50 protein-coding genes (2 of these 50 only partly in view) are annotated in these 57,671 nt (G+C 49.8%); 12 read left to right on the top strand and 38 right to left on the bottom strand.

Annotation, left to right across the window (positions count from 1 at the left end; all coding sequences use genetic code 11):
- A protein-coding gene (locus tag CGC65_RS03860; protein WP_002568241.1) for a hypothetical protein crosses the window boundary here: on the top strand, nucleotides 1-13 show its end. 659 nt of this gene lie to the left of the window's left edge; the window shows 13 of its 672 coding nt (coding positions 660-672); its start codon lies off the left edge, out of view; it ends in the stop codon at nucleotides 11-13.
- Here CGC65_RS03860 and CGC65_RS03855 read toward each other — a convergent pair.
- The 3 genes in view from CGC65_RS03855 to CGC65_RS03845 are tightly spaced (at most 52 nt apart) and all read right to left on the bottom strand, a layout consistent with a single transcriptional unit that may run on beyond the window.
- On the bottom strand, nucleotides 1-701 hold the 5' portion of the coding sequence (locus tag CGC65_RS03855) for a GNAT family N-acetyltransferase (protein WP_002568242.1). The gene continues 49 nt to the left of window position 1, outside the view; only the first 701 of its 750 coding nucleotides appear in the window; its start codon is at nucleotides 699-701; its stop codon lies off the left edge, out of view. The genes CGC65_RS03860 and CGC65_RS03855 overlap by 62 nt on opposite strands.
- Nucleotides 702-753: 52 nt before the next feature.
- Nucleotides 754-1,272: a peptidylprolyl isomerase gene (locus CGC65_RS03850; protein ID WP_002568243.1), complete on the bottom strand. Its 519-nt coding sequence runs from the start codon at nucleotides 1,270-1,272 to the stop codon at nucleotides 754-756.
- A gap of 17 nt (nucleotides 1,273-1,289) precedes the next feature.
- On the bottom strand, nucleotides 1,290-2,816 hold the full coding sequence (locus CGC65_RS03845; protein ID WP_002568244.1) for a GntR family transcriptional regulator: 1,527 nt from the start codon (nucleotides 2,814-2,816) through the stop codon (nucleotides 1,290-1,292).
- A 195-nt stretch (nucleotides 2,817-3,011) separates the two neighbouring features.
- On the opposite strand from CGC65_RS03845, the gene CGC65_RS03840 reads away from it, so the two are divergent.
- Entirely contained in the window at nucleotides 3,012-5,294 is a 2,283-nt protein-coding gene (locus CGC65_RS03840; RefSeq protein WP_002568245.1) for an EAL domain-containing protein, read from the top strand.
- A 383-nt stretch (nucleotides 5,295-5,677) separates the two neighbouring features.
- Here the strand turns inward: CGC65_RS03840 and CGC65_RS03835 are convergent, their stop codons facing one another.
- Complete coding sequence (locus tag CGC65_RS03835; protein WP_002568247.1) at nucleotides 5,678-7,069, bottom strand: alanine/glycine:cation symporter family protein; 1,392 nt, start codon at nucleotides 7,067-7,069, stop codon at nucleotides 5,678-5,680.
- Nucleotides 7,070-7,240: 171 nt separating this feature from the next.
- Between CGC65_RS03835 and CGC65_RS03830 the strand changes: the two genes are divergently transcribed.
- The gene (locus CGC65_RS03830) at nucleotides 7,241-8,224 is read left to right on the top strand and encodes a zinc dependent phospholipase C family protein (RefSeq protein WP_002568248.1); all 984 of its coding nucleotides are present in this window, start codon (nucleotides 7,241-7,243) and stop codon (nucleotides 8,222-8,224) included.
- A gap of 210 nt (nucleotides 8,225-8,434) precedes the next feature.
- On the opposite strand, the gene CGC65_RS03825 is transcribed toward CGC65_RS03830, so the two are convergent.
- On the bottom strand, nucleotides 8,435-9,535 hold the full coding sequence (locus tag CGC65_RS03825; protein ID WP_002568249.1) for a ComEC/Rec2 family competence protein: 1,101 nt from the start codon (nucleotides 9,533-9,535) through the stop codon (nucleotides 8,435-8,437).
- 24 nt (nucleotides 9,536-9,559) lie between these two features.
- Nucleotides 9,560-10,108 carry a hypothetical protein gene (locus CGC65_RS03820; protein WP_002568250.1) on the bottom strand — a complete coding sequence of 183 codons (549 nt, stop codon included), beginning with the start codon at nucleotides 10,106-10,108 and terminating at the stop codon, nucleotides 9,560-9,562.
- Nucleotides 10,109-10,295: 187 nt separating this feature from the next.
- Here CGC65_RS03820 and CGC65_RS03815 point away from each other — a divergent pair, with 187 nt between their 5' ends.
- Complete coding sequence (locus CGC65_RS03815; RefSeq protein WP_002568251.1) at nucleotides 10,296-11,855, top strand: BCCT family transporter; 1,560 nt, start codon at nucleotides 10,296-10,298, stop codon at nucleotides 11,853-11,855.
- Nucleotides 11,856-11,977: 122 nt separating this feature from the next.
- Here CGC65_RS03815 and CGC65_RS03810 read toward each other — a convergent pair whose 3' ends face one another.
- The 15 genes from CGC65_RS03810 to CGC65_RS03740 form a co-directional block, all read right to left on the bottom strand.
- Entirely contained in the window at nucleotides 11,978-12,232 is a 255-nt protein-coding gene (locus CGC65_RS03810) for an HPr family phosphocarrier protein (RefSeq protein WP_002568252.1), read from the bottom strand.
- 241 nt (nucleotides 12,233-12,473) lie between these two features.
- Complete coding sequence (locus tag CGC65_RS03805; protein WP_002568253.1) at nucleotides 12,474-13,673, bottom strand: TolC family protein; 1,200 nt, start codon at nucleotides 13,671-13,673, stop codon at nucleotides 12,474-12,476.
- A gap of 32 nt (nucleotides 13,674-13,705) precedes the next feature.
- Nucleotides 13,706-14,941: a TolC family protein gene (locus tag CGC65_RS03800; RefSeq protein WP_002568254.1), complete on the bottom strand. Its 1,236-nt coding sequence runs from the start codon at nucleotides 14,939-14,941 to the stop codon at nucleotides 13,706-13,708.
- 35 nt (nucleotides 14,942-14,976) lie between these two features.
- Nucleotides 14,977-15,609: a TetR/AcrR family transcriptional regulator gene (locus CGC65_RS03795; RefSeq protein WP_002568255.1), complete on the bottom strand. Its 633-nt coding sequence runs from the start codon at nucleotides 15,607-15,609 to the stop codon at nucleotides 14,977-14,979.
- Nucleotides 15,610-15,881: 272 nt separating this feature from the next.
- The gene (locus tag CGC65_RS03790) at nucleotides 15,882-17,009 is read right to left on the bottom strand and encodes a substrate-binding domain-containing protein (RefSeq protein ID WP_002568256.1); all 1,128 of its coding nucleotides are present in this window, start codon (nucleotides 17,007-17,009) and stop codon (nucleotides 15,882-15,884) included.
- Between the two features lie 15 nt (nucleotides 17,010-17,024).
- On the bottom strand, nucleotides 17,025-18,050 hold the full coding sequence (locus CGC65_RS03785; RefSeq protein ID WP_002568257.1) for an ABC transporter permease: 1,026 nt from the start codon (nucleotides 18,048-18,050) through the stop codon (nucleotides 17,025-17,027).
- Between the two features lie 2 nt (nucleotides 18,051-18,052).
- Nucleotides 18,053-19,060 (bottom strand): ABC transporter permease, encoded by a 1,008-nt coding sequence (locus tag CGC65_RS03780; RefSeq protein WP_002568258.1) that lies wholly within the window; start codon nucleotides 19,058-19,060, stop codon nucleotides 18,053-18,055.
- A gap of 5 nt (nucleotides 19,061-19,065) precedes the next feature.
- Nucleotides 19,066-20,580 (bottom strand): sugar ABC transporter ATP-binding protein, encoded by a 1,515-nt coding sequence (locus CGC65_RS03775; protein WP_002578391.1) that lies wholly within the window; start codon nucleotides 20,578-20,580, stop codon nucleotides 19,066-19,068.
- Nucleotides 20,581-20,812: 232 nt separating this feature from the next.
- Nucleotides 20,813-22,306 carry a response regulator transcription factor gene (locus CGC65_RS03770; RefSeq protein WP_002568260.1) on the bottom strand — a complete coding sequence of 498 codons (1,494 nt, stop codon included), beginning with the start codon at nucleotides 22,304-22,306 and terminating at the stop codon, nucleotides 20,813-20,815.
- Nucleotides 22,303-24,159 (bottom strand): sensor histidine kinase, encoded by a 1,857-nt coding sequence (locus CGC65_RS03765; protein WP_002568261.1) that lies wholly within the window; start codon nucleotides 24,157-24,159, stop codon nucleotides 22,303-22,305. The genes CGC65_RS03770 and CGC65_RS03765 overlap by 4 nt, the downstream gene beginning before the upstream one ends.
- A complete protein-coding gene (locus CGC65_RS03760; RefSeq protein WP_002568262.1) occupies nucleotides 24,131-24,961 on the bottom strand; it encodes a TIM barrel protein in 831 nt (276 codons plus the stop codon). Before CGC65_RS03760 ends, CGC65_RS03765 begins: the two co-directional genes overlap by 29 nt.
- Nucleotides 24,958-26,619 carry a ribulokinase gene (locus CGC65_RS03755; RefSeq protein ID WP_002568263.1) on the bottom strand — a complete coding sequence of 554 codons (1,662 nt, stop codon included), beginning with the start codon at nucleotides 26,617-26,619 and terminating at the stop codon, nucleotides 24,958-24,960. The genes CGC65_RS03760 and CGC65_RS03755 overlap by 4 nt, the downstream gene beginning before the upstream one ends.
- A gap of 14 nt (nucleotides 26,620-26,633) precedes the next feature.
- Nucleotides 26,634-27,272 (bottom strand): class II aldolase/adducin family protein, encoded by a 639-nt coding sequence (locus CGC65_RS03750; RefSeq protein WP_002568264.1) that lies wholly within the window; start codon nucleotides 27,270-27,272, stop codon nucleotides 26,634-26,636.
- Between the two features lie 16 nt (nucleotides 27,273-27,288).
- The gene (locus CGC65_RS03745) at nucleotides 27,289-28,134 is read right to left on the bottom strand and encodes an L-ribulose-5-phosphate 3-epimerase (RefSeq protein ID WP_002568265.1); all 846 of its coding nucleotides are present in this window, start codon (nucleotides 28,132-28,134) and stop codon (nucleotides 27,289-27,291) included.
- Nucleotides 28,094-28,762, bottom strand: a complete 669-nt coding sequence (locus CGC65_RS03740) for a ribulose-phosphate 3-epimerase (protein ID WP_002568266.1) — start codon at nucleotides 28,760-28,762, stop codon at nucleotides 28,094-28,096. Before CGC65_RS03740 ends, CGC65_RS03745 begins: the two co-directional genes overlap by 41 nt.
- A gap of 153 nt (nucleotides 28,763-28,915) precedes the next feature.
- Here CGC65_RS03740 and CGC65_RS03735 point away from each other — a divergent pair, with 153 nt between their 5' ends.
- From CGC65_RS03735 to CGC65_RS03725, 3 genes are all read left to right on the top strand, one after another.
- Nucleotides 28,916-29,731: a BtpA/SgcQ family protein gene (locus CGC65_RS03735; protein ID WP_002568267.1), complete on the top strand. Its 816-nt coding sequence runs from the start codon at nucleotides 28,916-28,918 to the stop codon at nucleotides 29,729-29,731.
- Nucleotides 29,732-29,874: 143 nt separating this feature from the next.
- Complete coding sequence (locus tag CGC65_RS03730; RefSeq protein ID WP_002568268.1) at nucleotides 29,875-31,383, top strand: FGGY-family carbohydrate kinase; 1,509 nt, start codon at nucleotides 29,875-29,877, stop codon at nucleotides 31,381-31,383.
- 18 nt (nucleotides 31,384-31,401) lie between these two features.
- Nucleotides 31,402-32,163 carry a DeoR/GlpR family DNA-binding transcription regulator gene (locus CGC65_RS03725; protein WP_002568269.1) on the top strand — a complete coding sequence of 254 codons (762 nt, stop codon included), beginning with the start codon at nucleotides 31,402-31,404 and terminating at the stop codon, nucleotides 32,161-32,163.
- A 79-nt stretch (nucleotides 32,164-32,242) separates the two neighbouring features.
- Here the strand turns inward: CGC65_RS03725 and CGC65_RS03720 are convergent, their stop codons facing one another.
- The 15 genes from CGC65_RS03720 to CGC65_RS03650 form a co-directional block, all read right to left on the bottom strand.
- The gene (locus CGC65_RS03720; protein WP_002568270.1) at nucleotides 32,243-33,187 is read right to left on the bottom strand and encodes a glycosyltransferase family 2 protein; all 945 of its coding nucleotides are present in this window, start codon (nucleotides 33,185-33,187) and stop codon (nucleotides 32,243-32,245) included.
- 101 nt (nucleotides 33,188-33,288) lie between these two features.
- Nucleotides 33,289-34,131 (bottom strand): LicD family protein, encoded by an 843-nt coding sequence (locus tag CGC65_RS03715; RefSeq protein WP_002568271.1) that lies wholly within the window; start codon nucleotides 34,129-34,131, stop codon nucleotides 33,289-33,291.
- Nucleotides 34,132-34,200: 69 nt separating this feature from the next.
- Entirely contained in the window at nucleotides 34,201-35,559 is a 1,359-nt protein-coding gene (gene rfbH / locus CGC65_RS03710; RefSeq protein WP_002568272.1) for a lipopolysaccharide biosynthesis protein RfbH, read from the bottom strand.
- Nucleotides 35,560-35,574: 15 nt separating this feature from the next.
- Nucleotides 35,575-36,633: a CDP-glucose 4,6-dehydratase gene (rfbG, locus tag CGC65_RS03705; RefSeq protein ID WP_002568273.1), complete on the bottom strand. Its 1,059-nt coding sequence runs from the start codon at nucleotides 36,631-36,633 to the stop codon at nucleotides 35,575-35,577.
- A gap of 325 nt (nucleotides 36,634-36,958) precedes the next feature.
- On the bottom strand, nucleotides 36,959-37,729 hold the full coding sequence (rfbF, locus tag CGC65_RS03700) for a glucose-1-phosphate cytidylyltransferase (RefSeq protein WP_002568274.1): 771 nt from the start codon (nucleotides 37,727-37,729) through the stop codon (nucleotides 36,959-36,961).
- Between the two features lie 126 nt (nucleotides 37,730-37,855).
- Nucleotides 37,856-39,289 (bottom strand): hypothetical protein, encoded by a 1,434-nt coding sequence (locus CGC65_RS03695; RefSeq protein WP_002568275.1) that lies wholly within the window; start codon nucleotides 39,287-39,289, stop codon nucleotides 37,856-37,858.
- A 50-nt stretch (nucleotides 39,290-39,339) separates the two neighbouring features.
- Entirely contained in the window at nucleotides 39,340-41,202 is a 1,863-nt protein-coding gene (locus tag CGC65_RS03690; RefSeq protein WP_002568276.1) for a hypothetical protein, read from the bottom strand.
- A 22-nt stretch (nucleotides 41,203-41,224) separates the two neighbouring features.
- Entirely contained in the window at nucleotides 41,225-43,564 is a 2,340-nt protein-coding gene (locus CGC65_RS03685; RefSeq protein ID WP_002568277.1) for a hypothetical protein, read from the bottom strand.
- 65 nt (nucleotides 43,565-43,629) lie between these two features.
- A complete protein-coding gene (locus CGC65_RS03680; protein ID WP_002568278.1) occupies nucleotides 43,630-44,415 on the bottom strand; it encodes a glycosyltransferase in 786 nt (261 codons plus the stop codon).
- Complete coding sequence (locus CGC65_RS03675; protein WP_002568279.1) at nucleotides 44,405-45,046, bottom strand: D-sedoheptulose-7-phosphate isomerase; 642 nt, start codon at nucleotides 45,044-45,046, stop codon at nucleotides 44,405-44,407. Before CGC65_RS03675 ends, CGC65_RS03680 begins: the two co-directional genes overlap by 11 nt.
- Nucleotides 45,043-45,630: a D-glycero-beta-D-manno-heptose 1,7-bisphosphate 7-phosphatase gene (gmhB, locus tag CGC65_RS03670; protein ID WP_002568280.1), complete on the bottom strand. Its 588-nt coding sequence runs from the start codon at nucleotides 45,628-45,630 to the stop codon at nucleotides 45,043-45,045. Before gmhB ends, CGC65_RS03675 begins: the two co-directional genes overlap by 4 nt.
- Before the next feature lie 57 nt (nucleotides 45,631-45,687).
- The gene (locus tag CGC65_RS03665) at nucleotides 45,688-46,758 is read right to left on the bottom strand and encodes a GHMP family kinase ATP-binding protein (RefSeq protein ID WP_002568281.1); all 1,071 of its coding nucleotides are present in this window, start codon (nucleotides 46,756-46,758) and stop codon (nucleotides 45,688-45,690) included.
- Between the two features lie 34 nt (nucleotides 46,759-46,792).
- On the bottom strand, nucleotides 46,793-47,500 hold the full coding sequence (locus CGC65_RS03660) for a nucleotidyltransferase family protein (RefSeq protein ID WP_002568282.1): 708 nt from the start codon (nucleotides 47,498-47,500) through the stop codon (nucleotides 46,793-46,795).
- Nucleotides 47,501-47,586: 86 nt separating this feature from the next.
- Nucleotides 47,587-51,531 (bottom strand): glycosyltransferase, encoded by a 3,945-nt coding sequence (locus CGC65_RS03655; RefSeq protein WP_002568283.1) that lies wholly within the window; start codon nucleotides 51,529-51,531, stop codon nucleotides 47,587-47,589.
- A gap of 6 nt (nucleotides 51,532-51,537) precedes the next feature.
- Complete coding sequence (locus CGC65_RS03650; RefSeq protein ID WP_002568284.1) at nucleotides 51,538-53,034, bottom strand: ABC transporter ATP-binding protein; 1,497 nt, start codon at nucleotides 53,032-53,034, stop codon at nucleotides 51,538-51,540.
- A gap of 185 nt (nucleotides 53,035-53,219) precedes the next feature.
- On the opposite strand from CGC65_RS03650, the gene CGC65_RS03645 reads away from it, so the two are divergent.
- Nucleotides 53,220-53,678 (top strand): rhodanese-like domain-containing protein, encoded by a 459-nt coding sequence (locus tag CGC65_RS03645; RefSeq protein ID WP_002568285.1) that lies wholly within the window; start codon nucleotides 53,220-53,222, stop codon nucleotides 53,676-53,678.
- A 137-nt stretch (nucleotides 53,679-53,815) separates the two neighbouring features.
- A complete protein-coding gene (gene trxA / locus CGC65_RS03640; protein WP_227125873.1) occupies nucleotides 53,816-54,148 on the top strand; it encodes a thioredoxin in 333 nt (110 codons plus the stop codon).
- A gap of 75 nt (nucleotides 54,149-54,223) precedes the next feature.
- Here trxA and CGC65_RS03635 read toward each other — a convergent pair whose 3' ends face one another.
- Complete coding sequence (locus CGC65_RS03635; protein WP_002568287.1) at nucleotides 54,224-54,823, bottom strand: NUDIX hydrolase; 600 nt, start codon at nucleotides 54,821-54,823, stop codon at nucleotides 54,224-54,226.
- Between the two features lie 116 nt (nucleotides 54,824-54,939).
- Here CGC65_RS03635 and CGC65_RS03630 point away from each other — a divergent pair, with 116 nt between their 5' ends.
- From CGC65_RS03630 to CGC65_RS03620, 3 genes are all read left to right on the top strand, one after another.
- Nucleotides 54,940-55,188, top strand: coding sequence for a 4Fe-4S binding protein (locus tag CGC65_RS03630; RefSeq protein ID WP_002568288.1), 249 nt, complete (start codon nucleotides 54,940-54,942; stop codon nucleotides 55,186-55,188).
- Nucleotides 55,181-55,918: a 4Fe-4S binding protein gene (locus CGC65_RS03625; protein ID WP_002568289.1), complete on the top strand. Its 738-nt coding sequence runs from the start codon at nucleotides 55,181-55,183 to the stop codon at nucleotides 55,916-55,918. Before CGC65_RS03630 ends, CGC65_RS03625 begins: the two co-directional genes overlap by 8 nt.
- A 143-nt stretch (nucleotides 55,919-56,061) precedes the next feature.
- A complete protein-coding gene (locus CGC65_RS03620; protein WP_002568290.1) occupies nucleotides 56,062-56,745 on the top strand; it encodes a Crp/Fnr family transcriptional regulator in 684 nt (227 codons plus the stop codon).
- A gap of 8 nt (nucleotides 56,746-56,753) precedes the next feature.
- Here CGC65_RS03620 and CGC65_RS03615 read toward each other — a convergent pair whose 3' ends face one another.
- Complete coding sequence (locus tag CGC65_RS03615; RefSeq protein WP_002568291.1) at nucleotides 56,754-57,644, bottom strand: LysR family transcriptional regulator; 891 nt, start codon at nucleotides 57,642-57,644, stop codon at nucleotides 56,754-56,756.
- Between the last annotated feature and the right edge of the window lie 27 nt (nucleotides 57,645-57,671).

The following is a 57,671-nucleotide window of genomic DNA, read 5'->3' as shown; positions in this document are numbered from 1 at the left end:
TCTGTTTCCATAAGACACGTCATTCCCAGGCCTTCCGCCACCTTGCGGGAGGCCTGGTTTTCTCTGCGGATCAGCGCGCAGAGCCGGACTCCCAGCACCTCATGGCTGTAATCCGCAATGGCCGTCACAGCTTCCGCGCAGTATCCCCGCTGCCGGTAAGGAAGGAAAACATGGTATCCCAATTCCAGCCAGGGAACAGACTGTCCCATGGAGTCCAGACATTCCTCCATCTCCCTTTTAAGCCTGGGGTTGGACACTCCCGCCAGCCCCACCAGAACCTGGTCGTCCCTGCGTACCAGGGCCCATGTACCATACTCATAAAAGCCGTACTGGTTTCTGCAGTACAGTTCCAGTGTGTCTCTTAAACGGAATATGGCTTCCTGAGGTCCGTATTCCTCCTCCGGAATGTGACAGGCATCATCCGCGGTCAGCTCCCGTATAAGCAGCCTGTCTGTTCTGCATATATTCCACGGAAGCCCCAGATGGCGGCGTATCACCAGATCCAGCAGCTCGTCCGTGGCATCCTCAAAGTCCGGTATCACATAGGGAATGCCCTTTAACTCCCAGATGTCTGTCCTCTCGCTCTCAACGCCAACAACGGCCCTCCCGGCAGCTTTCGCCGCCAGAAGGGCCTCAGGTTCGTCTGATATGACTGCTGTACAGGTCTTTCCGTCTAAACAGATACTACGCTCTGTTACCATATTACCGCCTCATTGTCATATTAGCCGGGGATGCCTTCAATGACAATTCCCATCAGCACTTCTCCGGTTCCGGATAATCCACCCCAAAGGTTTCCACTGTCATGGACTTAATCTTCTGCTCCTGCAGGGGACGGTCACTGTAATCAGTCTGGACATCCGCGATTTTATTCACCACATCCATGCCCTCTGTCACCTTTCCAAAGGCTGCATATGAGCCGTCCAGGTGCGGCGATGCCTTGTGCATGATGAAGAACTGGGAACCGCCTGAGTTGGGATGCATGGCTCTTGCCATGGAAAGTACGCCCTCTGTGTGCACCAGGTCATTCTTAACGCCGTTCTGTGCGAATTCTCCCTTGATGGAGTAGCCAGGACCGCCCATGCCTGTGCCCTCAGGACAGCCGCCCTGAATCATGAAGCCATTGATGACCCTGTGGAAAATCAGTCCGTCATAATATCCTTTTTTTACAAGGCTGATAAAATTGTTCACTGTATTAGGAGCTATTTCCGGGTATAACTCCGCTTTCATTACATCTCCATTTTCCATGGTTATGGTAACTATAGGATTTGCCATTTTGTCTTTCTCCTTTTTCAATTAGAATCTTTATCCACTATAGCAAATTCTGCGGGCTTTGTCCAGCACGGCTTCACTTTATCCATCTCCTGAGGAGTAACAAACAGCGCTGCCTCCGAAAGTCCCCAGACTACCATGGAATCGCGCACCAGCTCCAGCGCATGGCAGTAGCACAGGGACAAAAGACGTGCAAACTCTTCTGTATCTCCGGCCTGCAGGCGCCGGAATGCCTCATGGCTGATTTGATTCAGCTCATTGCCTGCCTGGATTCCATTCTGGTAAAAGGAGTAATAATACCCCCAGTGAAGTATGCTGCTGACCTGCCGCAGTATAATTTGGTATGGTTCCAGGGTAAGATCTTCAATGATATGGTGCATCAGGATACTGAGGGGCACCGCATAAGGTCCTGCAAGCTCCTCCTCTATACAGTCTATCTCCTCCCTCCCGATAAAAGGCGCCGCCAGCAGGGCCGCCGGAGCGGATGCCAGGGCCATGAACTGGAGGCCGCTCAGATACATAAGGATATCCTTTTTGTGAACCTTGTTTTTCATGGACTGAAAGGCAGCCTGGTCATTAAACAGGGTCACCTGTGTTCCCTTTACATTATACGTGCGGCAGAATCCCAGACGGTTCAGCATGGATATGGACCTGCGTATGGTGGCAACGGAGACACTATACTCCTGCGCCAGGGCCGCCTCCGAAGGAAGAAAGGAACCATCCTTATAGAATCCCAGTCCAATCCGGTCGATGAGATCACGGGCAATCTGAATATAAAGGTGGTCATGCCCCTGAGCGCAATTCCATGAATATCCATTTTTCTGCTCTATGTTTCCTGTTTCAAACCTGGATTCAATCCAGTCCAGATACCTCTTTATGTCATGCCCCAGGGACCGGTACATGCGTGCAAACTGTTCCTGTATCATCCGGGTATCACCGGCAGACACTGCCTCGGTCATCCACATGGGGTCATCATATTCCCCGCTGCAGGAGGAAAAGGGCGGCGTGTACTCCGGCTCCAGGAAAAAAGGAATTCTGGAGCCAATCTCAAGGCTGGTGAATATATCCCTGAACAGCAGATTATGGGACGCATCCAGCAGATTATAAAGAGCATTGGATGAGGCCTTCCATCTGGCACGTACTTCCTTCCTTCTGTCCCTTTTCAGCCGTTTGAAATATTCCACGGCAGTTTCCACACCGCATGCCTGGACAGATAATGCAAACATCCTGGGCATCAACAATTCCATTGTCTTATAAACCGCCAGAACCGATGTCTTTCTCTGAAGCACTGCCAGTATATCGGGTATATAGTCCTCTTCTCCTGTTTTGCCGTATACGATGACAGCAGGTCTGCGTTCCTCTGTCCGTATCATTCCCTGATCCCTTAATTCCGATAGCACATCCCTAACCGTACGGATTCCCACATGGTAGGTCTCGCACAGCCGGTTCATGGACGGCAGGGCTTCTCCATATTTATAATACCCTGTCTCAATCTGTTCCCTCAGATTTTCATACAGGTAGTCATGCAGCGTCTTTTTTCTTTTCATTGCCACCCCTCCCGGACACCCGGCATGTTCTGCCCGCCTGCTGTTCCTTATAACAGTATTATACCACGTATTAATTTCAATACTATATGTATATGTACACAAATATTGCATTGATTTATCAAATACTGTCACTTAAAATAAAACTATCAAAATTTATTGATGTTAGACTGTTATAAATATGGAGTTTACTTGGAAATGAAAAAAACAAAAGATTCTATATCAGATGATTATGAGAAACCATTATTCAGACGCGGATGGTATATAGGATTCCTTTCCCTGGTCCTGGTCTCAGTTTTTGCCCTTTCCATCCTGAATGCAGCCAAGCTTCAAATCGAGTTGGACCGCTCTACCCAGGGCTATTTAACGGATGTGACCTCCCAGTTGTCCCGCGATATCCGGGATGCCATCAATAACAAGATAACCAATCTGGTCATGACTGCTGACAGCTTTTCGCAGTTTACAGAAAAACAAGATACAGATACAATGTCAGGCTTTCTGAACCGCGCAGCCCAGATTTTGGAATTTAAACCTCTGATTTTCTTTGACAGGGAGGGCTTTTCTGTCTCCTCACAGACTGACGATGGTGAACCCCCTGTATCCCCGGAGGACTTTCTTAAGCTTCCCAGTGTCCGGGCCTCTTTTCAGGGCAGCATACAAGCCAGCTATATAGGTGGAAAAAGTATTTTTTATTCCGTCCCTGTCTATCGGGACAACGGAGTAGACGGGGTTCTGGTGGGTGTTCGCAGCAAGGAAAACATGCAGTCCCTCATTTCCTCCAAAAGCTTCAGCGGCCAGATGCTGAGCTGCATTGTGGACAGCCAGGGGCAGGTAATCATATCTCCTACGGATCTAAAACCCTTTCTGCAGCTGGGGGATATCTTTAAACAAGAAAAAAATGAAAAAATAATTACAGACATACAGAAGATGCAGCGGGATATGACAGAAAACCGCAGCGGCGTCCTGAAATTTACTGCTACCACAAAAGAAGAACTGCTCCTCTCCTATAATGCCCTTAACATAAACGATTGGTTTCTGCTTACCATCATTCCTGCCGATATCATATCCACCGGGACAAACCAATACATCCTTCAGTCCTTCATCATTATAGGGGCTACCATACTTATATTCTCCCTGTTTTTATTTGCAGTATTCCGGTTCTATAACGCCCACAAAAGGCAGCTTGAGCTGATTGCATACAGGGATCCCCTTACAGGCGGGCTTAATAACGCGGCTTTCCAGGCCAGATACAGGGAACTCTCAAAAAACATGACCCCCTGCACCTATTCCATTGTGCTTCTGAATGTCCGGGGATTTAAGATGGTCAACGAGCAGTTCGGCATCCGGATCGGCAACCAGATTCTCTCCTATATATATAAGGTGCTGAAGCAGCATCTGCGTGAGGAGCAGGATGAATTTGCGGCCAGAGGCGAATCAGACCACTTCTTCCTCTGTCTGAAGGAGTACAGCCCCGGAGCCATCCAATACCGGCTGAATGATATGATTCATGATATCAACAACTTTCATGATACGGAACTTCCCGACCTGTCCCTGTCCTTCAAGCAGGGCGCTTGCCTTGCAGACGACCCGTACCAGGAAATCACTCTTCTCCAGGACCATGCCAGGATCGCACTGCAAAGCTGCGGGACAGATTTATGCCACAGCTGCTGTTTTTATGATGAAAGCCTGATCCGGACCCTGAAAATAGAACAGGAGTTAAACGCGCTTTTTGAGGACTCCATTGAAAACCGGTATTTTCAGATTTATCTGCAGCCCAAAATCGGACTCAGAAGCGGCCGGCTGGAAGGAGCAGAGGCATTGGTGCGCTGGAATCATCCCCAAAAAGGAATCATATATCCATCTGATTTTATACCATTGTTCGAGAACAATGGGAAAATATGCCGGCTGGATCTCTATGTATTCACAGAGGTATGCGCTGCCATAGACCGCTGGAGACAGGAAGGGCTGCCGTTGATACCAGTCTCCGTCAACCTGTCCCGCCAGCATTTCCGGAATCCCAATTTCCTGGATACCTTTGCAGGAATCGCATCCAGCTTTAAGATACCCGATAAAATCCTGGAATTCGAGCTGACGGAGTCCATTTTCTTTGATAACCAGCAGATCAAGACAGTCAGAGAAACCATTCAGGAAATGCACCGCATGGGCTTTCTGTGTTCCCTGGATGATTTCGGGTCTGGTTTTTCCTCCCTGGGACTTCTGAAGGAGTTTGATGTGGACACACTGAAGCTGGACCGCTCCTTTTTCCTCAATATGTCCGGTCAGAAAGCAAAGGATGTGATTTCATGCCTGATTGATCTGTCCAGGCATTTAAAGGTAAAGACTGTGGCCGAAGGCATCGAATCCACGGAACAGGTTGATTTTCTTCGCAGCATGGGCTGCGATATGATACAGGGATATGTTTTTTCCGCTCCCATACCTCTAAATGAGTTCGAGAAGCGTTATCTCCAGGATCAGCCCTAGAATTCGGCGCGCTGCCGGTTCAACCGTTTAAGGCTCCTGCTTGCCTGCCGCCTGCAAAAAGGAGCAAGCCCGCTTTGCCCATTCACACTTCGTTCATATTTCATTCAAAAACCTTTTACACAAACAACATTATTTCTTCATGTTTAAGCTATATACTTTAAACATAGCAAACAACAAGAGTTGCTACACAAAAAACGCTTACAAGATTTTTTTCATAATACTCGAGCTGATAAGAATTTATCAGCTCTCCTCCCTTTTAAAATACTTTTTTCCAGAAGGCGTATCATCCTCAGGATGGTGCGTTTTTTCGTTTATCCGTGGTCCGGGGCAGAGCTAAATCCTGCCCCTGTTTCTTTTTTTGAATCAGGACGCTGGCCATACTCTTAGTCCCGCCTTCTTAAAAACCCCTCCGGAAGAGTTACTTCCCTGGATAAAAACAGAAGGGCTGTCAGGTTGGGGAAGGCCATGAGTCCGTTCCATATGTCTGACAGCAGCCAGACCAGTCCCAGCCTGGCCTCGCTTCCTAAAAATACAGCTGCAATAAACAAAAGGGGATATACCTTGGCAGCAAACATGTGCTGCGCATTTTCCCCGAACCCGCACCCCCCGATGAAATAGGCCGCAGCCTGCCTCCCCAGATAAAACCAGGCCATGATTGTGGCAAATGCAAATACTACCATGGAGCCGCTGACCAGATATTCTCCTATAATTCCCAGCCGTCTGCTAAAACACCAGGCCGCAAGGGCTGCTCCCTCATAAGGTATTGTCTCCGGGCTGGAGCCGGTCATGCACAGGATTACCAGGGCCGTTAGGGTGCACAGGACCACGGTGTCAAAGAACACCTCGAACATGGCCCACATCCCCTGTTCATGAGGCGTTGTGCCCTCTGTGGGTCCGTGGAGTACCGCCAGCGTGCCAAGTCCGGCCTCATTGGAGAATACCCCCCGCGAGATGCCGTAACGCACGCTACGGCTGATTACATATCCCGCTGTCCCTCCTGCTGCCGCTTCAGGCCGGAAAGCGGAGGTTACCATGGATGCCAGTGCTCCGGGTATCTGTTCCAGACAGGAAAGAATCACAATCATGGAAAAGGCAATATAGATTCCGGACGCCGCAGGCACCAGTTTTTCAGCCACATTTCCGATTCTGCGGATTCCTCCCCAGGTGACCAGCACCAGAAGGCCGGTAAATATCAGACCGCCTGCCAGGGCCGGTACATGCCAGGTGTATTCCATAGTGCTGATGGCCGAGTTGGCCTGAACCATGCTGCCCATTCCAAGAGAGCTCATCAGGCACAGAAAGCTGTACAGCACTCCCATTCCCCTGAGCCCCAGTCCCCTTTCCATGTATATAAACGGACCGCATATGTAATGTCCGTCCTTATCCCTGTACCGGTACCTGATTCCCAGCATGGTCTCTGCATAAGCGGTTATCATGCCGATCAGGGCTGATACCCACATCCAGAACAGGGCGCCTGGCCCTCCCGCTGTCAGCGCGGTTGCCACCCCTGCTATATTGCCTGTTCCCACAGTTGCCGCCAGCGCGGTGCACACCGACTGGAACTGGCTGATTCCCTTTCCTTTTCCGGTGCCGTCCTCCTTCCTGGACGCTTCTCCCGATATAAGCCGTCCTGCTGTGCGGCTCCACCAGAATAAAAATCCCCTGATTTGGAAAAAATGACATTTCAGGGTAAAGAATATACCCACCCCAAGGAATATGACAAGGGTCCACGGCCCCCACACCATCTGGTGGACCTGCTCTAATACATTCATCATCTGAACTTATCCTGCCCTGCTTACTTCTTATAAATGTCTTATTCCGAAGTTCCCCTGACTATGACCGCTGGAAGGAATTTTCTTTTGTTTCCGGCTCGCATTTCATAGTTGTTTATGATAGAATATGTAGTAGGAACTACTGCAAGAATCCAATAGAAAAGAGGTATGCCGATGCCAGGTTTTACAACACACTATGTCTTGGGCATGAAAGCATACAATGATATGCCTCAGAACAATCTGAAGTTTATCATTGCCAAGTATCGGTGGCTCTATCAGCTGGGTCTCCAGGGGCCGGACATGTTTTTTTATAACCTGCCCATCCTGCGCCATCGAGACCACCGCAATGTAGGTTCCTATATGCATGAACACCATGTCAATTACTTTTTCCGTTGCTGTTTCATGCAGCTTTCCCGAATCGGTTCCAGGCAGCAGCGTGAAGAAGGCCTGGCCTACATGTGCGGTTTTATCTGCCATTATATCGGTGACTCTATATGCCACCCCTATGTATACGGACGCATTGAATACGATGTCAATCACCCGGGGTCCTATTACCACGGACTCCACGCCAAGCTGGAGAATGACATAGACGCTCTTCTGCTTCAGAAGTACAAGAGAAAGAAGCCATCCCAGTTCAACCAGGCAGCAACCATCTGTCTGAATGGAATGGAAACCCAATTTATTTCCCAGTTCCTGTCAGACTGCATCAACGAAGCATTCTATCCGCTGAGCTATAAGAACAGGTACCAGGTCACGGCTCCTATGATACACCGCTCCATTCTGGCTCTCCGTTTTGGATGCAGGACTCTGTCTGACCCTAACAGCAGAAAAAAGGACAGGATTGCATTTTTTGAATCCCTGTTCCTCAAAAATCCGGTAGCCTCCAGCAAGCTGGTTACGGATACCGTGGAGAACCCGGCCTGGAGCCTGAACCTGCATCATGAGACATGGTGCAATCCTTGGGATAAGAGTATTGCCTCCAAGTCCTCCTTCCCAGACCTGTTCAGACAGTCCCTGGGGAAGCTGAGCACTATCTTCTACATGATCAACTCCATGCTGGAGACAGGACAGCCCTTAAAGCTGAACGCCCTTGAGAATCTTCTGTCCGAGCTGGGTAATTATTCCTACCACAGCGGACTTCCCTGTGCAGATGACTGAATGCCGCAGAACAGCGGCCAGGGCAAGTAAGTCAATAAGCAGCATAGACCCGCCAACCAAAAGAGTATTAATAAGTAAAAAGCCGCGGCTCCTTTTCCTGAGGATTCAGGAAGAAGGAGCCGCGGCTTTTTGCTGCTGGTAATTTCTGTTATTTTACGGCTTCTGTTGTTTTACAATTTCTGCCATCTTTTGGTTGATTCAATGCACGTCTTATTCGATTACCTGGTCGCCGTCCTTAATGCAGTAATTTGCATTCACGCCAAGGCGGACCATCCAGTTCTTTGTCTCCTGTGTAAGCCAGATACCGCTTCCGGATCCGCCGCCGTTGTCATTATCCCACAGCCATTGGGGGGTTGGCCAGAGAGCAACGCTGGGTCTTAACGCCTTGTAGACCTCATATCCTACGCCGTTCTGTCCGTGATGGGCCACCTGGACAATATCACACTTAAGGGCGCTCAGATCATGGTCGGCCATCAGCTGCTCGCCGCCTGATTTAGCCAAATCCCCAAGGAACACGGTGTTTGTCCCATTCAGGGATACCATATAGGCCACACTGCTGTTATTGACAAAGTCATTGTTCATCTTATATGCCTGATTCAATACCTGAATCCTGGCAGGACCTGCCTGGATAACCTGTCCCGACACAATATCACCGTGAAGGATATTCTGAGGCACCAGACCAAAGGCTCCCTTGATGTAGGCCACCATCTTGGCGACCTCAGGGTCCTTCTCAGCATACCAGCTGTCCTCTGCAAAGGAATAGTAGATGCCGTCAATGGTAATCTCTCCGTTATGCTTGTACAGAATGTCTGCCAAAGCTCCCACATGGTCTGAATCAGGGTGGGTCAGAAGCCATGCCTGGACATGACCGCCCTTCTGCTTAATCTGGTTCAGAAGATAATCCGTATTATTGGTCCAGCCACCGTCCACTACGATGAGGCCGCCCTCACCTGTCTCAATGATAACCGACAGAAGCTGGGCTGCCGTGTCGTGGTTGGCCAGCATGGTGAGACGGCCGGCCCCGAACAGGGAAGTGGAATCTGTCTTGGGAGTGGTGACTTCCCCAAATGCGGCAATCTGAGCCTTGGCCTGAATGACCGGCTGGCTGGCAGCCGCTGCCTGGGATGACTGGGCTGTCTCCCCTTCATCCCTGATGATAATTTTGTCCGGGGAAGACAGCATCTGTCCCTGGGCCTTTAGCGGCTGGGAGTTGGTCATGGCCAAGCTGTCCAGATTCCCTCCGGTCATTGTCAGTGTCATGATGGCCAGCAGCCCGGCGGCGGCCTGTTTCCAGTATCTGTCAATCCTCATCCCAATATCTCCTTAATCATCTCTTTACTGAATCTGAGCCGTCAGCTCCCTCTGTTCCCCTGCCTTCATAACGTCGTTTACAAGGTATGCGCTTTCATCCCCCTCTTTGTCGTAAGGGAACACCTGAACAAGCACGTCATGCTCGTCAAAGTAACTGCCGTAGTAAGTACTGTCCGTATCCTCCGGGTCTGGCGCTTCATAATAGAAATTCTGCTCCGCAATGTAGGTGCCCACTGCCTTCAGTACTTCCTGGCCATAAACCACAGCAATGTCCCCTGTGGTCTTATGAGATACGGGAAGCAGGACAACGACCCTGTTGCTGCCGGCGTCATACTTGGCATCCAGATCCATCACATAATCAGCAAACACCCCGTAAGGCTCCAGGAACTGATCCCTGAGGTCTTCCCTTACCTCCTGCCAGTCGATGTTAATATTTTTATCAACCTCCAGGTCAGGCTGTCCGTCCCCCTGAACCACACCGTTGCTGGGAGAAACAATGTTGCTCTGGGTACAACCGCAAAGCAGGGCCGCTGAAGCTAATAATATCAATGATAATTTCTTTAATTTTCTCATGATATGGTAATCCTCCTTTTTGTCAACGTTACTATTATAGCTAAGATTACAATAATTTAACAGTCCTTTTTTCTTACAAAATTATTGATGTTTTTACAAGTTCCTCTTGATTTTTCCAAGAACTGATGATAATATGTTCAATATAGTTAATTTAAATCAATTTTTGAACATCCAGGAGGATACAGCCATGAAACAAGATAAAAACCGCAGTATAGACACTCCATTAAAGAACAGACTGGACTGGGTCACAACCATCATTCCCTTTGTGACCATACTGGCCCTCTGTTCCCTGTTCATGATATTCCCGGACGCCTCATCCCAAGTGCTTGGTTCTGTGCGATTTTTCCTGGGGGACCAGTTTGGAGGCTATTATCTTCTCCTTGGGCTGGGCGCCTTAATCTGCTCCCTGTACATGGCGTTTTCGCGCTATGGCAAAATAAAGCTTGGGAATCTTGAAAAGCCGCAGTATTCCTCCTTTCAGTGGGGTTCCATGATGTTTACGGCGGGATTGGCAGCCGACATACTGTTCTACTCCCTGTGCGAGTGGATGCTCTACGCAGGCGAGCCCCATATCACGGACATGGGAGCCATGCAGGACTGGGCATCCACCTATCCTCTGTTTCACTGGGGCCCCATCCCATGGAGCTTTTACATCATTCTGGCTGTGTCCTTTGGCTTTATGCTTCATGTGCGCAAGCGGAACAAACAAAAGTACTCCGAGGCATGCCGGCCGCTTCTGGGCAGACGTGTGGACGGTGTTTTGGGCAAACTCATTGACCTGACAGCGGTATTTGCCCTTCTGGCCGGCACTGCCACTACATTTTCCCTGGCAACGCCCCTTCTTTCCATGGCCTTAAGCCGTGTGCTGGGCATACCTGAAAACAATTTCCTGACCATCGGCATCCTGGTCATCATCTGCGTTGTGTATACCATGGCCGTATACTTCGGCATGCAGGGCATTGCCAAACTGGCAGCCTCCTGCGTGTACCTGTTCTTCGGACTGCTGGCCTATTTCCTTTTGTGCGGGGGCGAGACACGCTATATCATCGAGACAGGCATCACCGCAGTGGGGAACATGGTGCAGAACTTCGTGGGCATGGCCACCTGGACCGATGCCATGCGCACCTCCTCCTTTCCCCAAAACTGGACCATCTTTTATTGGGCCTACTGGATGGTATGGTGTGTTGCCACCCCCTTCTTCATCGGCACCATCAGCAAGGGAAGGACCATCCGCCAGACTGTGCTGGGAGGTTATTTCTTCGGTCTCTCAGGCACCTTTACATCCTTCATCATCCTGGGCAATTACGGACTTGGACTGCAGATGCACGGAAAGCTGGACCTGATGGGTGTCTATGCAAAAACCGGAGATCTGTACCAGGCCATCATATCCATATTTGAGACAATGCCTGCGGCCAAGGCCGGACTGGTTCTCCTGGCCATTACCATGATTGCCTTTTATGCCACTTCCTTCGACGCCCTGACCATGGTGGCCAGCTCATACTCCTATAAGTCCCTGGGCGCTGAGGAAGAGCCTCACAAGCAGGTAAAGCTGTTCTGGGCCATACTGCTGATGCTGCTGCCCATAGCCCTGATTTTCGCGGAGAATTCCATGGCTAACCTGCAGACTGTGTCCATCATAGCAGCTTTTCCAATTGGTTTCATTATTGTCATGATTGTATGGAGCTTTTTCAAAGACGCCGGGCACTACCTGGACAAAGAGAATTCCGAAACGCGGAATATGGAATAATGTAATTGAATGGTATAACTGGATGGTATAATTAAATCGTTGCAAACATCATAAAATCAATAAACGAGGACCGGTCTCCCTGTCCTCGTTTAATTTTGTACACACATAGTTATGTACGCTCCTTATCCTTCATTATCCTCCCACAGAATCTTCTGAATCCTGTCCTCGGCCTCCAGCTCGTCACTTCCCTTAAAGTAAAAAGTCAGAAAACCTGTCATTCTAAGATTCTTTACTTCGTCGTATTGCTTGACATTTGCTGTATACTTATCGCTGGTGACAAAAATATCGCAGTCAAATTGATTTGCCGTCTGAATCAAATAAGAAATAGGGATTGGCCTAAAGACTCTTTCCCTGCTGTCAACTTGTTTCGTTAACATAGAATCACCTCAATTCAAAACAAAACCGACTACTGGTTACCACCCTCCTCTGAATAATTATACATGCCCCTATGTACTTAGAATAACATTTTTTTCCACTAAATTCAAGGGATTGACGCATTAAATTTATATAGTTTTTGTAAATTTTAAACTAAAAGTCAGAGAAAAACCCTATTTTCACCTCCGTTTTGTTGCAAATGTAACAAAGCTGGTAAAAATAGGGTTTTACTGTAATTTACATTTAACCGGCGCTAACGCTGACGCCTTTTACAGCCCATTGATAATTGCGCAGTGCCTGCTGGAGATTCAGGTCAGCACACTTAAATCCGGACTGGGCCTGGAGATAGGCCAGCTCCTGCTGCATGAACTGAATCTGGCTCAGCGTTCCATTCTGCCTCTGAATCTGCGCTGCATTCCATGTGAGCTGGGCGCTCTGGTACGCAGTGGAGGCTGAATCATAGGCTGCTTTTTTCTCCAGTATGGTGTCATACAATGTCTGCATATCAGAACGGAGCTGGTCCTCTGAGTAGTCCACGGTACGCATCTTATTGGCCTTCTGCGTCATTTCTTTGGTGGTTCGGACCTGGAAGTCGCTCATCCCTGACCCTGAACCGCTCCGCATGCTGATCAGGCTGTAGTTGTTGTTTACCGCGGTTTCCTTGTCGGATGTCAAATCCAGGGTTCCGATAACCGATGGGTCTGCTGCCGGAACCGGGCCAATGACAGTATCCGCGCCTTTCTCCCATCCGGTGTAGTAACAGAGGGTCTTATATATCTGGTCAATTCCCGCATCTATACTCTCCAGCTGGGATTTTGCCGAGGACAGCTGGGCTGCGGCCGAAAGCACGTCTGCATCCACCGCAAGCCCCTGGGCCTGCATGGTCTGCTGTATGGCCTGGGCTGTCTGGGCTATCTCCAATGCCTTGGCTACCACAGTCCTCTGTGCCAGGTAATACTCATACTGGTTCATCAGAGTCTCCGCACCGGACACAATCATGTTCACCTGGCGGTCCACGCTCCGGCTGGACTTGCTGCGCTCAATGGAACGGTCCATGGACCCTGCGCTGGAACGCAGCATCCTGGCACCTCCCACCACCTGCATGACCGCAGGATTACCGCTGCCCAGAACATCTGCCAGCTGGTCTGCCTGGGACATATAATCATCAGCCACCACTCGCATAGCCGTTGCAATGCTTCCCTGGTCCTCTTCCATGGTATCAATCATGGAGTACGCGCTTTTTATAGGGGCATAGCAGTTCTTAATAAGATCTGTCAATTCATCGTACTCCATGTGGCTGTCCTGGATCCGGGCCATGGCCTCTGTGTACGTATCACCCGGCACCACTCCCGGCTCGTCTGCCAGCGCAGCGCCTGCACCGCCCACCGCCATCACGGCTGCCAGCGACAAAGCCATGAAGCCTTTTCGTCTGTTCATATTCATCTGTCCAACCTCCTTACCTTTCTTCAACCGGCCTAATTGGAGGTTGTGAGACCTTTTACATTCCAATCATAGGCTTCCATGGCCAGCAGAAGCTGAAGCTTATCTGTCTCCACACTGTTCTTGGCGGATATATAGCTGTTAAGCACATTCTGGTATTCCAGCTCTGTAATTTCGCCTACCGCTCTCTTGGCCGTTGCCGTGTTCAGGTTAACGGAGGCAACATCCAGGGCCATCACGGCCGCGTTCAGGGAATCACGTCCCGTAAGTACTGCATTGTACTGGTTTCTAAGGGATTTGGCCGCCTTATCCTTTGCATCCTGGATCTGTGCCTGGTTGGAGTCAATCAGGTACTGGCTGGTCAGGTTGCCGGCCTTCTTCTCAAAATATTTCACATCATAATTATTCGCGATGGCCGTCTCCATATCAGCGTCCGGATTCATAGATGCAATCCGGTTCAAATCAGGCTCGGGCACATCCCTAATCTCAGGCTGTCCGTCCACTGCCCATCCTAACATCAGACAGAGACTCCTGTGGACATTGTCAGCTGATTTCTGTGCAGTAAGGATAGCCGTATCCTGGTCCTGTACACTCTTTAATGCACTCAGCACATCTGCCTGGGTTGCCATGCCGGCTGCCTGGCGGGCTGCGGTTGCTTCATACTGGGCCTGCATCAGATTCCTGGCGCTCTGAAGATTTTCCATATTGTACCGTGACTGCTCATAAGTCACCATCAGCTGCTGGGCCTGATACACAAGTCCTGCCTCTGTCTGGTCATACTGAATCTTCTCCATGTCCGCGTCCTGATAGTTATTGTCGGCCTGCTGCTGGAGTACGCCCACCTGGAACCTGGCTGTGGCCCATGCCACGTCATCGTCGCTGTCTGCATTATTCCAGATGGCATCAATATCATCCATATAATCATCGTAGGCCGCATTCAGGTCCTTGCCCTTCTGATCCTTATAGGTAGACCGGTTGCTGCGGACCGTTGGGTTGTACTCATGCACCAAGTCCTTTAACTCCCCGAATTCCAGCACATTATCCCTGAGGGAGGCCCATTTATCCTCGCTGTATGCGAATTCAGGACTTATATCCTTGTTGATATCAGGTGCAGGCGGCTCTGCAATCGTATGGGCGTCATCCGGCTTGCTTACATTGGGCCTTTTCCCGCTGGCCGCAAATGAGGTCAGGGGCATTGTCCCGGCCATGGTAATGGCTGCCAGGACAGCTGCTGCCCGGTATCCGTATTTCCTGTTCCTTAAATTCTTCATCTCTTATCTCCTCTTTTCTGTGTTTCCTTATCACGTCAGTTTCCGGTGTTACGGCAGACACCGTATTCCAATATAAGCATTTCCTTCTTTGTCACTTCCAGAAGTTTTTCCCGGTCCACCACATTCTTATAATACAGCGTTACAGCCCTGATGATAATAAGCATGGTCATGTCCACCAGATACGACAGGGTCTCTTCATCAATGGGATAACGTTCCCTGTCAATCCCTTCATAAAGCTTATGAACGAATTCACCATAGGACTCATCCTGAAGCAGAAAGCCCTTGATTCCAAATAAATGGTTCTGGTCCACCACACTTAAATCCGACAGCATATTCCTGTACATCTTATAGCCCAGGCCTCCATGGTCCTCATCCACCACTGCCTCCAGAAGCTTAAGGGCTGTGCCAAAGGGATTTCCCCCCTGTTCCTTCAGGGTTCTGAAGATCCTCTCCTGGCAGTTATCCCTGAAGCCTCTGAGCATATACCGCATCAGGTCGTCCTTATCTTCAAAATATGTATAAAAGCTCCCTCTGGATATGTCTGCCTCCTTGATAATCTGGTTGATGGATGCAGATGAATAAGGAACCCTTGAGAATTCGTGGACCGCCGCTTCCAGTATTGCCTGCTTCTTCTCTTCCTTTAGTTTCAAAAACCGTTGTGTAGGCATGAATCCAGCCTCCTAGCCCTCTTTTGTAAGATACAATCATATTCCTCTTGGTGACATAATGTCATTTGTGACAATATGTCACGAACCCAATTATAAACACATATGCCATGGATTGTCAAGAAAGGAAGAATTAAATTTCCATAAACAGAAAGTGCTGGAATTCCCCCGCCTTTATCTCCCTATATCATACCGGACAAAACCGCGCAGCACTCAAAAGGAGACCACCCGTTTTCACGGGCAGTCTCCTCTCTGATACGAAAATAGGTTTCCTGTTAAAATTTATCCTTCCACTGGGCAATATTATCCTTGTCAAAACGCAGCGGCTCTCCTAAAAGCACCTGGGTTCCTCCGTCATAGTATTCCTCGATGGTGAATTTTCCCAAGTCACCGGCATCCACAATGTCCCCAACCTTGCCGGTTGCAGCTCCTGTAACCAGTGCATGGGCAGAGTATGCTCCTAACGCTCCCTGGTCCAGCGGATTCCACAGATAGGCGTCATAACAGATTCCATTTTCAATATAAGGCGCCATCTCAGAGGGCAGGCCGACTCCGGTTACCTTGCAGTCAGAACCCTGGTCCTGGATCACCTTGGCTGCTGCCAGTATGCCTACCGTTGTAGGGGAGATGATTGCTTTGAGGTCCGGATTGTTCTGAAGCATGGCCTGGGCCTCGCTTGTGGACTTGTCAGGAAGGTCATCGCCATAAGCTATATCCAGCACTTCAATGTTCTTATAGTCTTCTGGATGTTCCTCAACCTCCAGAAGCATTGCTTTACACCAGTCGGCATGAAGCTGGGATTCAGGATTTGCGGAAAGTATGCCTATCTTTCCTGAGCTGCCAGGTCCTCCGCAGATTGCCAGGGCAGACTGCATTTGGGCCCTTCCCACCTCGTCGATGCTGCACTGCTCCACATGTACCTGACGGCTGTCAGGGTTCACTGCCGTGTCCACGGAATTTACTGCTATTCCCTGGGACATTGCCTGCTGTAGAATAGGCTGCAGGGCATTAAAATCTGCGCCAATTACCGTAATGGCATCCACATTCTGGGCGATAAGCTGGGTAATGATCTCAATTTCTTTTTCAGCTGTGGGCTGGTCAGCTCCACGGTAAACAGCTTCCACTCCAAGTTTGTCACAGGCTGCCTTGTATCCGTCAAACATCAAAAGGAATATGGGGTCTGCCGCTGTCTTAGATACAAATGCATATACCTTTTTCTCTCCATCCTCAGGCTGTGTGCCTGCTTCCTGTGCCGCTGCAGCCGCTGCATCCTCTCCAGCTTTGGCGGCCTCCGTAACAGCCGCTGTCTCTTTGCTTTCCTCCTTCTGCCCCGTGCTGCATCCGGTCAGACTCCCCAGTACCATAGCTGCCGCAAGCATAAGTGATAATGTGCGTTTCTTCATAATCTTTTTCCTCCTTTAGTATTTTTGTTTGTTATGTATGACACGTTGTCTAATCCACCTGCCTGAGGCAGATTCAGAAATCACTTCCTTTAGATTAGGAATCGCAACCGCTACTACCAGCAGCGCTCCAATAATAATCATGAGAATCTGCGATGAAACATTTACAATTCCAAGTCCATACCGCAGGAATCCGATTGAAAACACTCCCAGAACAGCGCCCAGAACCTTTCCCTTTCCTCCTGCAGTGCTGACTCCGCCCAGGATTGCCATTGCTATGACTTCCATCTCGTATCCTTTTGCAATACTGGCCCTGGCGCTTCCCAGCTTTGAGATAAGAAAAAGCCCTGCAAATCCTGCGCATAATCCGCTGAGGGTAAAAACCAGTACCTTAATCTGATTGGTCTTTATACCGGAAAACCGGCTGGCTTTGGCATTGCTTCCAATGGCATACAGGGAACGTCCGAATTTTGTCCTGTGAATCACAAATGCAAATATCAATGTCTCCACAAAGAATACAATCAGAATCAGGGGAATTCCCGCCACCTTGCTCCATGCCAAAAATGACATCTTGGAGGAAATGGATGTAATGGGCTTATCTTCCAGAATCATATAGGCAATTCCCCGAAACAGTATTTGATTGCCCAGTGTGACAATGGTGGAATTCAAATCCGGAAATGCCACCAGCAGAATGCCGTTAAAGAAGCCGCAGGCTGCCCCCACCAGCAGTCCCACCATCATGGCCGGAACAATGGGCAGCCCCGCCTCGAACGCAACGCCCGTACAGCATCCAGAAAGACACATAATAGATGCTATGGAAATATCTATCTCTCCCAAAAGAAGTACCATCATGGTGGTAAATACCATAAGCGCCTTATCCATGAACACCACCATATTGTTCATCATATTGTTAAAGTTCAGATAATTACTGGACAGGTTGATGTTAATAATATTTATGATAATGAATATTACAAATATCATTGTTTCCCATTGGAATAAAACGGATTTTAAGGAATGGGATCTTGTCTTTGCTGTTCCTTCCATAATTAATCCCTCCCCTGCAATGCCTTCTTGTCCATATGCTGCTGTGTAATGGAGTTGATTACAACAGAAGCAATGATGACAAACCCTTTGATACCCATTTGCCAGAATGAAGAAACCTGTATCAACGGCAGAATATTATTCAGTGTTCCAAAAAGCAGTACTCCCAATACCACGCCGCCCACTTTTCCAGAACCTCCGGTAATAAATACCCCTCCCAACACCACAGATGCAATTACGTTTAATTCATAGCTGCTGCAGGACTCTCCCTGGGCGTTGCCGAACTTGCATATCCACAGCATTCCTGCCAGGCCCGCTATCATACCGTTAATCACATAGGCCAGAAATTTAGTCCTTACCGGATTAATGCCGCTTATCTTGGCAGAAAGCTCATTGTTTCCAACTGCATACATATATCTTCCATTCCTGAAATACTGCAGGAATATGTATCCCATAACTGTTATGAGGATTGCGATAAATACAAGATTATTGATTCCAAAAACCTTACCCGTAGATATACTCATGAATTCCTGGGTCATGTCTCCCTGTCCTACCCAGGCTCCTTTGCTGAACACATATACCAGGCCTCTCAGCATATCACATACCCCCAGAGTACCTATCAGCGGAAAAATTCGCAGTTTCGCCACAATAAAACCATTCAGCAGCCCGGCCAATAGACCAATACCCAATGCGATCAGTACGATTACTATAATAGGTGTCTCCCTGTGATCCCTTAAGGTCAGAGCACATATCATCCCTGCCAGACCCATGGTAGAACCCAGAGACAAATCTATACATCCTGTCAGTATGACCATCATCATACCAACGGATACCATCATAAGAATGGCAGTTTCCCGCAGCAGGTCATTTAAGTTGGAGCTGGACAAAAAACGTCCCCCTGTCCTTACCTGCACCAGGACCGCAATGACAATAAGGATTGCAAAAAGCGTAAGTTCCCTTATGTTGTGAGACACAAAGCGTTTTAAATCAAAGTCTCTTGAAATGCTTTTCATCCATCTCACGCTCCCTCTTTCAAATCTTCATCTTTGACGGTCATAGCTGCCGCCAGTATCTCCTCCTGAGTCACATGAGATGCATCAAAAATTGCCGCCAGATGCCCCTCATGCATGACACCAATCCTATCCGCCATAGACATGACCTCAGGCATCTCGGAAGAAACCAATATAATTGCATATCCCTGGGCAGCCAGGTCAGACATAATAGAGTAAATCTGGGCCTTTGCGCCTACATCCACGCCCTTTGTCGGCTCATCCAACAGCAGAATATTCACATCCGAGTTCAGAAGCTTCGCAAATACCACCTTCTGCTGATTTCCTCCTGACAGTGAATCCGCTCTGGAAAATATACTCTTGGCCTTGATTTGAAGCTTCTCACATAGCTCCCTCCCCGCCTGCCGTTCCCTTCCCGTATCAATACCAATCAGGCGGTTATATTTATCCAGCGTAGACAGGGTCATGTTCCTGTACAGTTCCCATGAGAGAATCAGGCCCTGCTGCTGCCTGTCCTCCGGCAGATACCCAACCCCCTTCTTCAATGCCTGGGACGGATGAGTAAAGCTGCATTCCTCCCCGTTTATAAGTATCGTTCCTGAATCCGGCTTTAAAAGACCGCATATTCCCTGACACACCTCGGAACGTCCCGCCCCAACCAGACCTGTAAGACCGAATATCTCGCCCTTCTTTACATCAAAACTGATGTCCTTAAAGTATCCTTTTTTTGTAAGTCCTTTTACTTCAAGGGCTGTTTCCCCAATGGGAACCGCCTGCTTGGGATACAGCTGGGTAACCTCGCGTCCAACCATAGCCGATATAAGCTCATCCTTAGAAATCTTATCCACATCCCATGTACCTATATATCTGGCGTCCCTGAATACAGTAACCCGGTCTGCCAGCCTGTACATATCCTCCATCCTGTGGGAAATAAATATGATGGAAGTTCCCTCGGCTTTTAACTTCTCCGTTATGCGGTAGAGCTCCTCACATTCCCGCTTGGACAGGGCGGCGGTTGGCTCGTCCATAATGACAATCCGGGCTTTAGAGGAAACTGCCTTTGAAATCTCCACAATCTGCTGCTCCGCCACACTTAGATTTACCATCCTTGTCCTGGGATTGATGTCGCATCCCAGACTCATCAGAAGCTCCTTTGCCCTGCCATGCATCTCATTCCATTTAATAGACCCCGCCCTTGTCAGCGACTCATGACCGATAAATATATTTTCTGTCACGCTCAGATATGGATACACCGTACTGTGCTGATAAATAGCCGCTATACTGTTGGCTGCCGAATCATTGGTGTTTTTAAATACCACCTTCCTGCCGTTAATCAGGATATCCCCCTCTTCCGGTTCATGTACTCCGGTAATTACCTTAATCAATGTGGATTTTCCTGCGCCATTTTCACCCATTAATGCATGTATCTCACCCTGTTTCAGCTGGAACTGAACGCCATTTAAAGCAACTACACCGGGAAAACGCTTCGTGATATTCCTGAGTTCCAATATATACTCATCCACCAAATCCCACCTCCCAATCCAGAATAAAAAACACAATGCAAACTCCTTACTTAAAGCATAAGGCATGCACTGTGTTTCGTAAATGTAAAATCAAGAACTATTGTTGCACTTTTTTGAACTTTTATATATTTTTCTGATTCTTTTTGTTCCTTTTTCACCCCTCCCCGGCATCCCGCGTCATATAATGCATATTTTTTGCACATAAATCCATATCAATCGCTTGATTATTTAGCTATTTATACTCGCTCGGCCATACCCCCATTTCCTTTCTGAACACCTTTGAAAAATAATGGATATCCTTATATCCCACCTGGTCTGCCACTTCCTTAACCTGAATCTCCGGATGATTCTTAATCAATTGACAGGCCTTCTCCATCCTTATTTTTGTAAGGTACCTGGATGGAGAAAGACCCACGTATTTCTTAAAAATACGGCTTATGTATTCTGATACAAAACCAAATTCCATGGATAATTCTCCAGCCCTGATATTCCTCTGGTAATTATCCACCAGATACTGCTCTATCATGACAACCATCTGCGGCATGGCTCCCTCACTGCTTCCATCCTCTGCCAGATCTTCTTCCTGCCCATTCATCCTTTCCACCAGCTGAAACACCCGCGTCTTAAGCTCCCCGTAAGAAAATGTCTCGTAAACAGCATTCCACACACTGGCACGCACAGAATGGCTGCTGCCTTTTCCTCTTTCCAAAAATTCCATCATGAAATTTTCAATGGCCATGCATGTCTTATTCTTCTCCTCAAATTCCCTCATAAATGCGTCCAGCTGACTGCATGCCCCTCTGGTATCCCCTGCTTTCAGGGCTTTTACCATAACGGAAAATGCCTCTGTCTTCACATCCTTCTCCCATGTATCGTCATGAGGAGGACAGAAGCGTCCCCCGCAGCTATAGCATGACTTCCCGTATATGGATTCCGTCATTATTTGAATTCTGAGCTCCAGCACATACTGTCTGAAATCCTGGACCGGGACAGGTTCCGGCAAACCCGCGATTGCTATTACACCATCTGATTGTCCCACGGTATTCAATAGTTCCAAAGCCTTGGCTTCCACGTCCGTAATGCTGTCTTTGACGGCCACCACATATTCTCCGGCACCATCTGATGTCTGGAAAACAGTATCTTCATTCCCAAACATCTTAACCAGACCGGACTCTATATTTTTCTGGGATTCCGGATTCAGACCTCCCTTAACACAGCCTCTGCTGCGCATCCGTATCAGCAGCAGATACCATGACGATGCCTGCAGCTCATCATAAAAACACGATTTCTGCGTCAGCTCACCTCCGTCCAGCAGATTCTTGAAACATTCCCGCCTTCTGTTTCCCATCCTCAGATGATACTGTTTCTTAAGGACTTCGAGAATATCCCTCAGTTCTGTCTTATTCACAGGTTTTAGCAGGTAATCCGTAACACCATTTTTGTATGCCTGCTTGGCATATTCAAACTTATCATACCCGCTGAGCACCACGGTCTGAATCTCCGGTCTGTATTCATGAAGATACTGGAGAAGAGTGATTCCGTCTCCTCCAATCATCATGATATCCGTAAATACAACATCTACTTCCTCTGCCTCCAGAATGCGCTGTGCCTGGATTCCATTAAACGCTGTATACCGTACACTGAATTCCCGGTCCATCTCAGAAATGGTTTTACATATCATACGCTGGATAGGAGGCTCGTCTTCAACAACAAGAACATTAATCATTTATAATTTCCTTTCAAAACCACATAGGTATACCCATCGTTTCCAGTATATATCTCATATTCTACCTGTTCCTCATACAAAAGCCTCAGTCTGATAATGGTATTTGTAAGTCCTATGCCGCTGATTTTCTTCTGTTCTCCTTTCAGGAACCCCTCAACTTTCTCATTCAGCTCCGTCAGATCCCTATCCTGGAAGGGCCGGCCATTATTCCTTACATGGATTCTCCAATGTCCATGACTTGCAGTGACTGCCACATGTATAATCCATGGAAAACCATTTTCGCCGAATCCATGTTTGAAGCAATTCTCCACAATGGGCTGAAGAATTACCCGGGGTACCTTCACACGCTCCAATTCCCCTGCTTCCTCAATGTTATAAATAAGATTTTCCTCGTACCGGTCCTTCATCAACTCCAGATAATTCTCCGTATGGCGGACTTCATCCTCCAATGTACTGTTGCTCTCCTCCTCATAGACCGTGGAGTAACGCAGCATATCGGAAAGGCGGCTGCACATTCTCTCCACCTTTTCCTGCTGGTCCGCCGATGCGCTTATGACCGACAGTGTATTATATAGAAAATGGGGATTCATCTGACTTTGAAGTGCATTAAGCCGGGCTCCCAGCTCCAGCTGCATACTTTTAGACAGACGCTTAAGCGTCTCCTTAAAAGTATTATTAAGGGCCATGATTTCATTCTCATCATTCCCCTCCAATGTCTTCATGTCCAGATTCGACCAGGAAATAGACTGTGCCGATACAATCATATCATTGATAGGCCTTGTCATCTTCAGTGATATTCGGTATGCCATGTATGCGGACAGGACCATGAATACAAAAATAGCCATGATAATTACCTTCTGGATATCCTGTATCACGTTGACGATGGAACTTTTATTGCGCACCATCACTGCCATCCAGCCGGATGTCTCCGATATACCGGCCGAGAGATACTGCTCCTGTGCCCTGTTCCCAACCTTTATCCGGCAAAACCCGTACCGGCTGTCCGGATTTTTGGATGCCTGACTGTAATAAAAATCATAGTACTCAGGAGGACATATACTTTCCATGCTGTTAAATATGCATCTGCCCGAAGAGTCAAACAGGAGCACTGCCATGTCCTGATCAAGGCCTGGCAGAAGGGTCTTGACCAGCTTCTGGAAATCCTGCTGTATTTCTATGATGCCGTACATATCATCCTGAATCTTATTGCCCAGCGGACAGTACAGAGAAATCATCTCATAGCCCACTTTACTGTTCCAGTAATCCGGATGGGGACCTTCCACATAGATATGCCCATCATTCAGAACCAGTCGGGATATGATTTCATCCAGATCCATATGGCTGCGCAGGACATTGTCAGCATATGCTTTGGACTGGGGCATGACTCCGCTGCTGACATAATCCCCATATCTGTTAAATACACTGATTCTGGTGGCAATCCTCTGTATTCCATTGATGTCTGCCAGGGCACTGACTGCGTTTATATGGTCCACAATATGGTCCCCATAATAATTATCATTTGCCTTGTCATCTGAAAATGTGCCAAAGTCCTGAATCAGCCGCGAATTCATCATCACCTGAAAACCCACGTTGCGCATTTCAACCATAAAACTTTCTAACTGCTGGGAAACCTTTATACACATGGAAATCTGGTTTCGTTCTGCTGTTTTCAGGCTGGACTCCCTGACCATCACCGCAACCAGAGTATAGAAGAGTACAAGACCTCCTACAATAATAATCAGATATGACTGCAATATTTTTTTCTGGAAATTAGAAAAAACAAAGGGTCTTTTCACTGTTTCCTCCCAAATAGCTCCCTGTTCATCATATCCCCAGTTCGTTCCTGATTTCATATACCATTCTCATGGTATTGGCAAGATATAATTCAGGGTCCCTGTAATTCTCCGAGTACAGTTCGCACGTAACATAACCATTATACTTCCAATTGGCAAAGACTGTAAACATGTCTTTTATTGGTATTATCCCTTCATCCAGCCTTTTATGGGCATCGGTCATCCCGTCATTATTACAGATATGGATATAGTTCATCCTGTCCTTCAGCTTGTCGAAATAAACCGAAAACGGCTCATTGGCCACTGTTGGCGGAGCCACATCCATCATGGCCTCCACATTATCCCTTCCAATTCTTTTTATGGCGTCCACACAGTCATCTGCTGTTGTGATAACCGGACTTTCCATGGGCGTCAAGGGTTCTATCACCAGGCTCACGCCTTTAGGCGCCCCATAGTCGCAAAGGTACTGCATATGTTCTATGAAACGCCGGCAGACCAAAGCCTTTGGCGCCTCATACCCCGGATGGTCAGCCACCACCAGCATTCTGGGGCATTCCAACTCATATGCAATATCAATAGATCTTTGGAAAAATTCAATGGTTTCATGGATTGTCCGTTCTTCCAGGGAACAGAGATTATAAGGCCCATTCAGTACGTTTGGCGTATACATGGGAATCTCCAGTTTATATTTCTTTTTTAAGGCATCAATCTCCTGTATCCTCTCCCGAGTCATATCCGTAAAATACCCATGGGGACGTCCACCCCACAGCTCCACCCCATCAAGGCCGTAGCGCCTGGCCATCTTAAAACAGTATTCCAGTGAAAAACGCTTAAAATCCAATGAAATCAACCCAAATTTCATAGCGTTGATTCCTCCTTTCCTCTCATTGCAGCCAGCCGTTTCAACATGCTGCTGTTTCCCATATAAAGATACATTTCCCTGTACATCTGAAACAAGACATCATAGGCAGCCGAGGCAGATTGATCTGGTATATAAATTTTCCCCACCGGCGGCCCCATGGCCTCAACGGCCTCCTCAATGGTATCATATCCCCCTCCCTTCCTTCCGGCCGCAACTGCCCCAAACATGGCGCTTCCCATACAGCTCCCGTTTGCTATGACAGGAACCCTGATTTCCCTGCCGAGGACATCCGCCATGATCTGCATAATGAGAGGGTTCTTCTGGGCAACACCGCCAGTGGCATAAAGCTGCCTGCATCTCACCCCCGCCATCTCCATCTGCTCTATTATCATCCTCTTTCCAAAAGCTATTCCTTCCATCAGCGCCCTGTAAATTTCCTCGGGCCTTGTCTGCAGGGTCATACCAAACAAACATCCCCCAAGGTCGCTGTCCATCAGAACAGAGCGGCATCCATTCCACCAGTCAAGGGCAATCACACCGCTGCTTCCCGGTTTCAGTCTGCCGGCCTTTTCATCCATCCATTGGAATACAGACATATTCCTGCCGGCTGCCTCCTCGCGGCAGGCAGCGGGAAGACAGTTTTCCATGAACCACTGAAAATGGTCCCCCATACAGGCTTGACCCGCCTCGTAGGCGTAATATCCCGGAATGGCGCTGTCCGGGCAAATACCGCAAAAACCTTCCACCGGAATCTGATTCCTGCTTATGAGGATATCACATCCCGAGGTCCCAATCACCATGAGCATGGCGCCCTCACTGCACAGTCCTGAACCTGCAAAAGCAGAATGGCTGTCACCCAGGCCGCAGGCCACAGGCGTACCTGCAGGCAATCCTGTTTTATCTGACATCTCTTTGGAAATTCCCCCTATACAGGTACCGGGCTTTACCAGCTTTCCCCTAAGCTTCTGTTTCACATCCGGCATCTCAGGATGGAGCGCCCTCAGGAAATCATCGGAAGGATATCCTTCTTCCTCCTGCCACAATGCAGCAACCGCGGCAATGCTTTTGCTTCTCATCCTGGTTCCTGTTATCTGCCACGTCATCCAGTCAGCACCTTCCACAAACTGGTCCGCTGCCTGATAGATATCCGGTGACTGTCTCAGTATCTCAAGGATTTTTGGAAACAACAGTTCAGAAGATATTTTACTGCCGTAATATTTGAGAAACCGCTCCTGCCGTAAACCGGCTTCTCTTGTAATGTCATCCGCCTCCTTCTGGGCATGGTGGTGCATCCAGAGCTTTACATAGCTGTGAGGGTCATCCCTGAATTCCGTGTGCATACACAACGGAATGCCTTCTCTGTCAACCGGCATCATGGTGCATTGAGTAAAATCAATACCGATTCCCACCGCTTGGTCTGCCCTAAGCTCCTTGTCCTTAAACATATCCTGAATAAGGAACTGCCAGGCATCCAGGTAATCCCGGGGTTCCTGCAAGGCAGTGCCCGGTTCCAGCTTTCTGCCTGTAGGCAGGGATTCCTTCATAATCCCGTGGGGATAACCATATACGGACTCCTTTAAAATCCTTCCGTTTGATACATCCACTGCCATGGCCCGCGCAGACAGGCTGCCAAAATCAACTCCTATGGAAAATCCCATCTTTGTACTCCCTCCTATTGACCATAATCCAGCCAGCCCCTTTTTTCCTTCGCTATGTCCTCCGGATCCAGCAGTGGTATCTCTGCTCCCATGGATTTTGCGAGAACGAAGGTCTTAGCCGCCTCCTCCAGATAGATTGCCGAGTATAACGCCTCTTTCATATCCGAACCATAGGCCATAATACCATGATGTTTTAAAATAACGGCCCGTGCCTCCCCGGCATACTTCACAGCCATGATACCCATTCCAATGTCAGAGGAAGGGGTGAATGGCGCCACGTTAACCGCAGCCCCATTGGCATCAATAAGAGTGACCAGGAATTCCGGGATCTGATCCGACGCGAATCCGGCAGCAGTGGCATAAGGCTGATGGGTATGAATCAATGCATTAATATGGGGCATATGTTCAAACATATAGACCAGGGCCGGAGAATCCGAAGACGGCTTTCTCGTCCCCTCCACCACCCTGCAGTCCCTGTCTATGACCACCACATCATCCGCTGTCATCTCCTCATAAATCATGCCGGACGGAGTCACCAGAAACAGATTCTCCCCTGCCCTCATGCTCACATTCCCTCCTGACAGGGATATGAGATTGCATTTCTTAATTTCCAGGGCTGCATCCAGTATCTCCCTTTTTTCCTTTTCAAACATAATCATTACCTCCTCGTTATGAGCATCTGGCGCATCTGATTTTATCCATCATGAATGTCCGTGCGCATCTTATGATATCCAAATAATTCTCTTCCGTCTCATTCCACATTTCAATGGTAAGGGGACCTCTGTATTCCATGGCATCCAGCGCCTTGAATACCCCTATGAAGTCCATATTTCCGGCTCCCAGCGGAACTCCGTAAAAGTAATCAGGCAGCGAGTCTCTCACATGTACATTGGCTATATGTCCCCTCCCCTGGGGTAATTCTGTAACCGGGTCGATTCCCAGGGATTTCATGTTGGCTACATCAGGATAAATTTGAAGCCAAGGCGAATCCGCCTCTTTGACCAGGCGAAGGGTATCGCTGACCTTTACCAGGTTTACCTCCACCGGCTCAATAGCCAGCATTACGCCTGCCTGTTCCGCCCATTCCAGGCATCTTAAGATATTTTCCCTGTACCGGGCAGCTGTCTCATGGCTGCGCGGTTCATAAAAAGCATCATATCCTGCAACCTGCAGCATACGGACCCCAAGATTCTGACAGAAATCAATTCCCTCCCTCATCATCCGGATTCCCCGCTCCTCTAATTCTCTGGAACTGCTTCCCAACGGAAATCTGCGGTGCCCGCTGAAACATGCTGACAGAATCCTTATGTTCTGGTTCCTTGCAGCCCTTCTTACCTCTTCGTATTGCTTGTCATCCCAGTGCAGGCGCGCCAAACGCGCATCGCTCTCATCCAGGCTGATTTCATAATTCTGGTACCCCGCAGACGAAGCATCGGCAAACATTTTTTCCCATTCCTGCGGCTTAATAGCCTTTTCATATATTCCGAAAGGCCTTTGAATCAGTTCCATATCCATTTAATGTTTCCATCTCCTTCCAGGCTTTGGCCGGATCTTCTGCTCCCCATACCGCCCGTCCCATAACCACACAATCTGCACCTGCCTCTGCCACCTTCCCCAGCTCATCCCTTCCAATTCCGCCGTCCGCGTAAATCATCACCTCATCCGGTATGCAGGCCCTGGCCCTGCGAATCCGTTCCAGGGCACATGACCGGAACCGTTGGCCGCAGCCGTCCGGCTCGGATGTCATAAGGAGAAGATAATCAAAGGAGTCGATGTAACTCATGACTTGCTCTATTGGCATAGACAGATTCAGGGCAAGGCCTGCCTTCATTCCTGCCTGACGTACTTCATGTAAGAATTCCAATGGGTACGGTAGGGCCTCCATATGTCCGCAGACAGCAGATATGCCGCTTTTTGATAGTTCTTGAATATATTTGATTGGATTTGTCGTCAAAAGATGAACATCCAGTTCTGCCTTAGAATAGGCTGCCATCTCTTTTACAGTTTTCATGCCAAACGTAATATTAGGCAGAAAATTTCCATCCTCCACATCAATATGTATGTACGGTACGTCTCTAATCCGGTCCAGCTGGCATTTTAAATCCAGCTGGGATGCTGACGCGATTGATGGTATAATCTTCATGTCATCCCTCCTTTTTGAACTAATCTTAGCATATTTTGAACTATTTTGCAATATTTATGATTTTATTATTGCATTTTTAGAATCTTTATGATACTATTTGAGTACAAACTCGATGCAAACTCCTAATTTGAATTGAGAAAGGAATATATCATTATGTCAAACTGGATGCAGGATTTATTTCATGTAGAAAAACCAATCATTGCAATGTGCCATTTACAGCCATTGCCCGGAGACCCCTATTATGACGCAGACGGAGGTATGGAAAAGGTGATGGCTGCTGCCAAGGCAGACCTCCTGGCACTTCAGGAGGGCGGGGTTGACGGAATTATGTTCTCCAATGAGTTCAGCCTTCCCTACCTCACAAAGGTGGAACCTGTCACGATAGCTGCCATGGCAAGGGTAATCGGTGAACTAAAACCGCTCATAACAGTTCCATATGGCGTCAACTGCCTGTGGGACCCCATTGCCTCCATTGACCTGGCGGTCGCTGTAGACGGTAAATTTATCCGTGAAATTATCTCCGGTGTATATGCATCTGACTTTGGACTCTGGAACACCAATGTAGGAAAAACCGTCCGTCATAAAATGGCAGTAGGCGCAAAAGACTTAAAGCTTCTTTTCAATATTGTGCCTGAAGCTGCCAGATATCTGGCGGACAGGGATATAAAGGATATTGCCAGGTCCACAGAATTCAACAACCGCCCAGACGCCCTCTGCGTATCTGGTCTCACTGCCGGCAGCGAAACCGATACCCAGATTCTTGGCCAGGTAAAAGCTTCTGTCAAACACACCCCTATCCTTTGTAATACCGGATGTAATGTGAATAACATCACAAGACAGCTGTCCGTTGCCGATGGAGCAGTGTGTGCAACTACCTTTAAATATGACGGTGTCTTTGAAAATGCTGTAGATGTAAAGCGGGTTAAAGAATTTATGGATAAAGTCAAGGAATACCGGGCAACCCTCTAGGGCGCGCAGATGGCGGGAATGAATTTTAAGACGCGTCCAAAATCAGGAATACTACGTAAACAAAGTCTATGGTATACTAAGGGCATCTTTTAATCAGAAGATGCCCTTACTATTTTAAAAATCCATCCAAAGGAGGTCCGCGCTTGAAAAAACATGCATACTTTATCGGAATAGACAACGGCGGCTCTGCTATCAAGGCAGCCGTATTTAATGAAAATGGCAGAGAATTGTCCGTGTCCCAGGTCCAGATTCCCATGGACCATCCAAATCCCGGCTGGACAGAACGGGATCCCCATGCTGTCTGGAGAGGTAACTGCCAGGTCATACGTGATGCTATCGGAAAGGCACAGATTTGTGCCCAGGACATTAAAGGTGTATCTGTCTGCGGCTATGGCGGAGGTCTTGGACTTTTAGACAGCGCAAATTCCCCCATTGCTCCTTTTATCGTGTCCACAGATACCCGCGCCCAATCACTTCTGGGCGAATATTCAAAAAACGGCATCAACAGCAGGCTGTACCAGCTGACCCTGCAAAATCTTTGGGCCGGACAACAGGCCATGCTGCTTCCCTGGCTAAAAAAACACCAGCCGGATTTGCTTAAACAAGCCTGTCACATGGTATGTATCAAGGATTACATCCGTTATTGTCTGACCGGCATGCTTGCTACCGATTATACGGACGCATCCTGCACCAACCTCTTTAATATACGCGATAAACAATTTGACCCGGAAATCTTTGAACTTCTTGATATTCGTGAGTATTTCCGCCTGGCCTGCGTTCCTATACTCCAATCCTTTGAAACAGGCGGTTTCGTCACTTCCCAGGCAGCCATTCAATGCGGTCTTCCGGAAGGCATACCGGTAGCAGCCGGATTATACGATGTTGACTCCTGCTGTCTGGCCAGCGGTATCCTGGATTCCAGTTGTCTGTGCCTCATAACCGGGACATGGTCCATCAATGAATATTTGACCGATGACCTGGAAGAATGCATTGGAAAAAACGGCAACACCATTGCTTTTTTACCAGATTATTATATAATTGAAGAATCAAGCCCTACATCTGCCAGTAATTTTGACTGGTACGCCGATCACTTTCTGAGCCGGATGTATCCAGGCCTGGAACGCCGCGAATTATACGACTACTGCAATAAGTCAATCCTTGAGTCAGGATTAAAGCAGACTGATATCCTGTTTATGCCGTACCTTTTTGCCTCCAATTCTGTTCCTGATGCCAAAGGCGCTTTTCTCAATCTCGACAGCAGTCATTCCCCTATGGATATTCTTCTGGCCATTTATGAGGGAATCCTTTTTTCCTCCTGCTACCACATTGAGAAATTAACCGGCACCATACATCCCCAAAAGCAAATCCGTTTATCAGGAGGCATCACTAATTCACCTGTATGGACCCAGATACTGGCTGATATCCTTCAGCTGCCCATACAGGTAATGGAAGGAAAGGAACGCGGGGCCTTAGGCGCTGCCATCTGCGCTTCGGTTGCCTGTGAATATTATCCCGACTTTCATAGCGCCGTGAAGAAGATGTGTCATTTGTCCCGGACATACATCCCTGATTCTTCCAAGGCCGTGTTTTATAAAGAAAAGTATGAGAAGTTTAAAAAGGCGATTCAGGCATTAGAGGTTTTTTATAAGTAGGAATCAAGGAGAATTGTCATGTTGAAAGCAGAACGCCTTCAGGCGATTGTTGATATAACCAACAAAGAAAAAATAGTGACATCAGAGGAACTGATGCGTCAGCTGAATATATCCAAGGCAACCGCCAGAAGGGATATAGAAGAGCTGTCCTGCCAGGGACTGATTCAAAAGACCCGGGGCGGCGCCATGTCTGCAAACCACACATCCCTGGAACCCTCCTTTGTAAAAAAGAAGGAATCCAATGCAGATGAAAAGGCCCGCATTGCCAAAGCTGCCAGGGAACATATCAGTCCGGGCGAGAAAATCATTCTGGATTCCGGAACCACTGTATTGGAGCTTGCAAAGCTTGTCAATGACATACCTGACCTGACTGTGGTCACCAATGATTTGCACATTGCTTCTGAGGTGAGTATATTCCCCAATGCTACTCTGCTGATGGTGGGCGGAGTGGTCAGAAAAGGGTTCAATTCCACCTACGGCTATTTTGCTGAAAAAATGCTGGGAAGCATCTCTGTCAACAAAACATTTCTTTCCATTGATGCCGTTGACATGGAACAAGGCCTGCTCAGTTATATAACTGATGATACAAATATAAAAAAGCAATATATCAAGTCCGGCAAAGAGGTTATTCTTCTCTGCGACCACACCAAATTCCAGGCCAGTGCCTTCATTAATATCAGCCAGCTGGACTGCATCCATCGTATCATCGTAGGAAAAGAACTGGATGGGGAATATGTGGAACGGCTTGAAAGTATGGGAATTGACGTGGAATTAGTATAACGGCGCATTAAAAAGACCGCCGCGGCACAGTGCCTGTTGATGCACAGCCGCAGCGGTCCTATTCATGTCGTTATTTATTCTAATCCGCGTTCTCTCCCTGAACTATATTCTCCGTCCGATCCACAATATAAACCGGCCTGTCCTTCAGTTCCGTAAACAGAATCGCAATATACTCACCGATGATGCCGATAATCACAAACATCATGGCAAACATAAAGCAAATCAACACCACAATGGTGGCATAGCCGCTGGGAGCACCTTTTCTGGTGCAGAGCGTGTATATCATGACAGCCAAGCCCAGCAGGGCCGAGAATATGCCTGCGTAGATACCAAGCTTCAGGGGCATGTTGGAAAAGCACAGGATTGTATTGATGGAAAACACAAACAGCTTCTTGATGCTGTACTTGCTCTCCCCTGCCACCCGGGCCCTTGCTTCATACTCAATGGCGGTTTTCTTAAAGCCTACGTTCTGCACATAGCCTCTGAGGAAACGCACCTTCTCCCTGTAGCTGTTCTTCAGCACCTGGGCCACATGGCGCGAGACTGCAAAAAAGTCAGAGGCATTTGCCTCAAAGTGTACATCCGAAATCCGGTTGATAAGCCAGTAAAAGCCGGAGGAAGTGATGTTCTTCACCAGCCCTGCCGTTCTGTTTTTGGTGCGGACCATGTTGATAACCTGATATCCTTCCTCAAACTTAGCCAGAATATCCGGTATACATTCCGGGGGATGCTGCAGGTCCGCGTCCATACAGATGATGCCATCTCCCCTACTGTAGTCCAGTCCCGCTATCATGGCCGCCTCATGTCCAAAGTTCCTGGAAAAGCTTATCACCCTGACCCTTGAATCAGATGCGGCCATACGGTCCAGTATGTCCTGGCTTCCATCCCTGCTGCCGTCATTGACAAAAAGCAGCTCATAATCCCAGCTGATATGTTCCAACACATGTGTGGTTTCCCTGTAAAATTCTTCCAATGCTTTTTCTTCGTTGTAGACCGATACCACAACTGATAACAACCTGTCCATCTCTTTTGTCTGTAATCCTTTCCTGGGGCATGTTTACATATGCTGCCAATCTCTCTGTCCTCATCCCCCCAGTGCGTGTCTGACCCCCGCTCCGGCACGCTCTAATCAAAAATACGGATTTGCTGGCTGGAGTGGGTGGGCACCCGTTTGTCCTCCGGCGGCATTTCCATGTAATTGCCATACACCTCTGTCAGTATCTGATGCCATCCCTTAGGTATCATCAGACGGGTATCCTCAAAATCCGAGTCCTCCACCTGGTCGCAGCAGGATTTATCCACAGTCACATACAGATAATCCGGCTGATAGTTACTGTAATAGCGCAGACTCCCCTTGCTGTGCCTGTCCTTCAGGGCAGCTGCCTTCTGCATGGCAAAGATAAGCTTCATGGGCACCAGGCGGCCTGCCGCAGCCAGCCCTCCCACGAAAATCTTGTGAATCAGGCTGTATTTGCCAAAATCCAGCTTATACCTGTGCCCCATGGCCATGCCATACACTGCCTTGTGCAGGAAACGGGTAAATTCCTCCCCTGCCCTGGAGGCAGGAAGTTTGTCCAGAATGAACAGATCCACCCATATATGATTCAGCTTTCCCTCATAGTACTGCATTTCCGGGCTGTCCTCATGGCATTTACTTTTTTTGTAAATGATTCTGGGAGTAAAATCATAAAATGCCTTTCCGCCCCTGTAACTGTCCGGCTCCAGCAGCTCCATGGTATCCGGAAGCTCCCTTGGAGCCACCTTCATAAACGCCTCATACTGGTTCCTGGTAAACGCCACATCCGCGTCATCATCCCAAGGGATGAACCCCTTATGGCGTACAGCGCCTATAAGGGTGCCCGCGTCCAGCATGTAGCGGATATTATACTTGCGGCAAATCCGGTCTATCTCTTTTAATATGGTCAAGTTAGCCTCATGGACCCGGCTCATATCATAGGTTTTCATCATAATCAGCGCTCCTGCCCTTTATTCCTGCCGTGTTTACGGCACGGTGCCTAATCGGTTCCCACAGAGTCCCTATGCGCACTCCACTGCTTCCTTAATAGTCCTGGCCATATAGTCGATCATCTCATCTGTCATTCCCGGATACACACCCACCCAGAATGTGTCGGCCATAATGCGGTCCGTGTTGTCCAGGCTGCCCACAATACGGTATCCCTGGCCTGCTGCCCGCATTTCATCAAAACAGGGATGCTTTGTCAGATTGCCTGCAAACAGCATTCTGGTCTGCATGCCCTTTTTCTCCACATACTGGACAACCTTATTCCGCTCAACGCCTTCCCTGCACGTAATCAGGAAACCGAACCAGCTGGGCCTGGAATGCGGGCAGGCTTCCGGAAGAATCAGCTGTTTCTCTGTTCCCTCAAGTCCTGCCTTCAGGCGGTCGAAATTGTGACGGCGCCGCTCCACAAAGGATGGGAATTTATCCAGCTGGGCGCATCCAATGGCGGCCTGCATGTCCGTTGCCTTCAGGTTATACCCGAGATGGGAATACACGTATTTGTGGTCATACCCCAGGGGAAGCTCCCCGAACTGTCTGTCAAACCTGTGTCCGCACATATTGTCGCGGCCTGAGGGGCATACGCAGTCGCGGCCCCAGTCGCGGAAGGATCGGATGATTTTATTGAGAAGGGGATTGTCCGTATATACAGCACCTCCCTCGCCCATGGTCATGTGGTGGGGCGGATAGAAGCTGGATGTTCCGATGTCACCGATAGTACCTGTAAACCGGGTCACTTCCTTTCCGTCCTCTTCCATGGTATACTGGGTACCCAAAGCATCGCAGTTGTCCTCCACCAGCCACAGGCCATGCTTCTCGCAGAATGCCTTCACTGCCCTTAAATCGAAAGGATTTCCAAGGGTATGGGCAATCATCACTGCCTTGGTCTTTTCAGACAGGGCCTCTTCCAGCTTTTCCGCATCAATGTTATACTGGGGAATCGTCACATCCACAAACACCGGCACTGCGCCAAACTGGATAGCAGGGGCCACCGTGGTTGGAAACCCGCAGGCAACCGTGATGATTTCATCTCCCCTTTTTACCCTGCGCTCCCCCAGCAAAGGGGATGTCAGCGTCATGAAGGCCACCAGATTGGCGGAGGAACCGGAGTTCACCAAGGAGCAGAAACGCACGCCCAGATAGTCTGCCAGCTTCTTCTCAAATTCATCGGTGTATCTGCCGGAGGTAAGCCAGAATTCCAGTGAGCTGTCCACCAGGTTTACCATCTCCTTATGGTCATAGACCCTGGAAGCGTAGGGAATGCGGTCACCCTCCTGAAAAGGCCCCTTTTTATTGTGATAGGTGTCGCAGTATTCGGCCACCATGTCCAGAATCTGCTGCCTTGCTTCTGTTTCTGTCTTATGTTCAAATGCCATGTTCATTTCTCCTCTTTACGAAAAAAATTCTGTTATCTGCCGGTCCATAACCTCCAGCATATCCTCACCGTCCAGATAAGCCCTGGACCACTCTACTGTCTTTTCAACAGCTTCCTCCACCCCATATCTGGGACGCCAGCCAAATACCGACTTTATTCTGGAACAATCCAGCTTCAGAAAATTGGCCTCATGAGGGCCTCCGTCATACTGATTCACCCATTTTACATCCCCGCCCCAGAGCCGGCAGAACATATCCACCAGGCATCCTGTGGTCACGCAGTCCTTATCGTCAGGCCCCACATTATAATACCCCTGGTATCGTCCATCCTCATACTGCCTCATGGCAATGGTAAGATACACGGCCAGCGGCTCCAGCACCAGCTGGTAGGGCCTGGTGGAATGGGGATTCCTTACAATGATATCTTTCCCTGTTGCAGCTGCCCTGATACAGTCAGGAATAATCCTGTCGTTGGCAAAATCGCCGCCCCCAATGACATTGCCTGCCCTTGAGGTGGAGACAGCACACCGCCCGTCACCAAAAAATGATTTCTGATAGCTGTGGGTTACCAGCTCGGAACAGGACTTACTGTTGGAATAGGGATCGTATCCATCCAGAGGATCGCATTCCCTGTACCCATACTCCCACTCCCGGTTCTCATACACCTTGTCCGTGGTCACATTGAGAAAAGAGCGCACACTGTCCGTCAGTCTGACGCACTCCATCACGTTCACGGTCCCCATGACATTTGTCTCATAGGTATACACCGGATCCTTATAAGAATCCCTGACAATGGGCTGGGCCGCCAGATGAAACACCACCTCCGGCCTCACCCGTTCAAACACATCCCTAAGCCCCTGTAGATTCCGGATATCTCCAATCACGCTGTCCATCACATCCTCCAGCCCGGCAATCTCAAACAGGCTGGGATCCGTAGGCGGTTCCAGGGAATACCCCGTCACCTGAGCCCCGGCAAGCGTCAGAATCCTGCAAAGCCAAGCCCCCTTAAACCCGGTATGCCCCGTCACAAGCACCCTTTTATCTCTATAAAAATCCATCAATTCCTTCATCTTCATAAAAAAATCCTCTCATCCAACTTCCAACCATCCACAAAAACCCTTCCGAACCACCTTACCGCACACTATCTGCTGCTCACCACTTACCGCGTGCCGCACACCGCCTGCCGCACACAACTCCCCTCAGCATCTTCTTCCTACGGCATTCGAGGAAGCCCAGCATGGTTCCAGGCGTGCTTCCTGCTGAAACCATTTTACACGCCGGCACTTAGGCGCGGTCTTTCACGCGTCTTAGTACCGCTGCGTGTAAACCGAGCGAGAGCGTGTTTCATCAGGGAGCACGCCTGGAACCATGCGGACCCCCGCGAATCCCCACGTCCTTCCTCTACCAAATCTTCCAGGGCGCCCTGCCCGACTGCCACAATCCCTCCAGCTTATTCATCTCACGCTGTGTATCCATGCACTGCCAGAATCCGCTGTGGTAGAAGGATTTAAGCTGTCCCTCCGCCGCCAGTTTCTGCATAGGTCCCTGCTCGAACACAGTGGAATCCCCTTCCAGATAATTAAATATCTCAGGATTCATCACCATGAATCCGCCGTTAATCAGGGCACCGTCATTATCCTCCTTTTCCCGGAAGGACAGAACCGTATCATTTTCGTCGATATCCAGAACGCCCTTCATCTGTCCGATGTTGACTGTTGTGATAGTAGCTGTCCTGCCATGGGATTTATGGAAACGCACCAGTTCATCCAAATCCACTGTTGACACGCCGTCCCCATAGGTCAGCATAAAAGGCTCATCCCCCACAAAAGGCTGGATACGCTTTACACGCCCGCCTGTCATGGTGTTGAGTCCGGTGTCCACCAACGTTACCTTCCACGGCTCGGAATAGTTATTGTGGACTTCCATCTTATTGTTAGCCAGATCAAATGTTACATCTGAGGTGTGAAGGAAATAGTCTGCGAAAAATTCCTTCACCACATACTGCTTATAACCCAGACAGATAATGAATTCATGGAATCCGAATTCCGAATAATACTTCATGATATGCCACAATATGGGTTTTCCCCCAATTTCTATCATAGGCTTTGGTTTCAGATGGCTCTCCTCGCTGATTCTGGTACCAAGTCCTCCTGCTAATATTACTACCTTCATCTCTGTCCTCCATTGTATTTCCGGCACATTGTATTCCAGCCGCATTCTATTCTGCCTGTACTCTTTCCTGCCTGCATTCCATCCTGCCTATATTCTTTCCTGCTCACATTCCATCCTGCCCGCATCCTACTCCCGGAACACATTCAGCTTGTTCTCTTCCAGTATCCGGAACGCGTTCTGTATCTTATCCAGTCCTTTGCGGTATTCAAACTCTGTCTCCAGTTCTTCTCCCCTGTCCTTTAGCTCCTCACGGCTCATTCCGGGGACCTCCAGGGCCAGCCGGGCCTTTCTCTCAAAGCTTTCCTCCCTGCTGGGCGCTTTCTGGATCTCACGATAAGTAGTATAACCATTTCCCATAAGGATTGCAAGGCAGAATAGAGCCATGCCCCACCGGTATCCTCTGTCTGTCCTCTCCTTCATCTGCCACGCCAGGGCAAAGGTAAGTATAATTCCCAATATTCCCACCTGGAACTGCAGGGCATAGCGGGAACTTAACGCATAACTTTCTTTCTCAAATATATACCGGGAAATGAAAATGATTACATGGTTCATCCCGCCTCCCGCCAGAAGCATCAGAGGCATAATGGTCCTCTCATACAGTCGGAACCGGAAATTAATCCATAAGGCCATCAGATAGCCGCAGACCACAAACAGGCCCAGAACATAACACATCCGGTTGCTGAGAAGGCCGTTTTCCATGAAACGTTCCAGTTCCTCCCCTCCCACCAGGACTCCCGCAAAGGACTTTAACAGAAAACGGATGGGGAATGTGGGATTTTCAGCCAGTATCGTGCCCAGGGAACGTCCTGTGGCTCCCGCGTGTTCCTCCACCGCCATGGAATTGCTCAGCATATACAGAAGAAGGGGCAGCAGGGCGCAGGCCATATAGGCCAGATACCGCATATCCCAGGAACCCTGCCCCCTTCTGCCCGGGCAGTCCTTACGCTTCCTCCGGTCCATCACCATGCAGAACCCATAGGATAGCAGCAGCGTGGCGGCATAGACCGCACAATACGGGCCGGCAGTACCCAGTATAATAAGCCAAGGCAGTACCAGCAGCTTTAACCGGTCCCGTCTTTTTTCCTCTCCTGCCCACACCCGGTCCAGAACCAGCTCATGGTAGTAGAAGCAGGCAAAGGCAAAGAAATGGGACCATCCGCTTCCATTGGTAAGCATTTCCCATTTATTCAGGCTGAACATCACTGCCATCAGCAGCGCAAACCAGAGGCATCCGATTTTCCTGCTCCGGCAGTAAGCGGCAAATACCCAGCCTGCCAGCCCCAGGCTCACCACGCCCAGAACACGTTCCAGGGTTATGGTAAAGCCGAATAACTCCACATTGACAATCCGGCAGAGATAATTGATCGGGATGCGTGTCAGGACATCCGGCACAAAAAACTTCTCCGGATTCCATACATCCGGCAGATAGCTGTTCACCAGCCGGATGTAGTCTGAGTACACCACATCGCAGGTGGCGCTTTTCACATACCAAAGGCAGAATAAGATGCCTGCAAGCGGAAGAAGCCAATATATGATTTTCCTGTTTCGTTCTGCTTTCATGGTTATCCTGCTCCTTTCTCATTCCCTATGTCTTTCCCGGAAACCGGTTCTTATCTGACCGTCAAATGCACTATCGCTGCCAGCCGGTCCTCTCCCCTCTGTTCCTGGGCATTCTGCATAAAGAAATTATATTCAAAGGTCAGGTGCACCGTCTGCCACGGCTCGGCCTGAATGGTTGTATTTACAACATTGGACCGCACCGGCAGATAACGCGGCTCCTCCTTATCCTTTGTAATCCTGACAGCCTCGCCGCCGCTCATGATTCCCGGATATACCACCTCCAGGTCAATCACGCCTGTCTCACCGGCCATGACCGTCAGGCTGGCATGTTCATCCATCCAGCCGTCGCTGTAGTAGCCGTAATCCACCTGGAGCTTCATTTCCCTTACAATCTCCGTGATATCCTGGAATCCCTCATGGTCCGGGTCTTCCCGCAGAACCAGCATCCTGTCATCCACCAGACCGATATCCCGGATATTTTCTATGAACTCCACCCTGGTTCCTTCTGCTGCCCGTTCCCTGTCAAACACCTTGAAAAAGGTTCTGGCCGTGAAATCGCTCATCTCATAGCTGTCGCCTATGATGTAAATGGTTTTGCCGAATATGCCGTCCCCATATCTTCCGTAGGTCTCCTCGGCCAGCGAATTATACCGCAGCTGGTTGGGCCAGAGATACAGCTTGGGATAGTCCGCCCGGTAATACAGCTCCACCGGAAGCATGAATACCACATAGCAGGCAAAGGCTGCCCCCCAGGGCCAAAGCCGTTTCAGATACAGCTCCGGCTTTACTCCCTCTGTCAGTTCCCCGTACATATAAGCCAGGAATAAAAGGGCGGATACCAGGGATACATACACCCAGCGCATCTCCACCCGTATGGTGACGCTGGAGGACGCAATACACAGCCCGGTAAACAGGATGAACAGAGTGCTGTTCTTCAGCATCTGAACACGGTAATCCTTCCGCTTCTCCCTTACAAGCTTCACCACAAATGCCAGAACAATAACCGCGATGCAGGCATCCGCCAGGAGCACCAGCCCCTTTATGGCCAGGGGACTCTGCCCCCATGGACAGCCATTGAGATGTTCCGGTCCCGCATTGATGCCGAACACATAGGCAATCTGGCTCAGGGCGTATTTGAAGGTGTCCGCCAGGCTGAAGGTATCTGCCACCTGGGTTCCTCCTGTGCCTGCCGGCAGAATACTTCCTATGGTAAAGGCGCGAATGATTTGGACCAGAAGGAAGGATAACAGACCGGCTCCCCATTCCCACAGCTTCCTGCTCCTCTTAAACAGCAGGACCAGAAGAAGCAGAGGAAACAGAGCCATATAGCGTTCATGTACAAAGCATACCCCAAAGTAGAGCACGCAGGAAAGGTAGAAGTATACATGGCTGTCCTTCTCATTGAGATACCGGAACAAATACCAGAGAATCATAACAGCCATCCACAGGGCCATGGTTTCCATAAGCCCCAGCACCTGTCCAATCTGGTAATAGGCCATGCGGCTGATTAAAAACATGGAGCCGCACAGAAAGCCGATTCCCTTTGCCCTGGACAGCCTTCGGCCGATGAAATATATGCTCCAGGACACGGCTGCGTTTAACAGGATGTTAAAGGGCATGAACCACCCCACATGATTCCTGACCACTGCCATCTCCAGCCAGGCGGCCAGATAATACAGAAAGCGGAACCGGGTGCTGCCCACCGGAAACACATACTGAAGGAAACTCTGCTCCCCGTAGCAGGACCAGAAGTACAGGTCATCCATATATAACCCCTTTATTTCGATTCCTCTGTTGACCCACACTGCCATGGCAAGCAGAATACCCATGAATATTACATGGTCCTTCCACTCATATTTCTTTTCCATCCTGGAGAACCCAATCCTGGTTCTCGTACTCTCTTTTGCCTCCAATGTAAGCGCCTCCTTCTGGCTGTCAATCAAGTTCCGTCATGCTGTAGTTTTCCCTGAACTCCTCAAGGGCCTGTTGGGAATCATCCGGCGGTCCGGCGTCAAGCGTAACCCTGGCCGTCATATTTCCCCATTCATAGTGAATATCAGAAAGGCTTCCCTCCGCAATCATATCCTCAATCATCTGCAGGGCCCTGTCCTGTCCTGCCAGGTATCCGGCTTCCACGAAGAAATACTCCGTACCGGCATATCTCAGAAACTCCTCAAAGTATGCCAGCCGCTTTACCAGGTATACATTTCCTCCGCTTCCGGTCACATCGTAGTAGCTCTGGACGCTGCACGGCAGATCCAGGACCCTGGGATGCCTCCCGAATGCAAGGACACGGCTCCTGGGTGTAAACATACAGGAAAGGGTAAGGCTGCCCTCTCCGGCCCTTCTGTCCAGCATTTCCCTGCGGTGGTCATAATAGCCCATATGACGCAGGCTCACAGGCGTAAAGCCCGGCACTCCGGCCCAGCCAGTGGTACAGGTCACCGCTGTATTCACTGCAAAAAATAAAACCAGCACCAGAGACAGGGACCGTCTGACTGCGGGTCCCCAGTTCTGCCCCCATCCCATTCTCAGCGCGCTGATAACCAGAACAGCATAAAACAGGATGAAATAATTCCCGTCCACCTGATACAGAGTATAGATGCTTGCCAGGGAACCAAGGGCCAGAACCGGAATCAGGATACAGTCAAAGAGATTCAGGGGATGCCGGAGGCCGCGTCTCCCCGCCTTCCAGGAAACAGCAAGCCAGATGACAAGAAAAACCGTCACAATTCCGGTTCCCCATGCAATGATTACATGGGCCATATCCTCTGTTACAGGGGCAAACAGGATTCCCCATACCCGCGACCACAGCCGTGAACATTTTTCTCCCGCAGTCAGGGCAGACGGATCTCCAATCACATGGTTAAAGGTATAGGGATATTTCACCCTGCATCCCGCCTTCTCAAAAAATCCGGCAAATATGGATGTAACAGGCACGCCGGTAAGAAGCCATGTGCGGTACCACAATCCGGCCGCCGCTGCTCCCGGTATCAGAAGGAGGCAAAAGCCTCTCCTGTCTCCAACCCTTAAACGGCGGGTAAGAAACAGACACACAAGGGCCACTCCGCCCAGAGCCGTTGAAAACACCAGGGCCGTGGGCTTATACACCAGGGTCAGCAGGTAGGTGCTGACAGCCATGGAAAGCCAGGGTATATTTTTGGCAGAACTGCTTTTCTTCCCCTGTTTCCCATCCCAAAGTGCGAAGCAGATAAAGTCATAAATGATGAGCTGGTGCAGCAGCGTAATATTATCGCTTTTTGCAGTGGCCGCCATATTCATGATTCCCGGAATAGCGGCAAGGATGGCTGCTGCCAGGATTCCTTTTACCTGCCCGCAGTATCTTCCCACTATATCTGCTGCCAGGAGAAGAATCCCCACGGTACACCACAGAGAGAAGGCCAGGACAAATCCATAGGTTGGAGTCCCGCTCAGAGGGAGAACCAGGACTTCCAGGCCTTTGCTGTAGGTATAAACCAGGTTAATCATGCCCAGATTCTCATAAATTCCCTTTCCGTTATCCAGTACATAGGCGGAGCGCAGGCCGTAGTGAAGTGAATCATAGTCCAGTTCAATGTTCATGCGGCCCGCCTGAATCAGAACCATGGTAATGATGAAGGCAAGTAAGGCGGCCTGGGCCATGCTCTCACTTCTTCCCTTATCTGCACTGTTCTTCACAGCCTTCAGCCATGCCCCGGGTAAAACCTGTTTGTTTCTGCGTCCCCAAAGGATTTCCAGGACCACGGCCATCAGGGCCATGACTGCGGCCAGTCCCCTCCACAGCATCAGCCCGCCATGTCCCGTAAGGGATACAAGGCATACCAAAACCATCCACAGGGCGCTTCCCAGCACAAGGCACATGGATGTACGCTGCAAAAAGGGAATGGGAGCGGACAGCTGCCTTTCTTCTAAGAACAGCCGGAGAAGCTGTCTCCCTGCCAGTATGAGAACCGCCATATATATGCCGGATACCGCCAGGGGCAGGAAAATACGGTGGCACCAGGTAAACAGCACGATTCCCGCTGCCAGTCCCAGAGCCCTGACCCCCCTGTGTGAACCTGTCCCTGGCTTTTTCCCTCTCCCGCCGGCCAGACAGAACAGGTTCCAGAAAAACACAAGGACCACCTCTGCCATCATAAGAAGGGTCCGAGTATTCCGAAGCACCGGCTCCAATGGGCCCCAGAGCAGCACCCCGAACACCGTCACAGCCAGGACAGCCAGCCCTGCCGCCCCTATGATGATTGCAAGTATCTTATCGTTTTTACCAGTTTCCATGCAACAAATCCTTATCCCTGCATTTTTCTTTCTGATCCGTACCAATTTCCCAGTCCCGGAAACTGCTACTCATACTCTCCGTAAGCCTTCTTATAAAAGCCCATGATAATGTCCGCCACCGGCTCCGGCCAGAAACGGCAGAACATTTCCCGCTCCTCCGCAAACCGGCGGTTATCCCTGATACATGCCTTTGTGGTGGCACCCTCATGGACCCGGTAATAGAGAAGAGGCCGCTCATCGCAGATAAAACGTCCCGGTTCCTCTGCCAGCCTCACAAGATTGTCCCAGTCCAGGGCAAAACTGTACTCTGAGCGTACAAAGGGTTCACCCAGCACCGCCTTGTGATAGGTGGTGGCCGGACAGCATATGGGGTTGCCCAGGACAAAGGCCAGCTTCTTTACCCAGGCCCTGTCGTTCATCTGCGGAAACCGCAGGGGCGTCCTCAGAATCCGCTTAATCCAGAGCATGGCATCACCGGTGATGAGCGCTCCCTGTTTCACAATCACATAGTCCGTTGTAAAAACAGTCATATCCGGATATCTCCTATGGGCTGCCAGAAGTCTCGCGCTGTAATCACGGTGGTACATGTCATCCTGGTGCGCAATGGTAACCAGCTCGCCCTCCGCCATGGAATATGCAAAATTCCAGTCATCCTTTATGCCGCTCTCCCCCCGCCGTACACAGACCTGCAGGCCGTATTTCCAGGCCAGCCGGTCAATATAGCTGCTGGGAGTGGACGTGCAGATAATGATATGGGACGGGACGGTCTGGGCCTTAAGAGAGCGGATGCACTGCTCCAGATAAGGCGAGTCCTTATAGGCGCATACGGCAAATACATGCTTATACCTCATAAAAATGTTCCTCCAGCATCAGGCACAGGGTATGATAGATGGGAAGGTGCAGCTCCTGGATTTTAAATGTCTCATCAGAAGGCACCACGATGGAGCAGTCGCAGGCTCCCGCCATCTTCCCCCCGTTTTTGCCGGTAAGGCCAATGGTTTTAATGCCGGACGCCTTTGCCACAGCAACGGCATACATCACATTCTCAGCATTGCCCGAGGTGGAAATACCTATAAATACATCTCCCTTTTTTCCATAGCCGTACAGCTGCTGCGCATAAATCATTTCACCGTTTACATCATTTAAGAACGCGGTGGCCAGTCCCGCGTGACCGGTAAGGGCAATTGCGGGAAGGCCTCCCTGTAGGCAGGATGCCAGCTCTTCCCCCCGCTTTTCGTCTGCTTCCTGAAGCGCAGCCGCGAATTCATTGGACACCGGGCGGCGTTTTACAAATCCCTTCATCAGCTCACCCACAATGTGCTCGCTGTCCGCGCAGCTTCCGCCATTTCCCGCTATCATCAACTTGCCGCCGCCTGCGTAACAATCCCGCAGGATTTCATATGCGGCCAGCACATCGCCCTTTACTGCCTCCAGAACCGGATACCGGCTGGTCAGTTCCTCCAGATACTCCATCTCTTTCATCTTACGTCCGCCTGTCCTTTCTCAATAATCCACTGAGCTGCCTTTACGAGATCCTCCGCGTAAAAATCATATACCGGAGGTATCCCTTCCTTCTCCTCCTGGCTGCGAATCCCGCTTCCATAACCGGTTCCCACCAAAATGGTGGTGAGGCCGTAGTTATTCCCGGCCTCCACATCCAGCAGTTTATCTCCTATCATAAAGGAATGAGCCTTATCCACTTCAAACCGCTGTGCGGCCTCCTCAAACATGCCGGTACCCGGCTTGCGGCAGCTGCACTCCTTCTTATATGGGCCGATTCCGTGCTCCGGATGATGGGGACAGTAATAAAATGCGTCAATGGACGCCCCCATGCACTCCAGGATATGGTTCATATAAACATGAAGGTTCTTCACGTCCTCCTCCCCATAATATCCCCTGGCCACTCCTGCCTGATTGGTAACCACCACCAGACGGTACCCTGCCTCCTTTAACATCTGCAGCGCCTCCGGCACTCCAGGAAGGAGCTTAAGGTCCGAAGTCCTGTGCAGATAGTGCACTTCCTCATTCAGAGTCCCATCCCGGTCCAAAAAAACAACTCGATCCATTGCACATCCATCCTGTATGTTATATTCCTTGTGTGAATCCTGTCCGGTAATTTAACATTAAATGTTAAACCGGTACTCGCCGTTAGGCATATGGACCTTCACCTGATCATACTGCCATCTGGACTCGTCTGCCACCCAGCTCTGGGCGCCCCGCAGTTCAAAATTCCAATCCGCCAGCTGTCCGCCTGCCTGTTCCATACGGGCAGCCACCTTGTGGCGCACATTGTATGGACAGTACATGAGTAAGTACCCGCCTCCGCCTGCTCCCAGAAGTTTGCCTCCCAGGGCGCCTGCCTTCAGGGCCTCATCATATAATTGGTCAATCTGGGGATTTGTTATCTTGCTGCTCATGCGCTTCTTGCTCTGCCAGCCATAGTCCAGAAGCTTGCCGAAACTGTGGAGATTTCCCTTTAACAGCTCATCCTTCAGGGCATAGGCCAGGGCCTTTACCTCACACATGGCCTCAAAGGCGTCCTTTTTCTCATAGTTTTGCACCTGGTCCTTGATAATATTGGCAGAGACATGGATTTTTCCGGTATAACAGAGAAGGAGATTATACTGGAGCTCATGTATGATGTCCTTTTTAATGCGCAGAGGGTTAACCACCACATTGTTGCGTCCGTGGAACTCAATAAAATTGAATCCTCCAAAGGTAGCCGCATACTGGTCCTGGTACCCGCCGTCAATCTTTAAATCCAGGCGCTCCACCTGATAAGCCAGGTCAGCCAGGGCATAGGCATCCATCATCACTCCCTTCCAGCGGGCCATGGCAGTGAGCATAGCCACCATAACCGTGGACGAAGTCCCAAGGCCGGATCCGGGAGGCGCATCGCACTGGAGATACACTTCACAGCCCTGGTCAATACCCATGGCATTAAGAGCCGCTGTTACCAAATCCAGTTTTCCGTCATACACATAATTTTCCCTGGTATTATATTTCACTGTCATATCAAAGTCCAGGGAATGAACCACAATCTGGTCGTCCTCCCTGGGCACAATGGAACAGTAGGCATATTTATTGATGGTGCTTCCGATGATGGCCCCTCCCTGCTCCTCGCAGAATGGTGCCACATCCGTACCGCCGCCTCCAAAGCTGACCCTTAAAGGCGCCCTTCCTCTGATTACCATATGTGTCTCCTCTCTCTGTCTTTCGTTTAGGTTGTCAAATGACCACTTTATTCCTCACATCCTCCTGAAACTGGAAATACGCCTCCGGAATGCCAATGTCAATAAAATATCCGTCATTGACAAAGCCTCCCAGGCGCCTTCCCTCTGACAGCCACTTAGGGATCATGTCATTTTCCAGCGACACCTTTCCCTCGGGTATCTCATCCAGCAGCTGCTGTTTCATAAGGTAAATGCCTCCGTTGATTGTCCCTTCCCTTGCATCCTCTGTCTTTTCATTAAACCCGGTCAGGAATCCGTCACGGTCCAAAATTGCCTGTCCGTACCGCGAAACATCAGGCACCCTGCGCAGTACCAGAGCCATATCCAGATTCTGGCTGTCCTGCTGTCTCAGGAGCCGGGTATAATCAATCTGGTAAAATGTATCCGCGTTCAGCACATAAAAACGATCCTCTGTAATAAACCTGCCTGCATTCTTAATGGCCCCGGCCGTTCCCAGAAGCGTCTCCTCATAAGCATACCCGGCATGGAACCCGAAAGCCGCCCCATCGCCGAAATGCTCCTCCACCATAGTTCCCTTATATCCCACGGCAAAGACAATATCCGTAATCCCGTGGCGGACCAGCTCACGGGTCACATATTCCATAAAAGGCTTCCCTTCAATCAACGCCATTGGCTTGGGCCGGTCGCTCACCACACTGCGAAGCCTGGTCCCCAGACCGCCGGCCAACAAAATAGCCTGCATTCAACATTCCCTCCTGTACTGTGGGCCTTAAACGCGGCTGCATTATCCAGACATGCCGGCTGTGCAGCCCACGCGGCCCTGAAGAATCAACGAAAGTCTCCCTCTACCACCTTCCAGGCCCCGTCCAGACTGTAGTGTTTCTTAATATAATCCTGGGTCCTGCGGCAAAGCTGGTTTAAACGTTCATTGTCCTGATATAATTTAACGGTCTTGCCGGCAAACAGCTCTGCCTGGTCCTCTATTTCCAGCACGGTGTCCGCAAAGGGAATCCCCTCTGCCCCTGTGGATGTGGTCACAATGGGCGCTCCGTTGTATATAGCTTCCACTACCTTACCCTTCACGCCGGCTCCGTATCTGAGCGGCACCACCACCACCCTGCAATGGCCATAAAGCTGCGCCAGCTCCTCCTCGCTTACAAAACCTTTGATAATGATTCCATTGCCCGGCTCCTCCAGGGCCTTGATTTCATCTGTCACCCTGGATCCTGCCACATAAAATTTCACATCCGGCAGTTCCCTGCGTATAAGCGGGAATATTTCTCTGGCAAACCACAGCACTGCATCCGCATTGGGCGGATGGGCGAAACCGCCCACAAACAGCAGTCCTTCCCTCTCTGCAAAGTCATCCTGTATGTTATCCAGAAAGGTGTCATAGACATACGCCGTAATGGCCTTTGCGGGAATGCTTCCGTCAATGGCGTGTATGGCATTGATTTCCACATAGGAAGGATAATAGGAAACAGCTGCCTTGTGCATCATGGTCAGCTCCACGGATTTCCAGTAATCCGCCTCCCTCTTGATGTTGATATCCCCGGTCAGCTCATATTCCCTTCCCAGACGCAGAAAGTGCAGGTCGTGTCCATAGTAAATCACCTTCATATTGGTGTAATCTTTTATAAAATCCACATATTTGGTGGCAATATGGGGACGGTTCAGGTACGCAAATGATATCTCGTCTCCATTTGTCTTTAACCAGTCCCATATGCCTGCTGCGTATGTGTCTCCGTAGAGTACCTCAATTCCCATTTGCAGAAGGGTGGTGGTATAGGGCTCCTCATGAAGGAAATTATCTCCCAAAAACTTTACCACATAGCCCTTTTTCAGAAACATCTTCAGGTACTGGTAGGTTGTCTTGGATCCCGCGTCCCTGTCAAAGGTGGGCACATAGTGGTCCACCACCAGGATAATTTTCTTTCCCTGGCTGCGCTCCCTGGCCCTGAACGGATTGGGATTTCCGGTGTTGACGCACTGCTTTTTGAATTCCTCAGCCCATTTCTCCTTCAGCTTTTCACTGTTTTCCACCTGGTAGCGTTTCAGGCCGGTTCCGTTTACATCTGTACCGTTGGAAACGCCCTCAAAGTGGATTACCTTGGAGAGAGGCTGGTATACAACCCTGTATCCGGCCTTTCTCACCTCAAAAGCCAGGTCCGAATCCTCGCAGTAAGCCGGGGCAAACCGCTGGTCAAATCCGCCGATCTGCTTCCACAGGGCCGTGCTCAGAAGGATGGCTGCCCCTGATATATAGTCTACATCCTTTACATAATTATATTCCGCCTTGTCCGGATCATCCAGACGGCCGTAGTTCCAGCCGGAACCATCGCTCCAGATAATGCCTCCTGCTTCCTGCAGGCGTCCGTCCGGGTACACCAGCTTGGAACCCACCATGCCAATGGTGGAATCGGACTCAATCAGGTTCACCAGGGAAGAGAGCCAGCCCTCTGTCACCTTGGTGTCATTGTTGAGGAACATGATGTATTTTCCCCTGGCAGCCTTTGCCGCCTGGTTGCAGTTGCGCAGGAACCCCTGATTTGTCTCATTTCTGCAGATTACAAGACCCTCTGCATACCGGCTCAGCTCTGCCGTTGCATCGGTGGACACATCATCGGCAATGATGACCTCGTAGGTGACATCCTTTGTAAACTCCAGGATGGACTGGAGACATGCATAGGTATAGTGGACCTGATTATAACAGGGAATCACGATGGAAACCATTGGGCCGTCCCACGTTTCGCCGCTGCCGGAGTCCACATATCCTCCCTTGCCCGGTACACTGGGGAATACCAGCCTGCCGTATTTGAGATAATCCTCGCCAATCTTAAAATCGCCTTCTATCTGGTTGCGTCCCTCTTTGGTGGCGTACAGCCTTCCGTAACGCACCGGGTGCTTCACTGTGTTAAAACAGTAGTTGAGTATCTTGCGCTTGCGGGTTCCCCTTGGAAATGCTTTGTTGACCTGGGCTCCCAGCTTGCGCCGGGCCTTGAACACAAGGGCTTCATGCCCGTTGAGATAGGTTGCCAGCTTGCCCAGCTCGTCGATTTCATGGCGCAGGTCCTTAATCATCACTTCCAGATTTGCCACATGGTTATTGGTCAGGCGCTGCACCTCCTGCTCTTTGCGGATCTGCAGGTTCTTTTCCTCCACCTCTGCCTGAAGCTGGCTGATGCGGTCCTTTGCCTGGGAGAGAGCCTGGTCCGTCTCCTTAAGCTCAGACAGGGTCGTGACCTTCTGCTGGTAATTCACCAGGTATCCCTGGACAGCGTCCCCGTGGACATAGGACTGGAAGGCGTCCTCCATGGATGCGTACACAGACGCCATCTCGCTTCCTATGCCAAACTCCTGTAAAAATTCTTCCAGGCCGGCATATGACATCAATCCCTGGTATTTATAATAAAAATAAGCCAGATTGCGGTACTGTACAAAGCGGGCAGGAACCGGGAAATCAAAGACCCATTCATAGTCCAGGCAGTATAGTTTCTCATCCCCGTCCTTTTCTGTAATCATCAGATTCTCAAAGAGCCCGTCAATGTTGCTTACTTTATAAGAAACATCATCTATATCCGGAACCGGCCCAAAGGTCCGGGTAAACTCCGGCGTCACGGCAAAGGGAACAATCTGATCCTCCGCCACATCATAAAGAAACTGAAGCGCCGCCTTAATTTCCTCCACAGGCGCCCTTCCGTCCCGGATGCACCGGCCCAGACATTCTGCCAGGGTAATGCCTTCCAGGAAAACAAACTCCACCTTGCTGCCGTCTGCGGATATCTCCGGCTCCAGGATTCTGACTCTGGGGTTGAGCTGCCTTAACTGCCGGCATTTATTTTTCAGGGAAAAGATGTGGTATCTTCCTGCGCTTTCAAGGGCAGCCTTCTCCACCCGGCGCTCTCCGTCCAGATCCCCCATGGTGGTGCGGATGCGGAATTCCTCTTTTCTGGTACGGTTATACTTGGCGAAAATGGTTTTCTCCTGCCGGCCGTCCTTAGATGCAATAATCAGGAAGGAATTGGCAAACCGGCCAAAGTCATCTTCTTCAATCAGACGGTCATATACCTCCCCTTCATTGAGGCAGGCATACCGCGGACCGTCATAGGACACAGACGGGCTGGTGATGTCTCCCTTTCCCGGCAGATACCGGTCTGAGTAGAGTGATATGGGCATTCTGTGGTCGGGCACCGGATAATAGAAGTCCGCCCGGGCAAGTCCTGCTTCCCGGCAGGCTTCCTCCGCCTGTTTTCTGGTACAGAAGCCTTCCTCATGGTCTGCCCCTGCCAGGTACCTGAGCCCCAATGCATTTTCACACGCAATGACCAGACGGCCTTCCTGTTTCAGAAAGGAGGCGCCAAAGGCAGCTGCGTCCTGTATTTCCTGGCCTTTTCTGAGTCCGGCCATGACCACAAGGTCAAATGACGGCTCCGGCTGTCCTGTCTCAGCCCCTGCCTTATAGCCATATGTGATATTGGTGTAAGTCTTGTTGCGCTCCTGATTTACAGCCAGGTTTTCATCTGCTTCGTCCATCACTGCCACATGGGCGCACCTGGAGGCCAGCAGTCCTGTCAGAACGCCATAGCCCGAACCAATCTGAAGCACTTCCCCGCAGCCAGTATAATCCAGCCACTCCAGAAGATTCTCCCTTATATCAGACAGGGCGTGGAGCACCTCCGGCCCGGACTGGCTGTCCAGGGCCTTCCTGATGCCCTCAGGACTGCTTCCGTATTGTCTGAATAAATCTAATATTTCATAACTGATGTCCTTCATGGAAAGTTATAATCCTCCGTTCACAGTTGGGCCCGCATTACCGGCCTCTATCTTCCCGGCCTCTATCTTCGCAGCCTTTACCTGGGACTCCATATCATACACCCCAACCGTATTTTTATTGGAAATAACCGTAATATTGGTCACGTTGTACAGGCGGTGGTACACCACATGCTCTCCCTGCTCAAAACCGGTGCAGCTCATGCTCAGCAGATACTCCCCGCCCTGGAGTGTCATTTTCTGGGTGAATTCCACCACATACTCATCCCCGCGCTTCACAGGCTGGATTTCGGCGCCTTCAAACATGGTGTTGGTGCCGGTAAGCTCCGTACCCTTTTTATCCTTTATAGTATAGGTAAAAATAGGGGACTGTATCTCTGTATTAAAATGAATCCGTTCTTTTATGGTAAACATCTCACCTTTTAACAGAAGGTTGGTGATATTTCCCCTCTCGTCAAAAAGACCCAGGTCCACAATCTCGGCCCGGCCGTCCCCGTATTCTGTACGGTCATAATTAATGGTCAGCTGGTCTTTCATGAGACGGCTTCCCTCTAATCCCATCCCGCCGGAAAAATCAGACATTTCCACACCGCCGGATTTTGTTCCTGCCCCAGCCCGGCTCCCGGCAGTTTCCGTTTCTTCTGTTCCTGCTCCGGTTAGTACCCCGCTGCCCGCATCTTCCTGCCCGATTTCCCCTGTCAGACTCTCCTTCTGCTGTCTTTCCCGCTCTAATTCCGCCTTTAAGGCGTCCAGCTGTCCGGCCAGGATCTTCTTATACATATCCACCACCCGGCCGGCAGGGCCTTCTGCGATGAATTCCCCCTTGTTCAGCAGCACCACCCGGTCACAGTATTTGATAATGCTTCCCATATCATGGGTCACCATAAGGATGGTTGTCCCCTTCTGGCGGATTTCCTCCATCCTGCGGTAGCATTTTGACTGGAAGAACACATCGCCGACGGAAAGGGCCTCGTCCACAATGAGGATTTCCGGGTCCACATTGATGGCCAACGCAAAAGCCAGCCGTACAAACATACCGCTGGAATAAGTCTTTACCGGCTGGTACACGAAATCCCCGATTTCCGCAAATTCCAGGATGTCCTGAAGCTTGGCGTCCATCTCCTTTTTCGTATAGCCCATCATGGTGCCGTTCATATATATATTTTCAATCCCTGTATAATCCATGTTGAATCCGGCACCCAGCTCTAACAGAGCCGATATCTTGCCGTCCACCTTTACCTCCCCGGTGGTAGGGGTAAGGACCCCGGTAATGATTTTTAATATGGTGGATTTGCCGGAACCGTTGGTGCCGATGATTCCCACCGTCTCTCCCTTTCTTACCCTGAAGGACAGCTGGTTCAGCGCGTAAAAATCCCGGTGGTAATTCTTATGGGAAATACTCATGGATTCCTTCAGACGGTCAATGGGTTTCTCATATAATCTATATACCTTGGTCACTTCTGCAACGTCTATGGCATATTTATTGTCCTGTTCTTTCACTGACATAACATTCTCCATCTCTATGCATACTTCTCCACTTTAGGCATAAGTATAGCATAGAATGCAGGATTTTTATACCTCAAACAATATTTTTCAAAAAAAGTTAAGAATCCCCTTGACATATATAACTGTATATATTATAGTTACAGTATGAACTGTACGAGTTTTGATTACAGAATAGGAGGAAACACATGAAAGGTACGATTTTTACAGCTGTCCTTATATGCAGCGCCATCTTAGCTGCCTGCAGCCCCGCCGCCCCCAGGGAAGCCATGGCCTCAACACAGAGTCCGTCCCCGTCTCCCGCAGAAGAACCGGCTGATGAGACATCTGATGAGGCATATCATAAAATCACTGCCGAGGAGGCAAAGCAGATGATGGACGAGGGCAATGCCACGGTAGTGGATGTGCGCACGGCGGAAGAATATGCGGCCGGACATATTCCCGGCTCCATTCTGATACCGGTGGAGTCCATAGGTGATACGAAGCCCGTAGAACTTCCTGACACGGAAGCAGTGCTTTTGGTTCACTGCCGCACCGGTATCCGCAGCAAACGCGCTTCGGACCAGCTGGTGGAATTGGGCTACAAACATGTATATGATTTTGGCGGAATTGTGGACTGGCCCTATGAAACAGTAACAGAAAACTGATTTATATTAGAACAGCTTAATATTGCAAGCTTATATATAAGATTAAAGAATGAATGTTCGGTGACTTTTATCACATAACACAAGTACAAAATGTGGTATCCTATAATCAATAGAGCAAAACACAAAAAAGAGAAAACCTGGAGGTAATAACTATGGAATTGAAACATTTAAATAAGGATGAATTTGAGCAGGCTGTAAACGCCGGCGACGAGCTGGTGGTTGTGGATTTCTTTGCAACATGGTGCGGTCCCTGTAAGATGCTGGGTCCTGTCATAGAACGGGCGGCAGACAAATTTTCAGATGTACATTTTTATAAAGTAGATATTGATGAGGAGATGGACCTGGCGGCCCGTTTCCAGGTAATGAGTGTTCCCACCCTTATCTACTTCAAGCGCGGCGAGGTGTTATCCAAGTCAGTGGGTCTGGTTTCACCAGCTGATATTGATAAGGAAATCAGCAAGTTAAAATAATAAGCCATCACACATTTTTGCATTCCCTTTTTGGCAGGCCGGTTCCCGAGATGGACCCGGCCTGTGTTTTATCCCTTATCCCTGTTTCTTTAACTTCCCATTGAGCTTGGCATAAATCCGCTGGCGTATCCACGGCTCAGAGGATGCCTTAAGCGAGTCCTCCAGGCCGAACCAGGCTGCCCCGCTGTTTTCATCTGCCTTTGAAAACAGGGCATCGTTCTCGTCTGCCTCCAGAAGATAGGTAACATTCAGATGCAGGTGGGAACCCACATAGGCCCCCCGCTTCTCATGTCCGTCCACGGTCAGGACTTCCAGACTGTAGATATCCTCCGATACCGGCCGTACCCTGGCAAGCCCGCTTTCCTCCTTTACCTCCCTCACAGCCACCTGCAGCAGGTCCTGCTCATTGTCCGCGTGTCCCCCCAGCCATGACCAGGATTTATATATATTGTGATATACCATCAGTACCTTTGTCCGGCCGGGATTCACCACCCACGCCGAGGCTGTCATGTGAGCCAGGCAGTTTCCCCTGTCAAATATATCCTCTTCCTCCTTCAGGCATTTCAGAATCATCTGACGGTCTGCCTCCTCCTGTTCATTATATGGGCAGTAGCTCTCTATCTGCTTAATCAAATCCGCGCGGTCCATTTTATATACTTCTCCTTTCCCTGGCATACATGTTCCAGCTCCTTTTGTATTTTTATTACAGTTTCCTGTGTGACCCCGGTCACCGAAACCTTTCCTGTTTTATGATATCTTTGATACATCAAATAATTATGAGGTGTTTTATCATGAGTCATTTATCCAAGAATCTTGCCCGTGTGGATGCCGGTACCTGCGTGGCCTGCGGCTGCTGTCTTAAGGTATGTCCCCGCCAGGCCCTTTCCGTGTTTAAGGGTTCCTACGCAGTGGTCAATCAGGACGCCTGTGTGGGATGCGGCCTCTGCGCAAAGGAATGTCCGGCCAGCGTAATATCCATTCTTCCCCGCAGCCATCAGGAAATAGAATCTGCCCAGACAGGAGGAAACCGCCATGAATAAGCCAGCCCTTAAAGCGAAAAAACACTGGTACGATTATCTCTGGATTGCATCCCTGCTGTACCTGTTTCTGGGGTTTTTCAATATCATGTTTGCATGGCTGGGCCTGATTTGTTTTCTGGTGCCCTTAGCCATCTCCATTGCCACCGGATCCAAGCTCTACTGCAACCGCTACTGCGGCAGGGGACAGCTGTTTTCCATTCTCGGCAAAAAACTGCATCTGTCGCCCAACCGTGAGATACCCGGGTGGATGAAATCCAAAGCATTCCGCTATGGTTTCCTTGTATTCTTTTTAGTCATGTTCTGCCAGATGCTCTTTAACACCTACCTGGTGTTCAGGGGTACATCCGGCTTAAAGCAGGCAGTCACAGTGCTGTGGACCTTCCGCCTGCCCTGGCAGCACGCCTATCACGGCACCGGCCTTCCCCTGTGGACCGCCCAGTTTGCCTTTGGCTTCTACAGCGTCATGCTGACCTCCACCATTTTAGGTTTGGCCACCATGGCCCTGTTCCGCCCCCGCTCCTGGTGCGTCTACTGCCCCATGGGTACTATGACCCAGATGATATGCAAGGCAAAGGCGGGAGCGTGCCCTGGTGCGGCATCCGAATGCGGGACCTCCGGCTGCGGTTCTTCCGGCTGCAGTTCTTCGGGCTGCGGTGCTTCCGGCTGCAGCTCCTCCGGCTGCAGTTCTTCCGATTGCAGCTCCTCCTGCTCAGACGAATCTCTTTCATGACTTTGCAGACAGTCCGTTCCCATGCCGCGGCCCCTTTATACCTCTCATCCTTTGACAAAATACAGGAAATTGTCTACACTATAAGAATATATATAATTACACCCTGTATTTAAACTCCCAACTATAAGGAGGAGCCGTCCGCCATGAACCATAGCCGCCCGAACATCACAGATACTCTGAAAAAATGCTACCCCTTCTGGGAAAAACTCACCGATACCCAGAGGGAGCAGCTTAAAACCAGCTCCTATATCAGGGATTATGAACCAGGAAGCTTTGTCCACAGCCGTTCTGAGGAATGCCTGGGCATTCTGATCGTATTATCCGGCCAGCTGCGCACCTATATACAGTCTGAGGAGGGCCGGGAGGTCACCCTGTTCCGCCTGGGTCCGGGTGAGGTGTGCACCCTATCGGCTGCCTGCATGATGCAGGAAATCACCTTTGATATCTTCATCGAGTCCACCGCTGCTTCCACCCTTCTCATCACCGGCGCCTCCGGCATCCACCGTCTCATGGAGGCAAATATATATGCGGAAAACTACATTTACCGCCAGACTGCGGAACGTTTCTCCGACGTCATGTGGTCCATGGGGCAGCTTCTCTTCTCCAGCTTCGACAAACGTCTGGCCGCTTACCTGGCAGATGAATATGTCAAGCTGGGCTCCGATGTGATCTCCACTACCCATGAACAGATAGCCAAGAACCTGGGCACTGCCAGGGAGGTGGTGTCCCGCATGCTGAAATATTTTGAAAAAGAGGGCCTGGTTGCCCTTGGCCGCGGAACCATTACCATAAAAAATGTCTCCGGCCTAAAAAAACTGCTGACTTGAAATAGCTTTCAGGGCCTGTCTGCCCCGTTCCCCTCTTTGCACAGCTCCATCAGTGTCCTGGCGCTGCGGGGCAGAAACTTATTCTTGTGGTAAATCACAGAGTACTTCCGGTTCAGAGCCAGGTCCTTTATCCGGAATTCAGCCAGTTCCCCTTCCCGGATATCCTGGCGCACCAGAAAATAGGGCAGAATGGAAATACCCAGCCCTGCCTTTACCCCCTGCAGGATGACCTGATTGCTGGCGCTCTGCCATATAGGGCGGACATTCAGCTCCTGCGCGGCCAGTATACCGTCAAATATCTCCCTTCCGGCGCTTCCCTTTTCCCGTAAAATAAAATCCTGATTCCGTACCTCCGACAGCTCCTCCAGAGTTTTTCCGGCAAATTCATGGCCAGCCGGACATATAAATACCAGCCGGTCCCCTGCGAAGCTCTCGCTGAGGATAAAGGGACTGTGGGCTACCCCCTCTATGATTCCCACATCTATATCATTGTCAAGTATCTGCTGTTCAATGGTTCCTGAATTGGCAATGGATGCCTCCACCTTCAGGGCCGGATACTGCTGTTTCAGCTTCTTGATATAACCGGGCAGCAGATAGGTCCCTATGGTAATGCTGGTGCCCACCTTGAGCCGCCCCATGGCGTCCACGTCCCGGACCCCCTGCTCCATCTCATCCAGCAGATCTATGATATGCCTGGCATACTGGAGGGCCCTGCGGCCGTTCTCTGTCAGATACAGCTTGCGGGATATGCGGTCAAACAGCTTTACCCCGTAGTAGTCTTCCATTTCTGAGATGGCCAGGCTGATGGACGGCTGGGCGATGAACAGCTGGGAAGCGGCGGCCGTCATGCTCCCTGTCTCACATACGGTAACAAATATCTTCAGATGGCGAAATGTCATGTTCCTCTTTTCCTGAACCGCGCATGG

Source organism: Enterocloster bolteae (genome assembly GCF_002234575.2).
Lineage (GTDB): Bacteria > Bacillota > Clostridia > Lachnospirales > Lachnospiraceae > Enterocloster > Enterocloster bolteae.
This window is presented reverse-complemented; position numbering and strand designations above follow the sequence as displayed.

Bases quoted from the DNA above. Each gene is read 5' to 3' on its own strand.
- CGC65_RS03850 (WP_002568243.1), bottom strand. From the start codon at position 1,272: ATGGCAAATCCTATAGTTACCATAACCATGGAAAATGGAGATGTAATG.
- CGC65_RS03845 (WP_002568244.1), bottom strand. From the start codon at position 2,816: ATGAAAAGAAAAAAGACGCTGCATGACTACCTGTATGAAAATCTGAGG.
- CGC65_RS03840 (WP_002568245.1), top strand. From the start codon at position 3,012: ATGAAAAAAACAAAAGATTCTATATCAGATGATTATGAGAAACCATTA.
- CGC65_RS03835 (WP_002568247.1), bottom strand. From the start codon at position 7,069: ATGATGAATGTATTAGAGCAGGTCCACCAGATGGTGTGGGGGCCGTGG.
- CGC65_RS03830 (WP_002568248.1), top strand. From the start codon at position 7,241: ATGCCAGGTTTTACAACACACTATGTCTTGGGCATGAAAGCATACAAT.
- CGC65_RS03825 (WP_002568249.1), bottom strand. From the start codon at position 9,535: ATGAGGATTGACAGATACTGGAAACAGGCCGCCGCCGGGCTGCTGGCC.
- CGC65_RS03820 (WP_002568250.1), bottom strand. From the start codon at position 10,108: ATGAGAAAATTAAAGAAATTATCATTGATATTATTAGCTTCAGCGGCC.
- CGC65_RS03815 (WP_002568251.1), top strand. From the start codon at position 10,296: ATGAAACAAGATAAAAACCGCAGTATAGACACTCCATTAAAGAACAGA.
- CGC65_RS03810 (WP_002568252.1), bottom strand. From the start codon at position 12,232: ATGTTAACGAAACAAGTTGACAGCAGGGAAAGAGTCTTTAGGCCAATC.
- CGC65_RS03805 (WP_002568253.1), bottom strand. From the start codon at position 13,673: ATGAATATGAACAGACGAAAAGGCTTCATGGCTTTGTCGCTGGCAGCC.
- CGC65_RS03800 (WP_002568254.1), bottom strand. From the start codon at position 14,941: ATGAAGAATTTAAGGAACAGGAAATACGGATACCGGGCAGCAGCTGTC.
- CGC65_RS03795 (WP_002568255.1), bottom strand. From the start codon at position 15,609: ATGCCTACACAACGGTTTTTGAAACTAAAGGAAGAGAAGAAGCAGGCA.
- CGC65_RS03790 (WP_002568256.1), bottom strand. From the start codon at position 17,009: ATGAAGAAACGCACATTATCACTTATGCTTGCGGCAGCTATGGTACTG.
- CGC65_RS03785 (WP_002568257.1), bottom strand. From the start codon at position 18,050: ATGGAAGGAACAGCAAAGACAAGATCCCATTCCTTAAAATCCGTTTTA.
- CGC65_RS03780 (WP_002568258.1), bottom strand. From the start codon at position 19,060: ATGAAAAGCATTTCAAGAGACTTTGATTTAAAACGCTTTGTGTCTCAC.
- CGC65_RS03770 (WP_002568260.1), bottom strand. From the start codon at position 22,306: ATGATTAATGTTCTTGTTGTTGAAGACGAGCCTCCTATCCAGCGTATG.
- CGC65_RS03765 (WP_002568261.1), bottom strand. From the start codon at position 24,159: ATGAAATCAGGAACGAACTGGGGATATGATGAACAGGGAGCTATTTGG.
- CGC65_RS03760 (WP_002568262.1), bottom strand. From the start codon at position 24,961: ATGAAATTTGGGTTGATTTCATTGGATTTTAAGCGTTTTTCACTGGAA.
- CGC65_RS03755 (WP_002568263.1), bottom strand. From the start codon at position 26,619: ATGGGATTTTCCATAGGAGTTGATTTTGGCAGCCTGTCTGCGCGGGCC.
- CGC65_RS03750 (WP_002568264.1), bottom strand. From the start codon at position 27,272: ATGTTTGAAAAGGAAAAAAGGGAGATACTGGATGCAGCCCTGGAAATT.
- CGC65_RS03745 (WP_002568265.1), bottom strand. From the start codon at position 28,134: ATGGATATGGAACTGATTCAAAGGCCTTTCGGAATATATGAAAAGGCT.
- CGC65_RS03740 (WP_002568266.1), bottom strand. From the start codon at position 28,762: ATGAAGATTATACCATCAATCGCGTCAGCATCCCAGCTGGATTTAAAA.
- CGC65_RS03735 (WP_002568267.1), top strand. From the start codon at position 28,916: ATGTCAAACTGGATGCAGGATTTATTTCATGTAGAAAAACCAATCATT.
- CGC65_RS03725 (WP_002568269.1), top strand. From the start codon at position 31,402: ATGTTGAAAGCAGAACGCCTTCAGGCGATTGTTGATATAACCAACAAA.
- CGC65_RS03720 (WP_002568270.1), bottom strand. From the start codon at position 33,187: ATGGACAGGTTGTTATCAGTTGTGGTATCGGTCTACAACGAAGAAAAA.
- CGC65_RS03715 (WP_002568271.1), bottom strand. From the start codon at position 34,131: ATGATGAAAACCTATGATATGAGCCGGGTCCATGAGGCTAACTTGACC.
- rfbH (WP_002568272.1), bottom strand. From the start codon at position 35,559: ATGGCATTTGAACATAAGACAGAAACAGAAGCAAGGCAGCAGATTCTG.
- rfbG (WP_002568273.1), bottom strand. From the start codon at position 36,633: ATGAAGATGAAGGAATTGATGGATTTTTATAGAGATAAAAGGGTGCTT.
- rfbF (WP_002568274.1), bottom strand. From the start codon at position 37,729: ATGAAGGTAGTAATATTAGCAGGAGGACTTGGTACCAGAATCAGCGAG.
- CGC65_RS03695 (WP_002568275.1), bottom strand. From the start codon at position 39,289: ATGAAAGCAGAACGAAACAGGAAAATCATATATTGGCTTCTTCCGCTT.
- CGC65_RS03685 (WP_002568277.1), bottom strand. From the start codon at position 43,564: ATGGAAACTGGTAAAAACGATAAGATACTTGCAATCATCATAGGGGCG.
- CGC65_RS03680 (WP_002568278.1), bottom strand. From the start codon at position 44,415: ATGAGGTATAAGCATGTATTTGCCGTATGCGCCTATAAGGACTCGCCT.
- CGC65_RS03675 (WP_002568279.1), bottom strand. From the start codon at position 45,046: ATGAAAGAGATGGAGTATCTGGAGGAACTGACCAGCCGGTATCCGGTT.
- gmhB (WP_002568280.1), bottom strand. From the start codon at position 45,630: ATGGATCGAGTTGTTTTTTTGGACCGGGATGGGACTCTGAATGAGGAA.
- CGC65_RS03665 (WP_002568281.1), bottom strand. From the start codon at position 46,758: ATGGTAATCAGAGGAAGGGCGCCTTTAAGGGTCAGCTTTGGAGGCGGC.
- CGC65_RS03660 (WP_002568282.1), bottom strand. From the start codon at position 47,500: ATGCAGGCTATTTTGTTGGCCGGCGGTCTGGGGACCAGGCTTCGCAGT.
- CGC65_RS03655 (WP_002568283.1), bottom strand. From the start codon at position 51,531: ATGAAGGACATCAGTTATGAAATATTAGATTTATTCAGACAATACGGA.
- CGC65_RS03650 (WP_002568284.1), bottom strand. From the start codon at position 53,034: ATGTCAGTGAAAGAACAGGACAATAAATATGCCATAGACGTTGCAGAA.
- CGC65_RS03645 (WP_002568285.1), top strand. From the start codon at position 53,220: ATGAAAGGTACGATTTTTACAGCTGTCCTTATATGCAGCGCCATCTTA.
- CGC65_RS03635 (WP_002568287.1), bottom strand. From the start codon at position 54,823: ATGCCAGGGAAAGGAGAAGTATATAAAATGGACCGCGCGGATTTGATT.
- CGC65_RS03630 (WP_002568288.1), top strand. From the start codon at position 54,940: ATGAGTCATTTATCCAAGAATCTTGCCCGTGTGGATGCCGGTACCTGC.
- CGC65_RS03625 (WP_002568289.1), top strand. From the start codon at position 55,181: ATGAATAAGCCAGCCCTTAAAGCGAAAAAACACTGGTACGATTATCTC.
- CGC65_RS03620 (WP_002568290.1), top strand. From the start codon at position 56,062: ATGAACCATAGCCGCCCGAACATCACAGATACTCTGAAAAAATGCTAC.
- CGC65_RS03615 (WP_002568291.1), bottom strand. From the start codon at position 57,644: ATGACATTTCGCCATCTGAAGATATTTGTTACCGTATGTGAGACAGGG.